Raw genomic sequence first — 54,032 nt, 5'->3', positions numbered from 1 at the left:
GACCGCTAACGGGGAGTCGCAGGATCGGGACGTCGGAGACACCGCGACGAGAAAGACGGCACCGGCCGGGGGCGATGCCCGGTCGATGCCGCGGGCGCCGCGGGGACCGGATCCCGCGCGTTACTTGGCCGACACCTGGGTCCCCGCGGCGTCCCGCGTCCCTCGTGTTGTCTCTCTTGGGCCATGCCCCCGGCGCCGAAAGGCGCGCGGGGACGATGACGCGCGTGTCGAAGGGGTGGCCTCGCATGCGGCTTCCATCCAGACGCTTCGGTTGCGGTTCCTTGCTGCCTCCCCACCGTCATAACGCGCGCAACGCATCGACCGGGACCCGTGTCAGGCGGCCGATCCAGCCCGCCGACGGGTATCGCCGAGGATCCGTCCGTCCCCTGCCCGGCACTCGATCTGCTCCGTCAGCCGGCCCGGCCGGATCCGGATCGCCGCCGGTCGGGTCAGGCGATCGGCCCGGTCCAGGAACCCGGCGGTCCTCATGGGCGCGTCCCGGCCGCCGCCTAGGCCGCGCCACCACTGCACCGCCTTCTCGCGCTCGTAGCCGCGCCCCTCGGGGCGCAGGCGCACGGACCAAACGGCGTCCGTGGCGCCATCGCGCCAGCCGAGCACGAGATCGAGCCCGTCCGGCGCGGCCTCCAGGCTCAGGGTCGTGACCGGATGCCAGGGGGCGTCAGGCCATGCCTCGTCCGGCTCCGGGGCAGGGCCGGACGGTCCGTTGCCGCGCGCGCCGGGATCGGCCGACAGGATCGGCAGCTCGTCGTCGGCCGCGGCGTCGTGCGGGGCATCCATCTCCGCGTCCGCCTCCGGCTCGGTCCAGCAGGGCTCGCAGGTCGAGGCGTTCAGCGGAATCAGGGCGCCGCAGCCGGGGCAGGGCTTGGCGCGCGGGCCCCCTGCCCCGCCGAGCAGCTGGCTCTGGACCTCTCCGGCGCTCCGGACCGTCACCGCATCCACCGGACCATGCATCCGCACCAGCCCGGCATAATCGAGGATCAGCGCATCGGTCTTGCCGGGGGCGCAGCGCAGGGCCCGGCCGACCTGCTGGACGTAGAGGCCGGTGCTGCGGGTCGGGCGCAGCAGCGCCACGAGATCGACCTCGGGGACGTTGAAGCCGGTGCCCAGCACGCCGACCGAGGTCAGGCAGCGGATTGTTCCGGCCCGGAAGGCGGCGACGATCCGGTCGCGCTCCCGGCGGGGCGTCTCGCCCGAGACGGTCTCACACGGGTAACCCTCCGCCCGCACCGCGTCGCGCACGGCCTCCGCATGGGCGAGCCCGGCGCAGAAGGCGAGCCAGGCCCGGCGCCCGCGCCCGTATTCCGCGAGTTCCGCGACCGCCGCCCGGGTGATCGCGTCGCGGTTGACCGCCGCCTCCAGCTCCCCCGGGATGTAGTCGCCCGCGCGCCGGCCGACCCCCGAGACGTCGAGCTGGGTCAGCGTCGCCTTGGAGACGAGGGGCGCCAGAAACCCCTGCCGGATCAGCGTGAAGGTATCGGCCTCGTAGGCGATGCCGGAGAACAGTCTTTGCGCCCCTTCGTCGAGCCGGCCGGAATCGAGCCGGTAGGGGGTCGCGGTGAAGCCCGCCACCCGCATCCCGGGCCTGCGCGCCCGCAGGCCCGCCAGGAAGCGGCCGTAGCGTGTTTCCGCGGCGCGGGGGATCAGGTGGGCCTCGTCGACGATCACGAGGTCGCGCGGCCCCACCGCGTCGAGCCGTTCGGCCACCGACTGGATGCCGCAGACCAGCACCTGCGCGCCGGCCTCCCGCCGTCCGAGCCCGGCGGAAAAAATCCCGGCCGGCGCCTCCGGCCAGGCGCGGGTGAGTTCGGAGAAATTCTGGGCGACGAGCTCGCGGCTGTGGGTGACGATCACGACCCGGGCGAGGGGGGTCTCGGCCAGGGTCTCCCGGGCCAGGGCCGCGATCACGAGCGACTTGCCGGCGCCGGTGGGCAGCACGATCAGGTGGCCGGGGGCCGCCTCGTCCGCCCCGCCCTGCGCCCAGGCCGCCGTAAGCGCGTCGAGGCTGGCGCGCTGATAGTCCCGCAGGTGCAATCCCTGCTCAGGTCGTGGCATGCCCGTCTTCGCCCTAGCCCGGTCGCACGCGGTCCCGGGATCCCAAAGGGCCGAGGCCCTTTGGCGGGGTGTCGGGGCGGTGCCCCGACATCGAGCTTCGCTCGACATCGGGCGAAGCCAGACAGCAGGGCCCTGCCCTGCACCCGCGAAAGGTCTCGACCTTTCGAATCCAGGATTGTCGCGCGGTGGAAGCGCCCTCTAGCGGAGCCCGTCGTCGCTGTCCGTGGCGGCACGGTCACGGCGCAGCAGGTAGATGTCCATGATCCAGCCGTGGCGGGTGCGGGCCTCGGCGCGGACCCGGCGAATCGCGTCGCCCACGCTGCCCAGCCGGCCGGCCATCAGGATCTCGTCCGGGCTGCCGAGATAGGCGCCCCAGTGGATCGTCAGGTCCGGGTCGAGATGGCCGAAGGTCGGGTCGCCGTCGAGCATCACCACGACGCTCTCGGCATCCGCCGGCCAGCCCGCGGCGAGGCGGCGGCCGGTGGTGATCAGCACCGATCCGCCGATGCCGTTCAGCGGCACCCCGTGGCGGGCTGCGAGCACCTGCACGCTCGACAGGCCGGGGATCACCGTGCGGGTGAGGGCGATGCGCCCGTTCGCGGCGATCCGGTCGAGGATGCGCAGGATGCTGTCGTAGAGGGTGGGATCACCCCAGGCCAGGATCGCCCCCACCTGCCCTGCCCCGAGATGAGCCGCGAAGGCCGCCTCCAGCCGCTCGGCCCGGGCCGCGTGCCACGCCTCGACGGTGCTGCCGTAATCGGCCGGGCGGCGCTCCCGGGGCGGGTCGTCCACGGTGACGAGCCGGTGGGGGGTTCGGATATGCGCGGCGCAGATCCGGCGGCGGGTCTCCACGAGGTCGGCGGTCTCGGCGCGCTTGTCGAGGACGAACACCGCGTCGACATCGGCGAGCGCCCGCACCGCCTGCAGGGTCAGGTGCTCGGGATCGCCCGTGCCGATGCCGATCACCCGGATCTGCCGGTCCTGCATGCGCTTCCCTCCTCCGCCGGGGCGGGGGAGGGCCGGCGCCGGCCTCCCCTACAAGCGCGCGTCGGCTTTGGCGAGGATCGCCCGGGCGATGGTCAGGTCCTGCAGGGCGATGCCGGAGGAATCGAACACCGTGATCTCGGCCGGATCGGTCCGGCCCCCCTCCCCGCTCCGGAGCACGTCGCCGATCGCCCGCAGGCCCGCCTGAGCCTGCGCGGAGGCATGCTGGAACTCGCCGATGGTGCGCGACTGCTCCGGCAGGTCGCAGAACAGGCGGGCCCGCTCCAGCAGCGCGGGGGGCAGCTCCTGCTTGCCCTTGGCGTCCACGCCCATGGCGGCGACATGCGTGCCGGGTCGGACCCAGGCGGCCTCGAACAGCGGCGCGCGGGCCGGCGTCGCCGTGACGATCACGTCGGCCGCTTCGCAGGCCTCCTGCGGCGAGGCCGCCCGCACGTCGAGCCCGGACGCCCCCTGCCGCGCCAGACGCTCGGCAAAGCCCGCGACCTTCGCGGAATCCCGGGCGACCACCAGCACGGTCTTGATCGGCAGCACCCGGGCCAGCGCCGCGGCCTCGAACTCGGCCTGGTTGCCGGCCCCGAACACGGCCAGCACCGCCGAATCCGGCCGGGCCAGCACGCTCGCCGCCACCGCGTCGGCGGCGGCCGTGCGGTAGGCGTTGACGCGGCCCGCCTCGATCACCGTATCGACCCGGCCGACGGCCTGATCGAACAGCAGGATCACCGAATTGTGCCGCGGCAGGCCCCGCTCCGGGTTGCCGGGCCAGAACGAGCCGACCTTCAGGCCGGCATAGTCGGTGCTCGCCCCCGACTTGATCGAGAACCGGTTGGTCGGCTCCGAGCCATGGCCGAGCACCGCCGGGAACAGGGTGGTGCCCGGTGCCACCGCGGCGATCAGCGCCTCCCGGGCCGCGTCGAACGCCATGGCGTGATCGACCAGCGCGGCGGATTCCTCTTCCGAGATGAAGCGCATGGATTCAAGCACCTCCCAAGTCATGGTTTCGAAAGGTCGAGACCTTTCGCGCGTGCAGGGCAGAGCCCTGCTGTTGGCCAAAGCCCCAGCGTCGGGGCCCTGCCCCGACACCCCGCCAAAGGGCCGAGGCCCTTTGGAATCCCCTTACAACGTCATGCCGCGGGCGGTGACCGGCCAGATCGCCTCGACCCGGCCGTTCCGCACGCCGACATACCAGTCGTAGACGTTGACCGTCGGGTCGCAATGGCCGGGGATCAGCTTCAGACGCTCGTTGAGCTTGAGCACGTTGCCGGGATCGCTCAGCACCCCGTGCTCGTCCGAGCACTTGATGTATTCGACATCATTCCGGCCGAACACCAGGGGCAGGCCGCTGTCGATGCTCTGGGCCTTCAAGCCGGCGTCGCAGATCGCGACGTCCGTCTTCGCCTTGCTCATGATCGCCGTGTAGATGAACAGGCTGTTCTCGAAATCGGTGATTGGCCGGCCCTCGGCGTCCTTCACCCGCTGGTAGTCCGCGTCCATGAAGACGTAGGAGCCGCATTGCAGCTCGTTGTAGACGCCGCTGCCGCCTTCCATCGCGAAGCTGCCGGTCCCGGCCCCCGCCACGATGGCGCAGTCGAGGCCCTCGGCCTTGAGCAGGTCGACGGTGCGCTTGGTCTCGTCGATCGCCGTCTGGATCAGGGCCTTGCGCTCGCCGAAATCGCGCACGTGCTGGGCCTTGCCCTGGTAGGCCTGCAGGCCGGCGAAGCTCAGCCCCGGCGCCGCCGCGATGCGCTTGGCGATGGCGACGGCGGGCTCGCCCGGCGCGACGCCGCAGCGGCCGGCGCCGACATCGATCTCCACGAGGGCTTCGAGGGTGACGCCGTACTGAACCGCCGCTGCCGAGAGGTCGTCGACATTGCCGAGGTCGTCGACGCAGACCAGCACCCGCGCCCGCTTGGCCAGCGCCGCGAGGCGCTCGATCTTCCGGGGCGCGGTCACTTGGTTGGAGACCAGCACGTCGCGGATGCCGGCGCTGACCAGCGCCTCGGCCTCGCTGACCTTCTGGCAGCAGACCCCGCAGGCGCCGCCCCGCTCGATCTGCATCACGGCGATGTCGGAGGACTTGTGGGTCTTGGCGTGCGCCCGGTGGCGCAGGCCGCGCTCCTTCATGAAGCCGCCGAGCTTGTCGATGTTGCGCTCGAGGGCATCGAGATCGACCAGCAGGCAGGGGGTGTCGACGTCCTCGACCGACATGCCGACGCTGGCGGGGATGTTGTTGCGCATGGGTTTTCCTCCTGGTCGTCGCGGTTATGGTTCGCTAGAGCGTTTTCCGCCGAAGTGGACACCGGTTCGGCGAAAGAAAGCGCGCCAAAACAAAGACTTGGAGCCGTGCTCGAGTGCGGCGCGATCGGGCACGGCTCTAGTCCCGTCAGCGGCTCACGGGGCAACACCCAAAAGTTCGGCGATGCGCGGCGTCGCCTTGATGCCGGTGCCGGTGAGCACCACCACGGTGGTCTCGTCGGGCCGGATCGCGCCGCGTGCGGTCAGGTCGGTGAGCGCGGCTGCCGCCATGGCGCAGGTCGGCTCGACGTAGAGGCCCGACCGGGCGAGCTCCATCAGAGCCGCCTCGATCGCCGCCTCGGAGACCGCCACGGTGCCGCCGCCGGAGCGGCGGAGCGCCGCCAGCACCGCGCGGCCACGGACCGGCTGGGCGATCGAGGCGCCCTCGGCCAGCGTCGGGCGCGGGGTGACCGGCACGAAATCCTCCGCGCCGGCCTCGAAGCCCGCATGCAGGGGCGCGCAATGGACCGGCTGCACCGCGTAGAGCCGCGGCAGGCGGGCGATGGCGCCCCGGCGCAGCAGCTCCGAGAAGCCGATATCGCAGCCGAGGATGTTGCTGCCCGCCCCGCAGGGGATGATCACGGCGTCGGGCGCGGAAAACCCCAGATCCTCCCACAGCTCGTAGGCCAGCGTCTTGGTGCCCTGGAGGAAATGCGCCTGCCAATTGTGGCTGGCGTAAAAGATCGAATCCGCCTGTCGCACGGCCGCGTCGGCGGTGTCCTGGCGGGTGCCGGGGATCAGCTCGACCTCGGCACCGGCGGCCCGCATCTGCACGGTCTTGGCCGGCGAGGTCGAGGCCGGGACCAGGATCTTGGCCCGCATCCCGGCCGCCGCCGCATAGGTCGCCACCGCGGCGCCGCCGTTGCCGGAGGAATCCTCCAGCACCGCGTCGACACCCTGCTGGCGCAGGATCGACAGCATCACGGACGCGCCCCGATCCTTGAAGCTGCCCGAGGGCGCGAACCATTCGAGTTTGAAATGCGCGTGGCCGCCCCGCCAGGGCCGGCGCACCAGCGGGGTGCAGCCCTCCCCGAGGGTCACCGGATCGGAGACCGCCACCGGCAGCGCGGCGGCGTAGCGCCAGAGCGAGCGCTCGGCCGTTTCGATCTCGGCCCGGCCGATCCCCGGCAGGTCGGTGATCATTAGCGGCCCGCCTCTCTCCGAGCGCCAGCGCGGCGTCTCGATCGGGTAGGTCGCCCCGGTGGCGGGGTCGATATAGGCGGGAGACGGGGGCATCGCGGCTCGGCTTCCGGGGGGCTGTTCGAAAAGAGAATACAAAATAATGTTGGGCGGCGCGCCCCCTATCGGGGACATGACGGCGCGCCGCGATGTTCGTCAGGGCTCTGCCCTGACAACCCGCCAAAGGGCCTCATGCCCTTTGGAATCCCGGGATTCTCACGCCGCGAGCGGCAGGGTCGTCCGCTCCGGCGCGTGCTCGGCCGCGATCGCCTCGGCGACAAGTTCGGCGGTGGCCCCCGAGAGGGTCCAGCCGAGATGGCCGTGGCCGGTGTTGTAGAACACCCCCGGCCGGCGACCCCGGCCGACCTTGGGCAGCATGTTCGGCAGCATCGGGCGCAGGCCGCTCCAGGCCACCACCCGGTCGGTGTCGACCGACGGGAACTGCTCCCGGGTCCAGTCGACCAGCGGCTGGATCCGGTCGTGGCGGATGTCGCGGTTGAACCCGTTGAACTCGGCCGTGCCGGCGACCCGCAGTCGCTCGTCGCCGAGGCGGCTAGTGACGATCTTGGCCGCCTCGTCGAGAATGCTCACCTCGGGCGCAGCCCTCTGCGCCTCCGGCGTCAGCAGGTTCACGGTGATCGAGTAGCCCTTCACCGGGTAGACGTTGACCCGGTCCCCGAGCAGTGCCGCGAAGTGCCGGCTGGCGCAGCCCGCGCAGATCACCACCGCGTCGGCCTGCAGGACCTGCGGCGCATCCGTCGCATGCCCGGTCTGACGCCAGCCGACGGCGTAGCCCCCCTCCCCCGGCGCGATCGTCGCGACGTCGGCGTCCTGGACGAAGCGGACGCCCTTGCGCGCGCAGGCGGCGGCCAGGCCCCGGGTGAACTTGTGGATGTCGCCGGTGGCGTCCGACGGTGTGAAGAAGCCGCCGTGATAGCGGCCGGCGAGCGTCGGCTCGATCGCGCGGATCTCCTCCGGGGTCACGGCGTAGCGCTCCAGGCCGCCCTCCCGCAGCAGGGCGTTGACGTCCGTGGCCTTCTCGAAGCTCGCCCGGTCCCGGTAGAAGTGCAGGATGCCGCGGGTCTTCAGGTCGAAGTCGATCCCCTCGGCCTCCGCCATGGCGAACAGCGCGGTGCGCGCCTTGAGCGCCAGCCGCACGGTCGCCACGGTGTTCTGCCGGTAATGGGCGATCTCGCGCATGAACTCTGCCATCCACGACAGCTTGTGCCAGGAGGGGGTGGGGTTCATCAGCAGCGGCGCGTCGCGACGCATCATCCACTGCACGCCGTGGAGCACCGTCGAGAGCTTGTTCCAGACCTCGGTGTTGCAGGCCGAGAGCTGGCCGCCATTGGCGAAGGAGGTCTCCATGGCGGCGTAGCGCTGCCGGTCGAGGACGGTGACGCGGTAGCCGCGCTGGGCGAGCGCATAGGCGGTCGTCACGCCGGTGATGCCGGCGCCGATTACGGCGATGTGGGTCATGGGTGGAACTCCGGAACGAGGACGCGTGGAGGCCGCCTTCGAGCGGTCGGCCGGTTGCGCGCCCCATCTGTCCCGGTGCCTGAGAGCTTGATCCGCGTCCGGCCCTGGCGAGGCCTTGTCGCGAACGTCCCCTTCGGCGGGTGCCCACGGGCTTCCCCGCTGCACCACTCTCCAGATTGCCCTGACGACACGGTTCCGGTGCCTGAGAGTTTCCGGGGCGGTTGCTCCGTCGGCGCCGGGTCCCCCTCTCTGGGTGGATCCCGGTCTCTCCCGCATCGTCGCGATGGGCTGACCTCTCGATACGCCGATTCGGCGGCCCCGGAGAAGCCCGGATCCCCGGCACCCTGCCGGTTCCGCAGACAGCGCGTGCCGGCTGTCACCGGTCGGGAGCGATCCCGGCCGCCGGCGGTTGAAAGGGGATCCGAAGGCGGAGACGCCCCGATGCTGACCAGGACCGCGATCTACGAGGGCACGGTGCGCGAGGGCCGGGAGGAGGACTTCTTCCGCCGGGTGCGGGATGAGCTGGAGCCGTTCTGGCGGCGCTTCCCGGGCGTCACCGCGGTGCGGGTCCAGCGCCTCGTCTCCAAGGATGCCGATGCCCGGCCGATCGCCATGATCCTGGAGATGGATTTTCCCGATCAGGCGGCGCTCGACGCCTGCCTCGCCTCCCCGATCCGCCCGGAATCGCATGCCGCCACCGAGGCGGTGATGCAGATGTTCGAAGGGCGCTTCTACCATCTCGTCAGCGAGGGCCGGACCCTGCCGCTGAGCGAATCCGGCTCGGTTCAGGGGGCCTAGGGCGCTCCGGGCCGAGCACTCCGACGCGCCTGCCCGCCGCGGGTCCGGGCCGGGAACAGCCCGCGCAGGTGCCGGTTTGCCGGAGGGTCGACCAGTCGATCACCCCATGCCGAAAGCCCCGAATGCCGATGAATCTCGACCTCGCGAAGGTGCTCACGACGGTCGGGCCGGCGGCCTCGATCATTTTCGCCGCGTGGATCTTCGTGGCCTTCCTGCAGACCCGCTACGACGCCGCGGTGGAGCGCTACCGCGACCTGATCGAGAAGTTCAGGACGTCGGACCTGTCCGGAAGCCGGAAGGCCAACATGCGGGACGAGATCCTCAACTACAAGCGCCGCTGCGAGCTGATGAACCGCGCCACCGGATGCGGCCTCGTCTCCGCGATGCTGCTGATCTCGACGATGATCTTCGGCGGCCTGTCGATCGTCTTCCAGGACATCGGGCTGCTCAAGCTGGCGAGCATGGGCACCGCCCTGCTGGGCCTGCTGCTCGTCATCGCCGGCGCGGTCATCGTGGCCCTGGAGGGGCGGATCATCCGCCGGCAGATTCACAGCGAGTTGCTGGATATCCCGGATCTGGCGCACGGCATCAATCAGGATCCCGGCGCCATCGATGATCCGCAGCGACGCGGCCAGGATCGCGTCCCGGTCCGACCGTAGGGCGCGTCTGCGAAGGACACATCGGAACAGGGGCGAGCGCTGCGCATCGCGGATGGCCGCCCTGGCCTGCACCTTGATCGCGGATTGCTGCCCACCAAGGGGATTTATCTGTCGTAAACCAATACGTATGGGATACATTGAATTTTATACAAATCGCTGTGATGATATTTGAGTTGAGCTATCAGTATTGAGGCTATCGGTGTGGCTCCAGCCGGCCGGATGTAGGTCGAGTACAGGCAGGCAGCGCGATGGCGAAGTGGATACCCGGCGCGGCCGTGTTCGGTCTCCTGTGCCTGATGATCATCCCGGCCCCCGGGATCTGGGGCGTGCTGATCGGCGCCACCTGCGTGCTGGCGATCATCGGCAGCCTGTTCATGCTCGTCCTCGACCGGGTGGCGACCGCCGTCCTCACGTGGCGCGCGCGGCGCCTCACGCGACCCACGCAGTCACGCCGGACCCAGGTGGTGCATGCCGGCTCCGGGATGACCCGGAAAGCCTGAGGCCGAACCGGGGACTGGATTCCCCGTCCCATCGGTGCAAGGTCCGGCGGCGCCGCCGCGGCGCCACGACCAACCGGGACGGTCCGATGAAGCTTCTCTACTCCCCCGCCTCCCCGTATGCCCGCAAGGTGCTGGTCCTCGCCCACGAAACGGGGCTGATCGACCGGATCACCGTCACCGCCGCCACGGCCTCCCCGACCGGATCCGCCGCGGAGGTCGCCGCCCACAATCCGCTCGGCAAGATTCCCGCGCTGATCCTCGAGGACGGGACCGCCCTCTACGACAGCCGGGTGATCTGCGAGTACCTCGACGGCCTCTCGGACGGCCCGCACCTGTTCCCCGAAGGCGCGGCACGCTGGGACGCGCTGACCCGGCAGGCGCTGGCCGACGGCCTGCTCGATGCGGCGCTGCTCACCCGCTACGAGCGCGTGCTGCGCCCGGAGGAACGGCGCTGGGACGCCTGGGACGCGGGCCAGATCGGCAAGATCACGGCGGCCCTCGACCGGTTCGAGGCCCTGGCGGCCGATCTGCCGGCGCTCGACATCGGCACGGTCGCGCTTGGCTGCGCACTGGGCTACCTCGACCTGCGCTTCTCCGATCTCGCCTGGCGGGACGGCCGGCCCGCCCTGGCGGCGTGGTTCGCCGTGGTGGAGCGCGAGCCCGCGATGGCCGCCACCGTGCCGAAGGGCTGAGGGCCTGTCGTGGTTTCGAAACGGCGAGCCCTTTCGCGGGGCCAGGGCAGAGCCTGGTGCCGGACGTCGTCTGGTGCCGGAGTTGTCCGGTGTCGGTCTGCGCCCGAGACCGTCAGGGCCTTGCCCTGACAACCCACCAGAGGGCTCGCCCTTTGGGAACCCGGACTCGACCGCGTTAGGGCCGGGATGGGGCCGCGTAGGGATGGGTCGAGCCGAGGGGATCGGCGAGGAAATCCTGGACCGTCCCGGCGCCGGTGCCGAAGGTGATGAGCAGGAAGCCGCCCGCGAGCGCGAAGTTCTTCAAGAAGTCCCAGAACAGTTCGCGGCCCTTGCCGCCGGCCCAGAAATCACCCGGTGCCCAGAACTGCTTCCACAGCAGCGCCGTGACCCCGCAATAGCCCGCGAGCACGAAGGCGGCGGCCCGGTCGGCGGTGCCGGTCAGGATGCACAGTGACATCCCGATCTCGACGGTAAGCCCGACGAGGATCAGCAGCGTGGCGGGCGCGGTGGCGTGCACGGCCTGGCGCGCCTGCCCGACCGCGCCCTTGAAGTTCAGGATCTTGTCGAGGGCGCTGAACGGCAGGAACAGCAGCACGAGGAGCAACCGGATGCCGAACGCGATCGCGACGCTGAGACTGGCCATGGGCGTGAGATGCGTTCCGATCCGGCCCCGGGGCCCTCGCGTGATCAAATAGGGCGTGATCGGGGAAGGGGAATTCGGTTCGTCGAGGCTGAACGCGACCGGGCACGGCTCCGGGGCCGAGCCCCCTCCCCTCAGGCCGCCCGCACCTGCTCCAGAAACCCCGTCACGGCCTCGCGCAGGGCACCCGCCTGCCGGGAGAGGTTGCCCGCCGCCTGCAGCACCTGGGCCGAGCCCTGGCTCGCGGTGTCCGCCGCCTCGCCTACGCCCGTCATGTGCCCGGAGACTCCGCGGGTGTCCTGCGCGGTCTGCGCGGTGGTCCGGGCGATCTCGGCGGTGGCCGCACCCTGCTCCTCGACCATGGCGGCGATCTCGGCGCCGATCTGGGCGAGGTTGCGGATCACCGCGGTGATGCCGCCGATCGACCGGACCGAAGCCTCCGTGGAGCCGGTGATCTCCGCGACCTTGGCGCCGATCTCCTCGGTGGCCCGGGCGGTCTGGGTGGCGAGGTCCTTGACCTCGGCCGCCACCACGGCGAACCCCCGGCCCGCCTCGCCGGCGCGGGCCGCCTCGATCGTGGCATTCAGCGCCAGCAGGTTGGTCTGGCCGGCGATCTGCGAGATCATCGCGACGATCTCGCCGATGCTGCCGGCGGCCTGCGCGAGGCGCCGGATCTCCCCGGCCATGCCGTCCGCGTCCCGGGTCGCGGCGGCCGCGAGGTCGGCCGAGGACCCGACCTGCACGCCGATCTCCTGCACCGAGGCGGTGAGTTCTTCCGTCGCCGCCGCCACCGTATCGGCCGAGCGCGCGGCCGAATCGGCGGATACGGCCACCGCCCGGCCGAGGTCGGTGGTGTCCTGGGCGGCCCGGGCCATGCCGCGGGCCGAGGCTTCCAGCTGGGCCGCGGCTGCCGAGACCGCCCCGACGATGCCGCCGACCTGGCGCTCGAAGCTGTCGGCGAGGCCGAGGGCGACCGCGCGTTGGGCCTCGGCGGTCTCGGCGGTGAGCCGCTCCTGCGCGGCCCGGGCGGCGCGGCGCTCGGCGACGCTGTCGCGGAACGCCAGGGCCGCCGCAGCGATCGCCCGGACCTCGCGCGGGCCGCCCGACGGGATCGCCAGCTCGGCCGCGTCGTCCGTGGCCTCGTCCCGGCCGATCGCCGCCAGAACCCGGGCCATCCGGGCGAGGGGCCGGGCGATGGCCGTGCCGAGCCAAACCGCCAGACCCGCCGCGAGGGCGAACAGGGCCAGTCCCCCGACGCTCCACAGGGTCAGCATCCGGTCGGCCCGGGCGCGCACGGTACCGGCGGCGGCGACGAGGTCGCCGGTCAGCCGGTCCTCCACGCCCTTCAGGGCGTCGATCCGCTGCGTGGCGAGGCGGAACCAGGCCGGCGCGTCGCGGAACGCCAGAGGGGCGCCCGGCATCGTCTCCTGGGCGGCCTGGCGCAGGCGCGCCACCTCCCGGGCCGGCTCGGTCGCCTCCGCGGCGTCGAGCAGCGCCGCCTGGGGGCCCTCGGCCCCGGCCCGGAACAGGCCCGCATAGGTCGCCTGCTCGGCCGAAAGGGTCGCGAGGCGGCGCGCCGCCGCCAGATCCAGGCTGCCCGACGCGAAGGCGGCCGAGGCGGCGGCCCGCTCCTGGCCGGCGGCCTCCTTGAGCGCCAGGAAGGCCGCGTAGGCGTTGGCCCGGGCGGCGAGACCGGCCTCGTCGATCACCCCGCCCATCGCCCGCACGAGGCCGAGCCCCTCGCCGATCAGGCCGGTGTAGAAGCGCGCCGCCTCGGGGGGGCTGGGTGTCAGGGCGTCCACGGCCCGGCGCTGTGCCGCGAGCTCAGTCAGCGCCCGAGCGAACCCTGCCCCGCGTGCCGCGAAGGCTGGGCCAAAGCCCGTGGCGGCCACCATGGCCTCCGGCAGCCCCGCCAGCGCCGCATCGGTGCGCTGGCGCTGGGCCGCGAGCTCCGGCCCGAACTGCGCGCCCTTCGCAGCCAGGAACAGGCTGGAGGCGCCGCGCTCCCGCTGGCCCTCGTGCACGAAGGCGCTGATCCGCGAGGCGAGGCCGACGAGGCTCTCCACCCGGTCCATCTCGGCGCGGCGCGCCCATTGGTCGGAGACGGCCAGACCCGCCGCCCCCGCGAAGGCGAGGCAGGGGGCGAGCGCCACCGCCAGGATGCGGGCGCGGAGCGAGGACAGGAGCAGCATGGGACGATCTGGTACTGTTCGGAAAGTGACGGTTCACCATCCCGCCAAGTGTTGAACATCCGGTTATAGATCCCCGCTGCGATTCGATCGGATCTGCTCGATCACGCGGCGTTCTGGGCGGGATCTGCCTGTCCGGCATGCAGATCGCCCCAGGTCTTCAGGGCGCGGATGACAGGTTCCAGGGAGCGACCGCGCTCGGTCAAGCTGTATTCCACCTTCGGGGGCACCTGAGCATAGATTGTTCGCGTGATCAGGCCGTCCGCCTCCATCTCGCGCAACTGATTCGTGAGCATGCGCTGGGTCACGCTGGCCAGCCGCCGCCGGATCTCGCTGAACCGCAGGGTCCCCTCCAGCAGGTGGTAGAGGATCACACCCTTCCACTTGCCGTCGATGAACCGGAGGGTCGCCTCGACGGCGCAGCCCGGGCTGCAGGCGCCGGTATGGTGACGGGTGCGGGCCATCGCGGTCTCCCATGGTATCGTTTTCGGCACTATCGGCCTTTTATGTGCGTACTTGCGGCGCGCGAAGGGCCGCGGCATCTCCTGCCTGACAAGCCGGAGGAGATCACGATGCGTGCCGTCGGATACCGCAAGTCCCTGCCGATCACCGATCCCGAAGCCCTGGTCGCCCTTGACCTGCCGCAACCGGAGCCCGGCCCCCGCGACCTGCTGGTGAAGGTCGAGGCGGTCTCGGTGAACCCGGTCGACACCAAGGTCCGGCGCCGGGCCGAGCCGGAGGCCGGCGGCGTCAAGGTGCTCGGCTGGGACGCGGCCGGGACCGTCGTTGCCGCGGGCGCGGAGGTCCAAAACTTCGCGGTGGGCGACGCGGTGTTCTACGCCGGCGACCTCACCCGGCCGGGCACGAACGCGGAATACCATTGCGTCGATGCCCGCATCGTCGGGCACAAGCCCCAGAGCCTCGACTGGGCGCAGGCCGCCGCCCTGCCGCTCACCGCGATCACCGCCTGGGAAACCCTGTTCGACCGGCTCGACGCGGGCAAGCCGGTGCCGGGCGCGGCCCGGGCGATCCTGATCGTCGGCGGCGCGGGCGGCGTCGGCTCCGTGGCGATCCAGCTCGCCCGGGCGCTCACCGACCTCACCGTGATCGCCACCGCGTCGCGGCCCGAGACCGCGCAATGGTGCCGGGACCTCGGCGCCCACCACGTGGTCGACCATGCCAAGCCGCTCGCCGCCGAGGTGGCTTCCCTCGGCCTCGGCGCCCCGGGCCTCGTCTTCTCCACCACCAACACCGACGCCCATCTCGCCGAGATCGTGGAGCTGATCGCCCCGCAGGGCCGCCTCGCCCTGATCGACGATCCGGAGCAGCTCGATGTCGGGCTCCTCAAGCGCAAGAGCCTGTCGCTGCACTGGGAGTTCATGTTCACCCGGTCGATGTTCGCCACCGCCGACATCGCCGCCCAGGGCGCGCTCCTCGACGAGGTGTCTCGCCTCGTTGATTCCGGGCGCCTGCGCACCACCCTGGGGGAGCATTACGGACGGATCGACGCTGCGAACCTGAAGCGCGCCCACGCGCTGATCGAGAGCGGGCGCGCCAAGGGCAAGATCGTGCTCGAAGGCTTTTCGGAGTGAGGGGGACGGGATGGCCGAAGCGGCGGGAACCGGCATCTTCGATGTGGCGGCGCTGGCGGCGTCCCTGCCCGACAGCGCAAAAACCCTCTTGGTCGACACCTACCTGACCGACCGAGAGGCGGCGAGCGCCCGGGTGTTCCGGATCTACCGGCCGACCCCGCCGCACTATCACGCCACCTGCGACGAGTATCTCTACTGCCTCTCGGGCCGGGGCACGGTCTGGTTGGGGGATCCGGACACTGTCACGGCGTTCGGCCCCGGCCAGCTCCTGTTCTTCGAGAAGGGAACCGTTCACGCCATGCCGACGATCGAGCCGGAAGAGCCGGTGGTGTTCCTGTCGATCGATACGCCCCGGCGGGCGCCCACCGACATCGTCTTCGTAAACCCGGAGGACGGGACACCCGCCACCTTCATGGCGCGCAACGCGGAGGGGTGAGGCGTCACACCTGCAGGGTCGCCCGGCCGGAGCCAGCACACCGGCATAGGCTTCTTACTTGGCCGATCTTGGCCGATACCGAAGTGCCGCGAACCAGGGACGGCGAACAGATCCGCTTCAACCCTCGCCGTGACGGTGGCTCACGCATCCGGTGATGGGTCATCCTGCGCGTGCTTCCTGGCCCGGGCGAGGATATCAGGCACTTTACAGCGGCTCGATCCTCCGGTGCGGGCCTCGTCGACGATCTGACGCAGTTCCTCAAGCGTCAGTTCGGCCTGGGTCCGCCGCTCGTGGTCACGGCGCACGAGGTCGCGGGTCTCATCGCTGGTGCCGGCATAATCACCCTGTTTGATCTTTGCTTCGAGCCGCTCCTTCATCGTCGGGTTGGGCAAGGAAATCGGTATGGTCGCCATGGGGCCTCCATCATTCGCCCGGCAGAGTCGCGATCCCAACGATAAGCGTTTTTCACAATCTCATTGACGGGCCTGAGCGTCGATGACGTCATCCGCATCGCCGCTGCACGGAGCGGTTGCGGCCGTACGCGTTTCGTTCTAGCAAGGGCGGCGCATGTCGGGTCTGCGTCCCGCCGGCCGCACCTTGCCGTGGGCCTTTCGGGCTCGACATGAGTTGGAGCGGCGGCTGGCCCGCGCGCGCATCCGATTCGACTTCGTCGACGCCTCGAAAGACCGCCGCTCTCATGGCCAAAGCCCAAGCTGGAAGTCGTGCCGCAAGCCGCGCTGGTGCCGCGAACGCCGCGCCCAAAGCTGCCGCCGAAACGCCTTCCAAGACGGCTCCGAAGGCCCCCATCGCCGTGAAGGCCGCCCAGCCCAAAGCCGCACCGGCCAAAGCTGCCCAGGCCAAGCCGGCCCGCGCGAAATCCGAGGCCGCCACCGACGCCAAGCTCGCAGCCTTGTTCGACGCCGCGCCGGCCTCCGCCCATGACCGGCGGGTCATCGCGGTCCGCGGCGCCCGGGAGCACAATCTCAAGAACGTCGACCTGACCATCCCGCGGGACAAGCTCGTGGTGTTCACCGGGCTCTCGGGCTCGGGCAAGTCGTCGCTCGCCTTCGACACGATCTACGCCGAGGGTCAGCGCCGCTACGTCGAGTCGCTCTCGGCCTATGCCCGCCAGTTCCTGGAGATGATGTCCAAGCCCGACGTCGATCAGATCGACGGGCTGTCGCCGGCCATCTCCATCGAGCAGAAGACCACCTCCAAGAATCCCCGCTCCACCGTGGGGACGGTCACCGAGATCTACGACTACATGCGCCTGCTCTGGGCGCGGGTCGGCATCCCCTACTCGCCCGCCACCGGCCTGCCGATTGAGAGCCAGACCGTCCAGCAGATGGTCGATCGGGTGTTGGAGCTGCCGGAGAAGACCCGGCTCTACCTGCTCGCCCCGGTGGTCCGCGGCCGCAAGGGCGAATACCGCAAGGAAATCGCTGAATACCAAAAGAAAGGCTTTCAGCGGTTGCGCGTGAACGGCGAGTATTACGCCATCGACGACGTGCCCAAGCTCGACAAGAAGTTCAAGCACGACATCGACGTGGTGGTCGACCGGATCGTGGTCCGGGCCGATATCGGCTCGCGGCTCGCCGATTCCTTCGAGACCGCCCTGGAACTTGCCGACGGCATCGCAGAGGTCGTGTTCGCCGACGCCCCCGAGGGCGAAGCGCCCCGGACCATCACCTTCTCGTCGCGCTTCGCCTGTCCGGTCTCGGGCTTCACCATCGCGGAGATCGAGCCGCGCTTGTTCTCGTTCAACAACCCGTTCGGCGCCTGCCCGACCTGCAGCGGCATCGGCCACGAGATGCGGATCGACCCCGAGCTGGTGATCTCCGATCCGGCCCTGAGCCTGAAGCGCGGCGCGATCGGCCCCTGGGCGAAGTCGACCTCGCCCTATTACGGCCAGACCCTCGACGCGCTGGCCGAACATTTCGGCTTCAAGACCAGCGTCCCCTGGCAGAGCCTCTCGGAGACGGCCCGCGCCATCGTACTCTATGGCTCCGACAAGCAGTCGATCCGCTTCGCCTACGATGACGGATTGCGCAAATACACGGTCAACAAGCCGTTCGAGGGCGTGATCCCGAATCTGGAGCGCCGCTACAAGGAGAGCGACTCGGACGCCGTCCGAGAGGAGATCGGGCGCTTCATGAGCGAGACGCCCTGCGCCACCTGCGGCGGCAAGCGGCTGAAGCCCGAGGCGCTGGCCGTGAAAATCGCCATGGCGGACATCGCCGATGTCACGGCTCTCTCGGTGAGCGAGGCGCACCGCTGGTTCTCCGAGCTGCCGGAGAAGCTGACGCCTAAGCAGAACGAGATCGCGGTCCGCATCTTAAAAGAGATCCGCGACCGGTTGAGCTTCCTGGTGGATGTCGGCCTGGAATATCTGACGCTCGCCCGCGGCTCCGGCTCGCTCTCGGGCGGCGAGAGCCAGCGCATCCGCCTCGCCTCGCAGATCGGCTCGGGGCTGACCGGCGTGCTCTACGTGCTGGACGAGCCCTCGATCGGCCTGCACCAGCGCGACAACGAGCGGTTGCTCGGCACGCTCAAGCGCCTGCGCGACCTCGGCAACTCGGTGATCGTGGTCGAGCACGACGAGGACGCGATCCTGCAGGCCGATTACGTGGTCGATGTCGGCCCGGGCGCCGGCATCCACGGCGGCGAGATCATCGCGCAGGGCACCCCCGCCGAGGTCCTGGCCAACCCGGCCTCGCTCACCGCCAAGTACCTCACGGGCCAGATGTCGGTTCGCACCCCGACCGCGCGTCGAAAAGGCCGGAAGGGCAAGCTCGGGCTGTTCGGCGCAAGGGGCAACAATCTCAAGGACGTCGACGTCGAGATCCCGCTCGGCACCTTCACGTGCATCACCGGCGTCTCGGGCGGCGGCAAGTCGACCCTGGTGATCGACACCCTCTACAAGGCCGTCGCCAAGAAGCTGAACGGCGCCCTGGAGCATCCGGCGCCCTACGGGCGGCTGGAGGGGCTGGAGCACCTCGACAAGGTCATCGACATCGACCAGTCGCCGATCGGGCGCACGCCGCGCTCGAACCCCGCCACCTATATCGGCGCGTTCACGCCGATCCGCGACTGGTTCGCCGGCCTGCCGGAGGCCAAGGCCCGTGGCTACCAGCCCGGCCGCTTCTCGTTCAACGTCAAGGGTGGGCGCTGCGAGGCCTGCTCGGGCGACGGCGTCATCAAGATCGAGATGCACTTCCTGCCGGACGTCTACGTCACCTGCGACGTCTGCAAGGGCAAGCGCTACGACCGCGAGACCCTGGAGGTGAAGTACCGGGGCAAGTCGATCGCCGAGGTGCTGGATTCCACCGTCGAGGAGGCGGCCGAGCTGTTCAAGGCGGTGCCGGCGATCCGCGACAAGCTCGAGACCCTGAAACGGGTCGGCCTGCACTATGTCCATGTCGGCCAGCAGGCCACCACCCTGTCGGGGGGCGAGGCGCAGCGGGTGAAGCTCTCCAAGGAGCTGTCGAAGCGCGCCACCGGCCGCACCCTCTACATCCTCGACGAGCCGACCACCGGCCTGCACTTCCACGACGTCGCCAAGCTGATGGAGGTGCTCCACGAGCTGGTCGACCAGGGCAACACCGTGGTGGTGATCGAGCATAATCTCGAAGTGATCAAGACCGCCGATTGGGTGATCGACATGGGTCCCGAGGGCGGCGACGGCGGCGGGCGGCTGGTGGCGCAGGGCACCCCCGAGGAGATCGCCCGCGCGAAGGCCAGCCATACCGGCCGGTTCCTGCACGAAGTACTGGAGCGGCGCCCCGCGGCGCCGGTCGCCGCCCGCGCGCCCCGCCGAAGCGCCGCCGAGTAGACGGCGCTTCGGTGCGGGCGCCGGTCCACGCCCGCCGGACGCGGCAGTTTTTGCCGGGTGCCGGCCCAGATCGGTCCCCGCGGATGGTGATTCGAGCCGTCACCCGGCGTTTCGCGCCCGGCGCGGGCCCGTCCGGACGCCGATCGGGGCCGGATCCGGACCGAAGCGCCCGAGCCCGCCCCCTGCGCGATCATCCGCCGGGGCTTGCCGGATTCTCCCGCGATCCGCGGCGACAACAGCTTGACCGTTCAACGATATTTTGCCGGAGACGGCCTCCCGAACCCGCCTTGTGGATAGTGTTGCGCCGCCGCAAATATGCGGCTTTTGGGCAACGGTTGGGCCGGTTTTGGCATTCGAGCGAGCATTCCACTGTCTTTCCGAGGGTCTCTGTAGAATAGTCGCAGACGTTGAGACGGGCAGGCTCCGTGGGGGCGCTCGGTAGGTCCGAAGCCGGCAGCCGCAATGAGCGAGCAGACCGGCAGGGAAGTGCCGAAAGCGGGACGGATGCCTTGGGACCTTGGGAAGGAATGAGACAATGATGAAGAACTGGCTCGCGGCCGGCACGGTCGCGCTCACGGTCGGCATGACCTCGACGATCGCGCAGGCGCAGACCACGACGGTTCCCGGTGAGCAGGTCGGCCTCGCTGTCGGCGCGCCGCTGCCGGAAGGCCTCTACGCCATCAACACGTTCACCTACCGCCGCACCGACGGCCGGAACGACGCCGACACGGCCGTCAACGTCCCGGTCCTGGTCTGGTCGACCCCGCTGGTTCCGCTCGGCGGCCGCGTCGAGCTGCTCGTCGCTCCCCCGACCGTGTTCGTCTTCACCCGCAACCCGGCGGGCCAGCGCAACAAGGACATCTCGATCAACGTCGGCACCTTCGTCGGCGGCATCTGGGCGTTCGACCTCGGCAGCAACTTCGGCGTCAGCTTGCTCGGCGGCGTGTACCTGAACGACCTCAACGGCGACCGCGGCTCGATCAACGGCGGTGTCGTCAATGGTCAGGTCGTCGGCACCCCGGTGCTGCCGCAGCTCTCCTCCAACACCTACCGCTTCGGCGTTGCCGGCAGCTACACCGGTGACGGCTGGAACATCACCGGCAACCTGACCGCCAACATCTACGATTCGCCCGGCCGCTTCCCGGGTCAGGTCGGCGCCGCCATCGGCCCGATCAACCTCTCGGACTCGCTGAACTTCGACATCACCGCGACGAAGAAGTTCGGCAACTTCGAGATCGGCCCGATCGCCTACGGCACGTATAACTTCGACATCAGCCAGTACAGCGCGGCGGCCGGCAACCGCGGCCGGTTCGCCGTCGGCGGCCTCATCGGCTACGACTTCAAGATCTTCACCGTCCAGGCCTACGTCGCCCGCGACGTCGTGACCGGCGCGACCCTCACCAACGCGTTCGGCCGCACCCGCAGCGACTACTCCACGGACGGCTGGATCCGCTTCATCGTCCCGCTGTACTCGCCGGTCGCCGCCGCCACGCCGGTCCCGGCGCCGCTGGTCCGCAAGTACTGAGACGCGCCAACCCGGGTCCCGCCGCGCGGCGGGACCCGGACGCTTTCGAAGGACCGCCCGGCCCCGGCCGGGCGGTCCTCTTCGTTTTCAGCCCTGCGGCAATGGTGTGCGGGGCGCCCGACATGGGTGTCGCGGGGCGCGCGGACATCCTATCTTGTCGTCTTTCGCGCACCCGGTTCCGGCCAGGGTGCGGATCTGCGAAGGACGCGCGAAGGACTCTCATGGCGACGCAGGGCGAGTGGAAGATCCCCGCGCAGGCCCAGCCGCGGCCTGCGGATTATGGTTACGACCTCGACCGGGCGCTCTCGGCGGTGCTGGCCCTGTCGACGCGGGTGCCGGAGGGCGCGTTCACGGCCGAGACGCTGGGGACCGAGCGGGCCGGCAACGGCGTGATGATCCGCGAGGACGGCCTCGTGCTGACCATCGGCTACCTCGTGACCGAGGCCGAGAGCGTCTGGCTCACCACCCGGGACGGCCGCTCGGTGCAAGGCCATGTCCTCGGCTTCGATGCCGCCACCGGCTTCGGCCTGGTTCAGGCCCTGGGCGACCTCGGCGTGCCGGCCCTGCCGCTCGGCCGCTCGGCCGGGCTGAAGACCGGGGACCGGGCGGTGCTGGCCGGGGCGGGCGGGCGCCAGCGCTGCGTCGCCGTCGAGGTGGTCGCCCGGCAGGAATTCGCCGGCTACTGGGAATACGTCCTGGACGAGGCCCTGTTCACATCCCCCGCCCACCCGCATTGGGGCGGCACGGCGCTGATCGGCCCCCAGGGCGAGCTGCTCGGCATCGGCTCGCTGCAATTGCAGCAGGGCGGCTCGGGAAGCGCGCGCCCGATCAACATGGTGGTGCCCATCGACCTGCTGCCGCCGATCCTCGACGACCTCGCGACGAGCGGGCGGGCGAACCGGCCACCGCGCCCCTGGCTGGGCCTCTACGCCACCGAGAGCGAGGAGGGCATCGTGGTGATGGGCCTCGCCGATGGCGGCCCGGCCGAGACCGGCGGCCTCCAGGCCGGCGACGTGATCGAGGCGGTGGCGGGCGAGCCGGTGGCGGATCTCGCCGCCCTGTTCCGCAGCGTCTGGGCACTCGGCGAGGCGGGCGTTCGGGTGCCGCTCACCATCCGCCGCGAGGGGCGGGGCGTGAAGCTCGCCCTCGTCTCCGCCGACCGGGAGCGGTTTTTGCGCACGCCCTCGCTGCACTGACCGCGCGAAAACCTCGGCCGTGAAACCGCGGCGGCCTGTACGGCGTTGCCCCGATGCCGCCGCGAGCCTGTCCCCGCTACAACCTCTGGCTCAGCGTCGGTTCAGGCGGCGGAGCCGAATCTTCCTCGACCGGCTGCCGATCCGCCGGAGGTAGTGAGGAGATCCCGTCATGACGTTTCTGAGCGCACCGCGCGCGAAGGCGCTCGTTGTGGCCGCCGTGATCGCCGGCGGCCTCGGGCTTGCTGGCTCGGCCCAGGCCGCCGGGGGCTGCGGCCCCGGCTTCCATCCCAATCCCTGGGGCATCTGCCGCCCGAACTGGGGGCCCCGCCCCGACGGCTACTGGCGCCGGCCGGTCTATTACGGCGGCTACGGCTATGGCCGGCCCCGGCCCTATGGCCGCCCCTATGGCTACTACGGCGCGCGCCCGTTCTACTGAGGCGGCCCCGCGCGATAGTGCGCTCTCCGCCAAAGTGGACACCGGTTCGGCGCTGGAGAGCGCGTCACACTAGGGGTTGAGAGCCGTGCGCGATCGGGCGCACGGCTCTAGCCGCTCGATCCAACGCGAAGGGCGCTCCATCGGCCGATGGGGCGCCCTTCGTGCGTTCGGCGGACCCGCATGCGCCTAAAGAATGACCATTCGGAAAGGTTGCCGAGATCTTAAGCGGGGCATGCGGTAACCGCAGGGCTGATGCTTGACCTTTCGACTCCTGCTGCGCCGCAGCGGGCTTATATGTGCATTGCACCAACAAGAGGCACCGATGCGCATCGAAGCGCCATCGGATGCCCGAACAGAGGTCAAAGCATATCATGTCCGCCGCCCGTAGCGTCCTGAGCCGCGTCCGCGCCTATCTCCGGTACCGCGACACGGTCACCCAGCTCTCCCGCCTTTCGGATCGCGATCTGGCCGATCTCGGCATCAATCGCAGCGAGATCCGCGGCGTCGCCCGCGTCTGATCCCCGAGACTGTGTGGGCCTACGAAGGACCGCCGCCCGTTGATCCGGGCGGCGGTCCTTCGCTATTCTCGGGTATGACACAGACCATTCACATCGTCGGCGGCGGTCTCGCCGGTTCCGAGGCTGCCTGGCAGGTGGCCGAGGCCGGCCATCGCGCCGTCATTCACGAGATGCGCCCGGAGCGCCGCACCGAGGCCCATCAGACGGACGGGCTGGCCGAGCTCGTCTGCTCGAACTCCTTCCGGTCGGACGATCCCGAGAGCAACGCCGTCGGGCTGCTGCACCAGGAGATGCGTGCGTTGGGCTCGCTGATCATGCGGGCGGCGGACGCCAACCAAGTGCCGGCCGGCGGGGCGCTGGCGGTGGACCGCGAAGGCTTCTCCGTCGCGGTCACCCGGGCGCTGGAGCAGCACCCCAACGTCGCCATCGTCCGCGGGGAAGTCGCGGGCCTGCCGCCGGAGGATTGGGGCTCCTGCATCGTCGCCACCGGCCCGCTGACCGCCCCGGCGCTGGCCGAGGGCATCCGCGGGCTCACCGGGGCCGAGTCCCTCGCCTTCTTCGACGCGATCGCGCCGATCGTCCACCGCGACTCGATCGACATGGACGTGGCGTGGTTCCAGTCGCGCTACGACAAGCCGGGCCCCGGCGGCACGGGGGCCGACTACCTCAACTGCCCGATGGACCGCGCGCAGTACGAGGCCTTCGTGGCCGCCCTCGTGGCGGGCGACAAGATCGGGTTCAAGCAGTGGGAGGGCACGCCCTATTTCGACGGCTGCCTGCCCATCGAGGTGATGGCCGAGCGCGGGCCCGAGACCCTACGGCACGGCCCGATGAAGCCCGTGGGCCTGACCAACCCGCGCGACCCCCTGGTCAAGCCCTGCGCGATCGTCCAGCTGCGCCAGGACAACGCGCTCGGCACGCTCTACAACTTGGTGGGCTTCCAGACGAAGCTGACCTACGCCGAGCAGGTGCGGATCTTCCGCACGATCCCCGGCCTGGAGCGGGCCGAGTTCGCCCGCCTCGGGGGTTTGCACCGGAACACCTATCTCGACAGCCCGCGCCTGCTCGACGCCACGCTCCGGCTGAAGGCCCGTCCGGCCTTGCGCTTCGCTGGCCAGATCACTGGCTGCGAGGGCTACGTGGAGAGCGCCGCGGTGGGACTGATGGCGGGCCGCTTCGCGGTGGCCGAGGCCGCAGGGCAACCCCTCGCTCCCCTGCCCCAGACCACGGCGCTGGGTGCATTGATCGCCCACATCACGGGCGGCCACGTGGAAGCGGATGGCGAGGCCAACGCGCCGCGCTCGTTCCAGCCGATGAACGTCAATTTCGGTCTGTTCCCACCCCTGGCGCAGGCGCCCCGCAACGAGACCGGCCGGCGCCTGCGCGGGCCCGAGAAGGCGGCCCTCAAGAAGCGCGCGCTGACCGACCGCGCCCGGGCCGACCTCGCCACCTGGAGGGCGGAGCCGGCGGGCCGGACGCCCGTAGCAGCCGAGTAGCGCCAAGTCCCGGATTCAAAAGGGCGAGCCCTTTTGCGGGTGCAGGGTGGAACCCTGCTGGGGTTGGGCCGAAGCCCAAATCGGGGCTCTGCCCCGACACCCCGCCAAAGGGCTGCAAGCCCTTTGGAAACCCAGGATGTGCGCATGGGCCTTGCACGGTCGGTACGTCCAGCCCCCGGGGATTGCATGACCGAGATCGCTACCCAAGCCTTCCTGGCCGACCTGTACGAACTGCGTGAGATCGGGCGGTTCCGCACCGGCGTCCACCGCCCGACCTTCTCGGCGGCCGACATGGAATCCCGCCGCTGGCTGATGGCCAAGCTGGAGGCCTGCGGGCTGGAGGCGTCCATTGACGGGATCGGCAACGTGCTCGGGCGCCATCGCGGCGCCGGCCCGCATCTGCTGGTCGGCAGCCACATCGAGACCCAGAACGAGGCCGGCTGGCTCGACGGGGCGCTCGGGGTCGTGGCCGGTGTGGCGCTGGCCCGGGCCGGGCTGCCGGTCGACGTCGTGGCTTTCGCGGACGAGGAGGGACATTTCTCCGGCGGCTTCCTGGGCAGCCGCTCGGCGATCGGCGACCTGACCGAGGCCGAGATCGACGAAGCCCGCAACCGCACCGACGGCACCCCCCTGCGCGCTGCGCTCGCGACCGCCGGCCTCGCCGGCCTGCCCCGGATGCGGCTCGACCCGAGCCGCTACCGCGGCTTCCTGGAGATGCATATCGAGCAGGGCACGCAACTCGAATCCGCCGGCCTGCATCTCGGCGTGGTGAGCGGCATCGTGGCGATCTGGCAGTTCCGGATCGTGTTCGAAGGCAACCAGGACCATGCGGGCGGCACCACCATGGCGGAGCGCCGGGACGCGGGCCTCGCGGCGGTGCGGCTACTCGCGGCGATCGACCGGGAGTTCCCGACGGTCTGCGGCCCGCGCAGCACCTGGACCACGGGGCGGATCACCCTGGACCCCGGCGGCTACAGCATCATCCCGGGCCGGGCCGAGGTGTTCTTCCAGTTCCGCGACGTGTCGATTCCGGTGCTGGAGCGGATGGAGGCCTGCCTGGAGGCGCTGGTGCGTGAATCGAACCGGCGCGAGCGTTGCCCCGCCACGCTGACGGCCCTCTCCAAGGCGATCCCCGCCCCCTGCGACCCGGATCTGATGCGCGCCCTCTCGGAGGCCGCCGAGCAGGTCTGCCCGGGCGGCTGGCAGGTGATGCCCTCCGGCGCCGGCCACGACGCCCAGAACGTCGCCCGGATCCTGCCGGCCGCGATGCTGTTCGTCCCCTCGATCGGCGGCATCAGCCACCATTGGGCGGAGGATACCAGCGATGCGGATCTGGCGCTGGGGGTGCGGGCGCTCGGTGAGGCGGCGGCGCGGGCGCTGTCGGTGTAAGCGGGATGCGCGCCCGAGGATGCGTCTTGCTCCCTGAAAAAGGGCATTCCACGCGTTGATCGAGGCGGCCGCTGCGTCGGCCCGCACCCCGCAATGGACCGGGGCGCCTTCGGTGCGGGGCCCTCCACCGAAATGCTCTTGGCTGAAGTGAAGGCGATCGTGTCGGATTCATCGGACAGGATACCGGCGGCGTTCGCCAGGGCCTATCGCCCACGGTGACGCCCCGCGCCGAGCCGCGTCCGAAATCCTTCCGGATCGAGGCTTGCAGGGGGCCGCGGCCGGACGAGGGCTATAACATAGCCGTGCATCCTGGCGGTTCAGCGCGCTGTTCCCAGGAGCTGAATCCTCAACGGCACGACTCGGAATATCCGCGTTTCATGCTCACGGAGATGGATCATGTAATCTACGGCAGGGTCTGTATTAATGAGACCATGTCTTCTCGGCAGAAGAATTTTTTGATAAAATTGTTCGATGGTTTTGTGCCGTTACAATATCGTATAATAATGATATTCAGAAATAAATTGACAAAAAACGCGTCTCACAATAATTCGCACTGGTTCCGAGCCGAGATTTGTGGCTCACGCGTCGTATTTCTCTAAAGTTGGCACAAGATGCACAAAATTTCAGTCTAAGCTGTCTGATAAAGCCGGCCGCGCATGTGGATCAATGTTAAATTTCCTGCAGACGCTGCACAGCTTGGCATTCGCATCAGCGTGCCTCAACGACTCTGCTGCGGCCTGGATTTGGCCGAATCAATGAACAGGATTGGGGTCGCGGATAATGGCGCGGATATTCTCGGTCGGGGTGATCCTGCCGTCCCGTCTACAACGAATCACCAATGGTGGCCGGACCGGCACGTACTTTGTCGAGCGGGCGATCGACAGCGCCCTGGCACAGACGGCGGTTGCGGAAGGGCGGGCCCATCTCACCTTCATCATCGGAATTGATGCGCATGCGGCGATTCCCTCCCACCTGGCGGAGCGGACCGAAATCATCTGGGCGCATAGCGATACCTGCTCGCAAGCTGGCGCATTGAATGCTGGGATCGACGCAGCGAATGGCCGCTTCGACTATGTCGCATTCTTGGAAGACGATGATTGCTGGGATTGTAATTATTTGACTTGGGGTTTGAATATTTTAAAGGAGAGCGATTTTGTCTCAACAACGCAGCTTGAAATCGATGAAGAAGGGAAAATTCTACGCATCAACGACTTCCCGACGCCGTCGGGCTGGATCATGCCTTCGGCGATCCTCCGGCGGGTGGGGCGCTTCGATCCGACGATGCGTTGGCATCTCGATAACGAGTGGCTCGGTCGATTGAGTGAGGCCGGGGTCAAACGCTGCCATCTCCTCGATGCAATGGCGCCGGCAACCTTTGCCATGGCGGAACAGGTGCGGCCCTGGATCGCCAATGTCGTGCGCTTTGGCGGAAACAATTTGGAGTTGCAGCGCCATACGATGCTGGCTCCGCTGGTCATTCGGCTCGTGCATTCCCGTTCCGGTATGGCCCGTCTGGCCGCCGACCCCGTCCTCGCCGAGCAGAGCCGGGCAGAATACGCGCAGCTCATCGAGCGCTACGGGCGCATCCCCTGGTGAGACAAGCCCCGCACAAGGCTCTCGGCCAATGACACCTTGGCGGGAGTATAGGGGAACATTGGGTTATGTCGGATCAGCTTCATGTGGCAATCGATGCGCGTCTGTCCCTCGGGGCGGCCGGTGGCGTCGCGGAAGTCACACGCGGTCTGGTAACCCATCTCCACCACCTGCCGGCTGACAAATTCCGCTTTTCTATTCTCGTGGATTCGGAGGGGCGCGACGACCTGCGCGCCATCATGCCAGACCATTGCCGCTTGCTGCTGCTGAACACCGATGCGCTGCCGGTCCGCGGACGTGAATCCAAGATGGTCGGTACGCAGGTTGCCAAGCGGATCTTCAAATTCCAGGGCGATAGCGCCACCCTCCAGGTCAATCTCCGGGATGCGACGGGACCCTTGCGGGCTGCGGGCGTCGATGTGGTTCACGCCCCATCGCAATTCGCGCCCGATTCCGATTTGCCGCTCCTCTATCATCCTCACGATCTGCAGCATCTTCATCTGCCGCAGTTCTTCTCCGACGAGGAACTCGAACAGCGTGAGGTTATATACCAGTACTTCTGCAATGCGGCGACCATCGTGCCGGTCGCCGCGCGCTGGATCGCCGAAGATGTCCAACGGCAATACCGTGTGGCGCCCCAGAAGCTGCCTGTCATCCCGTTCGCACCACCGGCGACCGACCGCACGCCTCCGACACCGGAAGAAGTGCGGACCATCTGCGATCGTCTGCAGATCCAGCCGGATAATTTCCTGATCTACCCGGCGGCCGGCTGGGAGCACAAGAATCACATCGGCCTCCTAGAGGCTGCCGCAATCCTGCGCGCCCAAGGTCTTACACCGCCCCTCCTGGTCTTCACAGGGGCGATCACGCCCTTCTCCTTGCGCGTGCTGGAACGGGCGGCTGCCCTGAACGTGACCGATCGCATTCGGTGGGCCGGCTACATCGCTCAGCGTGACTTGGTGCTGCTCTACCACTTGGCGCGCGGCGTCATCGTGCCCACGAAGTTCGAAGCTGGTAGCTGTCCGATCTGGGAGGCTTTCACCCTCGGATGCCCCGTGGCCTCCTCCAATGTGACCTCTCTGCCGTCGCTGACCGGCGGCGGTGCGCTCCTGTTCGATCCCGACAACTATGGCGAGATCGCCGCTGCCATGTTCAGGCTGTGGTCGGAGGCACCCTTGCGCAACCAGCTCGTTGCGCGTGGGCGGGAGGTCGTCGCCCCGCATACATGGGAATCCGTGGTCCGGCGTTTCGGCGTGCTCTACCGGAAGGCCGCGGGCCGATCCTTGAGCAAGGCGGACGAGGCGCTGCTCGCCGCTGGGCCGGTCGTATGACCTGATTCGGCTTCGTCGTTCTGCCCGCAGTCGGACCTGCGCGACCAAGATGCAGGTAGGATCGCCCGAATACAGGGTGGTACTGTCCGTCGTCCCGTGGACGACGAAGCCGGCGGACAGAAAAACCGGGCTTGTTCTTCTCGCAACGCGCAGACGAGCGCCGATCCTCACCCCCCCGGCACCAGCGACCGGAGCGGGATCAGCTCCGGCCGGTATTCCTGCATCCCGCCGGCGATCCGCTCCTCCACGGCATCGAGGAATTTTTCCGGGTCGGTGATCGAGCACTGGCGCAGGTCCCAGAAGGCGTAGCGCCACCATTGCACCTTCAGGTAGCGCTCGATCAGCGCGTCGGGGAAGCGCATCTTCACGACCCGGGCGGGGCTGCCGGCCACGATCGCGTAGGGCGGCACGTCCTTGGTCACCACCGCCATGGCGCCGACCACCGCACCGTCGCCGATCGTGATGTCGGGCATCAGGAAGGCGCCGTGGCCGATATAGACGTCGTTGCCGATGCGTACGCGCTTGGGCCACAGATACGGCCCGCAGATCTCGTAATCCTCCGCCCGCGGATCGGCGCGGTCGAACACCGCCGAATGGTGCGTGTAGAACAGCGGTGAGGTCGAGCCGCACTGGACCGGGTGGCTGCCGCGCCCGACCTGCACGCTCTCGCCGATCGAGCAGTAGCGGGCGATGTCGGCGCCGAAATAGTAGCCGCTGACCGCGTACGAGAACGCCCCCATGGTGAGGCAGTAATCGACGCCCATCCACTTGATGCTGCACGGCGGCTCGAAGGTGCAATCCTCCGGCAGGCCGAACGGCGCCGGGTGCAACACCGAGATGCCCCGCCGCAGCATCTCCTGCTTCATGTCCTCGTTGACGGAGATCATGCGGCGTCCTCGTCGATCGGGCGTTGGGCCCCGGACCTCCGCACGGACGCGTTCACCGCGTGCCGTCCCGGGGCGCTGTTGCCGTGCAGATCGCGGATCGGGGCACGGGCAATTGTCGGGCGGCGTCGGGGGTGAAGGGCAAGGCGCAGGCCGGTGGCATCGGTGAGCCGCCGCACTAACCGAACCGGCGGGGCCCGTAAACCGCAGGTGGGCCCCCATGGCGCAGAAGCCTGCCTTGCGGTCGATAGGGTTTCGATATATCTTTTATTGCGACATATCGAAAGTGAGTCGATCCGCCATGCATCCCGATATCATGGACTCCTTCTACGGCGATCCCTTCGACGCCCACCGCGTCCGCGCCCATCGTGGCCCGATGGGGGGTGATCACAGGGGGCGGCACGGGCATCCCGGCCGCGGACCCGGCGACCGCCGGATGTTCGGCCGCGGCGGTCGCGGCGATCTCGCCCGCTTCTTCGCCCATGGCGACCTCAGGCTCGTGATCCTCCACCTGATCGCCGAGAAGCCCCGGCACGGCTACGAGATCATCAAGGCCATCGAGGAGCGGGTCGGCGGTGCCTACAGCCCGAGCCCGGGCACGGTCTACCCGACGCTGACGCTGCTCGAGGAGCTCGGCCACGTCACGGTGACCCCCGGGGAGGGCACCAAGCGGCTGCACACGATCACACCGGAGGGCCAGGCCGTCCTCGACGGCAATCGCCCGACCCTGGAGGCCATCCTCGCCCGGATGGCCGAGGCCGAGGCCGCCCGGGGGGACGGGCCGCCACCCTCCCTGGTGCGCGCCAAGGAGGGTCTGAAGCTTGCCCTGCAGATGCGCCTCGCCCGCGGGCCGCTCAGCGCCGAGCAGACCGCCGCCATCACGGCGGCCCTGGAGGCGGCGACCGTCGCGGTGGAGCGGGCGTGACGCGCCGCGACCTGCGTCGGGGTCCGTCCGGTGCCTGATCCGCGTTCGGGCCTTCCCGCCCTCGGCATCACCCTGTTCCGGCCGAGCCCGGATCAGGTGGAGCGCGTCCTCGCCCAGGCCGCGGCCGGGGGCGCCACGGTGATCGCCTTCGACAATGGCGGTCTCGCCGCCGGTGACGCGGGACGCCTCGTCCACGCCGGCGTGATCCTGCTGTCGGAGGGGCACAATGTCGGCATCGCGGCGGCGCTCAACCGGATCGCCGCGTCCGCCCGGGACGCGGGGGCGGAGACCCTCCTGCTCCTCGATCAGGATGCCGAGCCGCCCGGGGATCTCGCCGCTGGGTTGCTCGCCGCTCTCGGAGAGCTGCGGCGTGCCGGGATCCGGGCCGCGGTGGTGGGTCCCGTCCCGGCGCCGGCGCCCGGCCACAAGGCGCCGGCCTATCCGCGCCGACCCGGCATTCCGGATCAGGGCGCCCCCGCCCCGGTGCAGTTCCTGGCGACCTCGGGCTCGCTGATCGACCTCGCCGCGTTCGACCGGATCGGCCCGTTCCGGGCGGACTTCTTCATCGACGGCGTCGAACTCGAATGGTGCTTCCGCGCCTGGAGCCTCGGCTACGGCTGCTATTGCGCCCGCGACGTCGGGATCCCCCACCGGGTCGGCGGCGGGGTGATCCGGGCCTTCGGGATCGCGATGCCGCGCCAGCCCCTGTTCCGCATGGCGACCTACCTGCGCAACGCGGTGTATGCGTGGCGTCTGCCGCACGTGCCGCTCCGCTGGAAGCTCGCCCAGGCCGCCTACCTGCCCCTCCAGGCCGGCCTGTACTGGGCGGATTCAGGCTGGCGGCCCTCCGTGCTGCTTCGGCTTCTCGCCGCGGCCCGCGACGGCGCCCTCGGCCGCCTCGGCGCACCCCGGGATCTGCCCAAGGATCTGCCGTGACCGAGCGCCCTGCCCTTCCCCCGGTCCTCGACGTGGTGATCGTCAACTGGAACGGCGGAGCGCTTCTCCGCGCGTGTCTCGCGAGCCTCGCGGCCGCGCGGGACGCCGCGTCCGTGCAGGTGATCGTGGTCGACAATGCCTCAACCGACGGCTCCGCCGAGGATCTGCCCCCCCTGCCCCACCCGCTCCGGCTGATCCGCAATGCGGACAATCTCGGCTTCGGCCGCGCCTGCGATCAGGGCGCTGCCGCGGGCGAAGCCCCCGCGATCCTGTTCCTCAACCCCGACACGCAGGTCGAACCCGACGCCCTGGACGTGGCCCGGGCCGCCCTGCTGGCCGATCCGCGGACCGGGATCGTCGGCGCCCGGCTGGTCGACCCCGACGGGCGGACTGCGCGCTCCTGCGCCCGGACGCCTTCGGCGCTCGGCCTCCTCGGACGCGCCCTGGCGCTGGACCGGCTGGGCCTCGTGCGCCCGCACTTCCTCCGCGAATGGGACCATGCGGAGGACCGCGCCGTCGATCAGGTGATGGGCGCCTTCCTGATGATCCGCCGCGACCTGTTCCAGTCGCTCGGCGGCTTCGATCCGCGCTTCTTCGTCTACTGGGAGGATGCCGATCTCTGCGCCCGCGCCCGGGCGGCGGGTTATTCCGTGCGGCACGTCGCCGGGGCGGTCGCGCGCCATCTCGGCCAGGGCACGACCCGGCAGGTGCGGGCGCGGCGGCTGTTCTACTTCCTGCGCAGCCAGATCCTCTACGCCGGCAAGCACCACGGCGTCGTAACGGCCCTGGCGGTGACGGCGGCGAGTTTTGGCGCGCAGGTGCCGCTCCGGCTTGCCCTGGCCCTCGTCCACCGCTCGCCCGCCGAGGCCGCCGAGGTTCTGCGCGCCGCCGCCCTCCTGGCCGGGGCGTTGCCGGAGCTCCTGGGGATGCTCATGCGGGCCGATCGAGGAAGTCCAGCAGGGTCCGGTTGAACGCCTCCGGACAGGTCACGCTATGGGCGTGGCCACCCTCGGGGGCGAGGGCGAGCCGGGCGTTGGGCAAGGCAGCCGCGAGGCGCTCGGAGCGCGTATAGGGCACCAGCACGTCGTCCCGGGCGGCCATCACCAGGGTCTCGTGCGGGATGCGCCCGAGCCGGTCGGCGATGGCGAAGCGCTCCAGGGCGCCGATGCGCGTGAGCACCGTCTCGGCCCCGGGGAAATGCGCGAGGGCGTGGGCCTCGTCGGCCGCGACCCGCGCGGCCTCGGACGACAACCAGGGCGCCGGGTACAGGAAGATCGCCTGCGCCCGCACGAAGGCCTCCGGGCCGCCCCCGGCCAGGATCGCCCGGCGGGCCGCGAAGCAGCGGCGTGTGGCCGGGTCCAGGGCGTCCCAGCCGTTGACGACCACGATCCGCCCGACGCGCCCGGGCGCGGCGAGCGCCATCTGCAGGGCGATCAGGCCGCCCAGCGCGTGGCCGACCACGTCGGCCCGGTCGATCCCGGCGGCGTCCAACACCGCGAGCGCGTCCCGGGCCATGGCGGGGATATCGTGGTCCGGCCCGAGCCGGTCGGGCGACCGACCGGTCCCGCGATGGTCGTAGGTCACCACCCGGAACTGCGCCGTGAGCGCCGCCATCTGCGGCGCGAAGTATCCGGCCCCGCCGCCGAGCCCCGGCGAGAGCAGCACCGGCCGCCCGTCCTCCGGACCCGCCACCGCGTGGTGGAGCGGGGCCGCGCCGACGCTCACCGGCTGCTCATCGGCCGACATGCGCCACGGAGGCGATCTCCACCAGTGCCTCCGGCTTCACGAGGCCGCACTGGATGCAATAGCGCGCCGGCTTCTCTCCCGGGAAATACTCCGCGTAGACGGCGTTGATCGCCGCGTAGTCCGCCCAGTCCTTCAGGAAGACGTGGTTGAAGGTGACGTCGTCCATCGTGCCGCCCGCGGCCTGGACCACGCCCTTGATGGTCTCCAGCACGTGGCGGGTCTGGGCGGCGGCGTCGCCGGCATGAACGACGTTGGCCTCTGCATCCAGCGGTAGCGTGCCCGAGACGTACAGCACGCCGTCGGCCAGCGTGCCCGGCACGTAGGGGGCGAGCGGCTTGCCGGTCCCCGGCGGAATGACGACCTGCTTCGGCATGCCCGTGTGCGCTCCCGTTCGACCTGTCGGCCGGGCCGGGCAGGCCGCGCGGGAGGCGCCGCGTCGGGCGGCGCTCGTGCACCCTGCCGGTGACCGGCCGGGTGCAGGATGCACTTATTCGGCCATATCGAGGCCGGCCGCATCAACCGCGGCGTGTGAAGCCGTCCCGAGGGCCGCCGCGAAGGCGGCGACATCCGAGACCCAGCCGAAGAAGGTCTCGATATTGGCGAGCGCCCCGTGGTGCAGGCTCTCGGGCCCGGCCTGATGCGTCGCATCGGCCAGTACGATCCCGAAATACTCCCGGTGGAACCCGTCCCGCAGGGTCGATTCCACGCAGACGTTGGTGGCGATGCCGATGAAGACCAGCGTGTTGATCCCCCGGGCGCGGAGCATGCTGTCGAGGGGCGTGTTGTAGAAGCCGCTGTAGCGCGGCTTGCCGATCGTCAGGTCGCCGGGCTCGGGCGTCAGGGCGTCCACCAGCGCGTAATCCCAGGAGCCCTTGGCGAGGAGCTGCGCGTTCATCTCCGGCTTCCGGCGCATGGTCTTGAGGGCGTTGGATTTGTGCCAGTTCGGCGAGCCCGGGCCGCCCGCCTCGGCATAGTCCGGGTCCCAGCCGTTCTGGAACCACAGGATCCGGATGCCCGCCGCCCGCGCCGCCGCGACCGCCCGGACGATCTGCGCGATCACCGGGCCGGTGCCCGACACGTCGAAGCCCGCGAGGTCGAGATAGCCGCCCGCGCTCGCATAGGCGTTCTGCACGTCCACCACGATCAGCACCGTGGCGGCGGGGTCGAAGGCGATCGGCTCGGGCCGGGCCGGCAGGACGACGCTGCCGTGGCGGCCGTTCGGATCGCGATATCCGGCGGGGGCGTCCATCAGGCGACCTCAGGAAGCGGCGCCGCCGCCACGTGCCGGCGCGTGCGCATCAGCGGCTGGATCCGGGTGCCGAAGGCATCGAGACCCTTGAGGAAATCGTCGAACACCAGCAGCACGCCCTCCACCCCGTCGATGGTCATGATGTCGTCGAGCATCCCCGCCACGGTGGCGTAGCTGCCGACCAGGGTACCCATGTTGAGGTTCACCGCCCCGGCCGGGGCGGCGAGCTGGCGCACATTGGTGTCGCCGCCGGACTTGGTGTCGGCCGCGCCCTGGAGGCCGAGCCACGCAATCGCCTCGGCATCGGCTCCCGCGTTGTAGTGGGCCCAGGTGGCCATCGCGGCGGCGTCGGTCTCGTCGGCGATGATCATGAACAAGGCGTAGCAGGTGACGTGACGCCCGGTCTCGGCGCGCGCCTCCGCCAGCTTCTCCACCACGGGGGCGAAGGCGGTCGGTGTGTTGAGCCCTTTCCCTAAGCAGAAATTGTAGTCGGCATAGCGGGCCGTGAAGGCCAGCCCTGCCCCGCTCTGGCCGGCGCAGATGATCTTCATCGGCGCCTGCGGCTGGGGGCTCAGCCGGCAATCGTTCATCTGGAAATACGTGCCCTTGAGATCGCTGGCGCCGGTCTCCCACAGCTCGCGGAGGATCTGAGCGTACTCCGCCAGATAGTCGTACCGATTGGCGAAATGCGCATCGCCGGGCCACAGGCCCATCTGGTCGTATTCCGGTTTCTGCCAGCCGGTGACGAGGTTCACGCCGAAGCGGCCGTCCGAAATCGAGTCGATGGTCGCGGCCATGCGGGCGACGATGGCCGGCGGCAGGCACAGGGTCGCCGCGGTGGCGAACAGCTTGATCCGGGTGGTGACGGCGGCGAGCCCCGCCATCAGGGTGAACGATTCGAGGTTGTGGTCCCAGAACTCGGTCTTGCCGCCGAAGCCGCGCAGCTTGATCATCGAGAGGGCGAAATCGAGCCCGTACCCTTCGGCCTTCAGGGTGATCGCCTTGTTGAGCGCGAAGCTCGGGCGGTACTGCGGGGCATTCTCCGAGATCAACCAGCCATTGTTGCCGATCGGGATGAACACCCCGACACTCATGGCCTGCGATCCGCCATGCACCACGCCGGCGGGAGGCGCTGGGGCCGAAAGTTCCGCACCGGCCTCGCTCTGACTCATCGATCTGCGCTCCACGCGACGCGACTTCCCGGCCTCAGGGCCCCGAGTCGGCCGGAGGTTTGCAAAACCGGATTGGAGGGTCAAACCCGCGGCACCTGTTCGGCGGAAAAATGCCCATCTTTCCAGCGTGTTGCACAATCTGGCCGCGATTTGTGCCCAGCCCATTCGCACTTGGAGCGATACCCGGCCGGATGCGTGCTCGGACGCCGCACCGAAGCTCGGCTCGGCCAAGAGCGATCCAGGGATGGGGCCTATCGCAGGGCCAATAACAGGTCTCACGCGGCAAATTTGGCAGCAAATATACTTGGAGGCCGCGTCCCGATTGTCGCTGACGATAAGAGGACCATTTTCAGTTGGTGAAAACGAGTAACGGATCCGCTCAGCTGGAGTGACATCGATGCGCGTGTTGCCCGCCCTTCTCCTCGTCCTCGGCCTTGCGGGACCGGCAGCGGCCGATGACGCCGCCCGCGCTGCCGCTCAGGCCACGATCACCCGGCAGGTCGAGGCCTTCGGGCGCGACGACGCGCCGGTGGCCTACGCTCAGGCGGCCCCGGCGATCCGCGAGCTCTTCCCGAACGCCGACCTGTTCATCGGCATGGTCCGCACCCAGTATCGCCCGGTCTACCGGCACCGCAGCTTCGTGTTCGGCGAGGCGCGGGACACGGATACGGCGGGCGTGGTCCAGTCGGTGGCGATCCAGGACGAGTACGGCGTCGACTGGACCGCCGAGTACAGCCTCGTCCGGGACGCGGATGGGCAGTGGCGCATCACCGGCTGCCGCCTGACCAAGGCGCCGGGCACGAACGCCTGAAGGGCCCGCCGCCTCCGCGGCGGCGGGCGTGGCGTCACCGGGCGTCCGGCTTCAGCGTCGTGAGCTTGTCGAGCAATTGCAGCGTGGTGTCGGCGCAGGCCTTGGTCGTGTCGTCGTCGGCGCACTTCACGTCGAGGCGGGCATCGCCGCGCTCGATGATGAAATGCGCGCCCTTCGGCGGCGGTGGCGGAGGAGGCGGTCCGCCGGCGTCGCGCTGCGGGCCTCCGGGCGGCGGCGGGGGCGGCCCGTCGGCCCCCGGGCCGCGGCGCGGTCCGCCCGGGGGCGGCGGAGGCGGTGCGCCGGCCTCGGGGCCGGGCCGCGGGCCTCCGGGGGGCGGAGGCGGCGTCTGCGCGAAGGCGACACTGCCGGACAGCAGGGCCGCGACGCCCGCGAGGGCGATGATTCGGGTCATGTCGGCTCTCTTCGAGGAGGGATCCGTCCCGGCGGCGCGATCGCCGCGGGGTGGGCCGAGTCGTGGGCGACCACCACCGAACCGGCCCTGAACCGGCTCGTTCAGCTTCGGTTAAACCGGCCGCCCCGCTCTGCGGGCAGACCGGCCGCGCGGCTTTAGACTTTCGACAGGCCCGCCGGCATCGTGTAGAGGGAGCGCCTTCCCTCGGAGGACCCCGTGCTCCACGTCTCGACCCGCGGCGAGGCCGCGCCGCTCTCGTTCTCGGATGCCCTGCTGGCGGGCCTTGCCCGCGACGGCGGGCTCTACGTGCCGCAGACCTGGCCGCAGATCGGCCGTTCGGAGATCGCCGCCCTGGCGGGCCGCCCCTACGCGGCGGCCGCCAAGCGGGTGCTGCACCCGCTGATCGACGGCGACATCGCCGGTCCGGATCTCGACCGGATGATCGACGCGTCCTACGCGACCTTCCGCCATCCGGCGGTCTGCCCGCTGACCCAGCTCGACGACAACCTGTTCCTACTGGAGCTTTTCCACGGGCCGACGCTCGCCTTCAAGGACGTGGCGATGCAGCTGCTCGGGCGGCTGATGGACCACGTGCTGACCCAGCGCGGCACCCGCGCCACCATCGTGGGCGCGACCTCGGGCGATACCGGCTCGGCCGCCGTCGAGGCCTTCGGCGGGCTCGACCGGGTCGACGTGTTCATCCTCTATCCCCACGGGCGGGTCTCGGAGGTGCAGCGCCGGCAGATGACGTCTGTGCCGGCGCAGAACGTCCACGCGCTCGCCGTCGACGGTACGTTCGACGATTGCCAGAATCTCGTCAAAGCCCTGTTCCAGCATGCGGATTTCGCCGACGCGGTCCGGCTGTCGGGGGTCAACTCGATCAACTGGGCCCGGGTGGCGGCGCAGGCCGTCTACTACTTCACCAGCGCGGTCGCGCTGGGCTCGCCCCACCGGCCGGTCTCCTTCGCGGTGCCGACCGGCAATTTCGGCGATGTGCTCGCCGGCTGGGTCGCCAAGCAGATGGGCCTGCCGATCGGGCGCCTGATGATCGGCACCAACGCCAACGACATCCTGGTGCGCACCCTCGAGCACGGCGCCTACGAGTTGCGCGGCGTGGTGCCCACCACCTCGCCCTCCATGGACATCCAGATTTCCTCGAACTTCGAGCGTCTGCTGTTCGAGGCGCTGGGGCGCGACGCCTCCTCCCTGTCGCGGCTGATGGCCGGGTTGAAGCAATCCGGCGGCTTTTCGCTGAGCCCCGAGGTGCTGGCGACGGTCCGCTCGGACTTCGACGCCGTTGCGGTGCCGGAGCCCGACGTGATGGAAGAAATCGCCCTGACCCAGGCGGCCACCGGGGTGGTGCTCGATCCCCACAGCGCCATCGGCGTGCGGGCCGGGCGTCGCCTGCTGGAGCAGGACCCCGCGACCCCGGTCGTGGCGCTGGGCACCGCGCACCCGGCCAAATTCCCGGACGCGGTCGCCAAGGCCACCGGCGGCCTGCGCCCGCCCCTGCCCCCGCACCTCGCCGACCTGATGGACCGGCCCGAGCGCATGACCCGGGTCGGGAACGACCAAGCCGCCGTCGAGGCGCTGATCCGCGAGCGCGCCCGTATCACGAGGGGTGCGTGAGCTTGGAACTGGTGACGCGACGAGCCCCCTCTCCCGTGCGGGAGAGGGTTGGGGTGAGGGACCCGGTCTTTCCGGAGAGGTCGCATCCCTCACCCTGTCCCTCTCCCGCACGGGAGAGGGGACCCGCTCCCCATCCGGGCCCCCGCGCGACGAGCCGTTGATGAATCAGCATTTCTCCACCCATGCCGCCTCGCCGTCGCTGCGCACCACGCGGCTCGACAACGGCGTCACGGTGGTCACCGAGCCGATGCCGGGCGTCGCCACCGCGAGCCTCGGCGTCTGGGTCGGGGCGGGCTCGCGCAACGAGCGCGCCGACGAGGCCGGTCTGTCCCACCTCATCGAGCACATGGCGTTCAAGGGGACCCGCACCCGCTCGGCCCAGGCGATCGCCGAGGCGATCGAGAATGTCGGCGGCGAGATCAACGCCGCCACCTCCACCGAGGGCACGAGCTACACCGCCCGGGTGCTCGGCGAGGATACGGATCTCGCCCTCGACGTGATCGGCGACATCCTCACCGGTTCGGTGTTCGATGCGGGGGAGCTCGCCCGCGAGAAGGGCGTGATCCTGCAGGAATATGCCGCCGTCGAGGACACCCCCGACGACGTGGTGTACGACGCCTTCACGGAAGCCGCCTTCCCGGACCAGCCGGTCGGCAGGCCGATCCTGGGACGGCCCGAGACGATCCGGAGCTTCGACGAGGCCGGGATCCGCGCTTATCTCGATCGGGAATACACGCCGGACCGCATCGTGGTGGCGGGCGCCGGGGCGGTGACCCACGAGGCGATCGTGGCGGCGGCCGAGCGCCATTTCGGCGCCCTCCCCGCCAAGACCGCCTCGGAGGCGGTGCCGGGGGTCTATCGCGGCGGCGAGCGGCGGATGCCGCGCAAGCTCGAACAGGCCAACGTGGTGATCGGCCTGCCGGGCCTCTCCTTCCGGGACGAGGGCTATTACGCGCTGCACATGTTCGCTCAGGTGCTCGGCGGCGGCCTGACCTCGCGGCTCTGGCAGGAGGTGCGCGAGACCCGGGGCCTCGCCTACGAGATCCAGGCCTTCCACTGGCCGTTCTCGGATTGCGGCCTGTTCGGCATCGGCGCCGGCACCGCCGGGGCGGACCTGCGCGAACTGATCGACGTGACGCTCGCCGCCACCGCCCGTGCGGCCCGGGACCTCGACACCGTCGAGATCGCCCGCGCCAAGGCGCAGCTCAAGGTGTCGCTGCTCTCCGCGCTGGAGACGCCGGGCGGGCGCATCGAGCGCAACGCCCGCCAGATCCTGGCCTGGGGCCGGGTGATCCCCGCCGGGGAGGTGATCGCCAAGGTCGATGCCGTCACGGTCGAGGCCGTGCGCGCCGCCGCCGCCGCGATGCTGCAGGGTACGCCGACGCTGGCGGCGATCGGCCCGATCCGCAAGCTGCCGTCTCTCGACACGATCGCGGGTGCGCTTCGGGCGGCCTGAGAGCCTGTCCTGGTTTCGAAAGGTCGAGACCTTTCGCGGGTCCAGGGCAGAGCCCTGGAGACCATCTCAGGGCTCTGCCCTGAGCACCCGCCAAAGGGCTTCAGCCCTTTGGAAACCCGGGATTCGTCGGTCGAAGTGGCTCTGGATCGTGCCGCGAAACGGCCGCCGCAACTTGATTTGGCCGCAAAAGGGCGCGATCCGCTCGATTGAGGCCGCCGGGGCGGCCGACGCCGCTTCTCGCACGGCCGGACACCAAGACACCCTTGCGCATCCTCGCCCTCCTCCTGACCCTGGTCGGCGGTCTCGTCGGTGCCCTCGCCCTGAGTGGACCGGCCTGGGCCGTGGAAGCGGTGCGCGTCACCCTCGACGCGCCGGTGATCGACCTGACCTCGGCGATCGAGCGCTACCGCTCGGACGGCGACCTGATCCAGATCTCCACGGCGCCCGGCAAGGACGGCATCGTCCGCCGCATCGTCGTGAAGGCGCGCGACGCCGGCGCCCGGCCCGACTGGATCGTGTTCGCGCTCACCAACGACACCGACGAGCAGATCGACCGCATCCTGATCGCCCCGCATTTCCGGCTGGTCGATTCCGGGGTGATCTGGCCCGATCTCGGCGGCTCGCGGATCGCCGCCATCACGGCGAGCCAGGGCATCCGGCCCGAGCGCGACGAGAACCCGGAAGCCGACCAGTTCACGATCACGCTCGATCCCGGCACGACCGTCACCTACGTCGCCGAATTGCGCGGCGCCAACATCCCCCAGCTCCACCTCTGGGACCAGGACGCCTATCGCCGGAAGGCCGCCGGCCTGACCCTCTACAAGGGCATCATCATCGGGATCAGCGGCTTGCTGGCGCTGTTCCTGACTATCGTGTTCGTGGTCAAGGGCGCGATCATCTTCCCGGCCGCGGCGGCACTCGCGTGGTCGGTGCTGGCCTATGCCTGCATCGATTTCGGCTTCCTTCAGCGGGTCTTCCCGGTCACGGAACTCGCCGAGCGGGTCTATCGGGCCTCCGCCGAGGCGGTGCTCGGGGCGACGCTGCTGGTCTTCCTGTTCGCCTATCTCAACCTCGCCCGCTGGCACGTGCGCTACAGCCACGTGGCGTTCTTCTGGCTGGCCTTCCTGGCTGGCCTCGTCGGGCTCGCGGTGTTCGATCCGCCGGTGGCGGCGGGCGTGGCGCGCATCTCCATCGCGGCGGTGGCCGGCATCGGCCTGTTGCTGATCCTCTACCTCGCGGTCCATAACGGCTACGACCGGGCGATCCTGCTGGTGCCGACCTGGCTGATGCTCGTCGTCTGGGTGGCGGCGGCGGGCTTCGCGGTCACCGGCCAGATCGGCAGCGACCTCGTGCAGCCGGCCCTGATCGGCGGCCTCGTGCTGATCGTGATGCTGATCGGCTTCACGGTGCTCCAGCACGCCTTCGCGGGCGGCGGCCTCAGCCACACCCTGGTCTCCGACACCGAGCGCCGGGCGCTGGCGCTGACCGGTGCGGGCGACGTGGTGTTCGATTGGGACGTGCCCGCCGACCGGGTCTTCGTCGGCCCGGAGATCGAGGGCCAGCTCGGCCTCGCCCGGGGCACCCTGGAGGGCCCGGCGACCAACTGGCTGGGCGCCCTCCACCCGTTCGACGTGGAGCGCTACTCGGCGGCCCTCGACACGGTGATCGAGGAGCGGCGCGGCCGCATCGTCCACGATTTCCGCCTGCGTTCGGAGGCCGGCACGTTCTTCTGGTACCGGCTGAAGGCGCGCCCCGTGATCGGCGCCGACGGCGAGGTGATCCGCGTGGTCGGCACCATCGCGGACGTGACCGAGATCAAGACCGCCGAGGAGCGCCTGCTCCATGACGCCGTGCATGACAGCCTCACCGGCCTGCCGAACCGCGAATTGTTCGGTGACCGCCTGGATGCGGCCCTCGCCTTCGCCAGCCAGGACCCGCGCCTCAAGCCCACCGTGATCGTGCTCGATGTCGACCGGTTCAAGGGCATCAACGACGCGATCGGCCTTTCGGCTGGCGATTCGATCCTGCTGACCCTGTCGCGCCGGCTCGGCCGGCTTCTGCGCCCGCAGGATACCCTGGCCCGGGTGGCGGGCGACGAGTTCGCGGTAATCCTGCTGTCCGAGCGCGAGCCCGACCGGATCCTGGCCTTCGCCGAGATGATCCGCCGGGCGATCGCCACACCGATCACCTATGCCGACCGCGAGATCTTTTTGACGGTCTCGATCGGGTTGGCGCTCTACGAGTCCGGCGCCAACCTCAAGCGCGACGAGGTGTTCAAGAGCGCCGAGGTCGCCATGATCCAGGCCAAGCGCAACGGCGGCGACCGGATCGAGGTGTTCCGCGCCCATATGCGCACTGACCGCACCGACCGGTTGATGCTGGAGAGCGACCTGCGCAAGGCGATCGAGCGCAACGAGATGAAGGTGCTGTTCCTGCCGGTGGTGCGGCTCGAGGACCGCACCGTGGCGGGGTTCGAGACGGTCCTGCGCTGGGACCACCCGAAGCTCGGGCGCATTCCCCCCTCGACCTTCCTGCCGCTCGCCGAGGAGAGCGGCTTCATCGTCAATCTCGGCATCTTCGCCCTGGAGCGCACCGCGCTCGAACTCGCGGCCTGGCAGCGCTCCCTGGAGGTCGAGCCGCCGATCTTCGCGGCCTGCAACCTGTCCTCGCGTCAGCTCCTGCGCCACGACCTGCTGCACGACGTGAAGACCGTGATGGCCCGCTCCGGGGCGCTCCCCGGCTCGCTCAAGCTGGAATTCAGCGAGAGCCTCGTGATGGAGAACCCGGAATACGCCGCCCAGATGCTGGCCCGCATCCACGACCTCGGGGCCGGCCTGTGCCTGTCGGATTTCGGCACCGGCTACTCGGCGCTCTCCTACCTCCAGCGCTTCCCGTTCGACACGATCAAGGTCGACGCGACCTTCGTGCGCCAGATCGGCACCGGCCAGACCGCGATCCTGCGCTCGATCGTGCGCATGGCGAGCGAGTTGAACCTCGCCATCGTGGCGGAGGGCTGCGAGTCGGAGGCCGACGCCCAGGCGCTCGCCAGCCTCGGCTGCGAATACGCGCTGGGCCCGGCCTTCGGCGAGCCCATGACCCTGCTGCAGGCCCGCCAGATCGTCGGGGCGGCGCCGGAAGCGGCCTGATTTTAGCCTGGGTTGGTTTCGGCGGGTTGGAACAGCGGTAAACTGCCAAGGACCGAATCCTTTGGCCGGTGATGCGATGACGCCCGTACAGATCAGGCTGGTGCAGGACAGCTTCGCGAAGGTGCGGCCGATCGCCGGGACGGCGGCCGACCTGTTCTACGGCCGCCTGTTCGAGATCGCCCCGCAGGTGCGCGACCTCTTCCCCGCCGACATGAGCGAGCAGAAGACGAAGCTGATGGCGATGCTGGGGCTCGCGGTGGCCAACCTGAACCACCCGGATACGGTGGTGCCGGCGCTGCAGGATCTCGGGCGCAAGCACATCGCCTACGGCACGCAGGCCGCTCATTACGCTCCGGTGGGCGAGGCCCTGCTCTGGACCCTGGAGCAGGGGCTGGGGCCGGATTTCACCCCGGAGGTCCGGGCGGCCTGGGTCGAGACCTACACGCTCGTCGCCGGTGTGATGAAGCAGGCGGCGGCGTAAGTCGCCGATTGGTTTAAGCCCCCCTTAACCATGCTCGCGCAAGCTCCTGTTGATGGATGGGCGCGCCGGCGCCCGGCATGGGGATGGGCGGATGGCCGAGGCGGCACGGCGTTATCAGCAGGCGGGCAGCTCTGATCTCTTGCGTCGCCTGATGGCCCGGCCGGTCCGGCTGGACCAGCAGGCCCGGATCCGGCTGCCACTGCCCGGCCAAGATCGGCACCACGCCGCCGCGCCGGTCGATGAGCACGCCGGCGAGCCCGACGAAGATCTCTTCGACGAGTCCGACGACGCCATCACCCGTCTCGAGACCGAGCTTCAGGTGATGAAGGCGGTGCTCCGGGCGCAGCGGCAGGAGGTCGAATCCCTGCGGGCGCAGCGCCAGGTCCTCACGGACTCCGCCCCGAGCGATGATGTCCGCGCGACCCGCGAGCGCTGGGCGGCGCTGGTCGATTCGCTCCTGCTCCGCGCCAAGTGATCCGTGCCCCTTGAACCCGCCCTCGCCCCTGAATCCACCTTCGATGAGCCCTCTCCGGACCACGCGGGGTAAGGCCATGGGTGCGCGCTGCTCGCTCGTCGTCAACGGCCGGTCGGTGCGCGTCTCGACCGGCGACACGCCCCTGGAGGCGGCCCTCGCCGAGGGCATGATCGCGCCGGTCCAGGCGCAGGCCGGCCAGAGCGCGACGCATCACGGATCGGCGCGCCCCATCCGCCGCCCGCCGGCTCATCGGACTCGACCCGAGGCTCTCCGGCCGGCCCTGCCGGCCGCCCCGATCCAGGGGCAGGAGGAAGCGCCGCCGATCCCGGTCGCGATCCGCAAGGGCACCGTCACCGAGATCCGCCGGCTCAGCCCCGGCATCGTCGAGGTCGTGGTCACCCTGACCAAGCGCCCGACCCTGGAGCCCGGCCATCAGGCGCTGGTGACCTTCGCGGGTCTGCCGGCGATGATTCTGTCCCCGACGCTCCGGGTCGACGGCGCGGCCGAGATCAACGAGGCGGTATTCCATATCGCCCGCGATCCCGAGGGTGGCCCCATCGATACGCTCCGGCTCGACCAGCCCGTGCGCCTCAAGGGCCCCGTGGGACGGGAGCAGTACCGCCCCGGGGGCGGGCGCCTCGTCCTGGTGGCGGCCGGCGCCGGCTTCGGGGCGATCTGGGCGATCGCCCGGGCGGCCCGCTACGTCGAGCCCGCCCGCGAGATGGCACTCGCCGTCGGGGCCCGGGACGCGCTGGACCTGTACATGCGCGAGAGCCTCGACTGGCTGCGCCGCACCGGCGTCGCCCGGATCGTGCTCTGCGCCGACCGCGGCGGTCCGCGTCCGCCGGACGTGCGCTCCGGCCCGCTCACCGCCCATCTGCCGAGCCTGCGCGCCACCGACGTGGTCCACGTGGCGGGCGACGTCTCGACGGTGGGCGCCGTGCAGGTACTCGCCGCCTCGGTGGGCGCGCGCTGCTACCCGATCGTGCTGGACTGAGCGCGGCAGCCAAGGCGTATCCTGCGCGACGATGCGATTCGGGCTTGCCGTTTCCGGTGCGCCCGGGACGCATCCCGACAGGCTCTTGGCTACGGCGACCGTCCGGGTCTGAAGGTCGGCCCGAAGACCTCATTTAAGGCAGAAATTAAAAGCGTGGACGTGTTCCCGCGTCGTCCGAAGATTCGCAGATAAACGGGTAGTATTTTCTGTGAGCTGATGAATGCATATCTATATTTGTTTGCAGTATTATTTCTATAATGTTGAGTGCGTGGATATTATTACCCGAATTCTGTAGCATAAATCAAGAAAATTTCTGCTACACGGCTCCATCTGGCAAACAGGAGTCGGATACATGCGGCTGCTACAGGATACAAAGCTGATCATTAAGATATCTATTCCTATCTTGATCATGATTTTATCCAGTGTGTTTATCGTATTATATTCGGTTCAATCGCTTGAAACCCTGGAACGTCGTAACACGTATCTCGTGGACTACTACTTCTCGCGTCTGGAGATGTTTGGGCAGGTCCGGGAGCAGTTTGTCGAAGCGGGCCTGATGAACCGCAACATCATCATCGGCCAGCCGGAAAGCGAGATCCCATCCTTCCGCGATCGCTACGATCAGGCGGTCAAAGCCGTGGCCGACAATGTCGAGACCCTGGCTGCGGGGTCGCGCCGGAAGGAGATCCAGGACATCCAGCGCAACATCGGCCGTCTCGCGCGTGCGTATTTCGATCTGCTCGATCGCTCAAACGCCCTCGCCCTCCGGGACGAACGGGACACGGCGATACAGGTCGGCCTCGTAGACAGCCGGGAGATCCGGACGCAGTTCAACAAGGCGTCGCAGGCTTACGAGGCGCAGGCGACGGCCCGTCTCAACGAGGCGAAGATCGCCTCGCAGCACGAGGCCGAGCAGGCCCGCACGATCCTGATCGGCGCCGCCCTGGCGGCCCTCCTCACCGCGCTCGGCCTCTCGGTGGTGATCGTCGTGCTCGGTGTCACGCGGCCCCTTCACCGCCTCGTCGCCGGCTTGCAGCGTATGGCGGAGGGCGATGTCGAGGCCGCGATCCCGGAGGCGCGGCGCGGCGACGAGATCGGGATGGTCGGGCGCGCGGTCGAGGCGATCGAGGCCATGGTCGCCCGCAACGCCGCCGCCGAGGTCGAGCGGAAGCGGCAGGCGGAGGCCGCCGCCTCCGTCGAGCGCAGGCGCAACAGGATGGAGCTGGCCCAGGTCTTCGAGCAGGCGGTGGCCACGATCGTCGATCGCGTCTCGTCGTCCGCGGGCGACCTTCAGACCACCGCCCGTCAGATGACCACGACCGCCCAGGAGGCTGCGAGCCAGTCCGGCACGGTGGCGCGCGCGGCCGAGGAGGCGACGGCCAACATCAACACCGTCGCGGCCTCGGCCGAGGAACTCGGCAGCTCGATCCAGGAGATCGGCCGCCAAGCGAGCGACTCCTCCGGATTGGCGCAACAGGCGGTCGACGAGGCCGATCAGGCCGCCGGCCTCGTATCCGAATTGCGGATGGCGGTCTCGGAGATCGACACGGTGGTGCGGCTGATCTCGTCCATCGCCGAGCAGACCAATCTGCTCGCGCTCAACGCCACCATCGAGGCCGCACGCGCGGGCGAGGCCGGCCGCGGCTTCGCGGTCGTGGCGGGCGAAGTGAAGGCGCTCGCGGAGAAGACGGCCCAGGCCACCGACGGCATCGCCGCACAGATCGGCCGGATCCAGGGGGTCACTGGTGCGACGGTGGGTGCGATCGGCACGATCATCGACCGGATCCGCGAGATCAACGGGATGGCGGTCGCGATCGCGGCGGCCGTGGACCAGCAGGGCGCGGCGACTCAGGAGATCGTGCGCAACATCACCCAGGCGACGCAGGGCGCCCCCGAGGTGACCGTCAACATCGCCGGCGTGGCCGAGGCCTCGGAGCAGACGGGAGGTGCGGCCGATCAGGTGCTCACGGGGGCTACGGCCCTGGCGGTCCAGTCGGAGCGCCTCTCGGCGGAGGTCGACCGCTTCCTGGTCGGCATCCGCGCGGCGTGATGATCCGGCCGGGCTCGATCGGGTCTGGCCCGGGTCACGTGCGCTGCGCGACGGCCCGGCCGGCCGGCTCCGTCATGTGGAGATAGGCGGAGTCGAAATGGGCGAGCCGGGCGAGGGCGGCCGGATCGTGGATGGTCAGGCGCCGGCTGCGCAGGGTGATCAGCCCCATGCCGCGCAGCTCCTGCAGCGTGCGGTTGATGTGCACGCTGGTCTGGCCCATCGCGTCGCCGAGATCGTTCTGGGTGACCGGCATCGGACAGGTGTCGGCCTCCGCGAGGCCCACCGCCGCCAGCCGCGCGTGGAGTTCGCAGAACAGATGGGCGAGCCGCTCGATGCCGGTGCGGCTGCCCAGGCTGATCGTCCACTCGCGCTGCACCGCCGCCGTGGCGAGCGCCTCACGGTGGAAGGCGAGATCGAGCTGCAGGCTGCGGGCCGTCATCGCCTGCAGCGTGGGGCCGGAGATCTGGCCGAGGGTGACGGGTGTGATCGCACCGATCGTGTGATCCATCTCGTCGAGGAGGAAGACGTGCGGGTCGCACGGGTCGCCCGGCAGGAGGAACGAGACGATCTGGCGGCGCCCGTTGATGAACTGCCGGTAGCGGCAGGCCCAACCGTCGAGGATGATGCTGATAGCGCGCGGATCGTCGCCCTCGTGGATGATGTCCGTCCGCGCGGCGACCAAGCGCCCCGGGCCGGTGGCATCGATCAAGCACATCCGATCCGCCTCCGACAGCGGGACGTAGCATTCCAGCTTGCGCACGAGCGGATTTGACATGGTGTTCCTCCGCACCGGCTTGTGTCCACAAGCCTACAGAGGTTTCGTCGAATAAATACTTATGCAGATTAGTTTGCCGGGGCGTATCGACGATTGACGAACCTTGGCGGGCGCTGCGAGGCCGACAGGGCCACGATCCGCGCCCGCATCCGCTCAAGGCGCACGGTTGCTAGATCGCGATGCAGATCTTGCCGAAGTGGCGGTTGCTCTCCTGGTGGCGGAAGGCCGCGACGAGGTCGTCGAGCGGGAAGCGGCGATCGACCACCGGCCGCAGCCCACAGGCCTCGATGCCGCGGATCATCGCGATCTGGTGGCGCCGGCTGCCGACCAGCACGCCCTGCAGGCGGATCTGTTTCAGGAGCGCCGGGACCAGCGGCAGCTCCCCCGCCACGCCCGACAGGATGCCGATCACCGAGATATGGCCGGCCACCCGCACGGCGGCCATCGACTGCTCCAGCGTCCCCGGCCCGCCGACATCGAGGACGTGATCGACGCCGCGTCCGCCGGTCAGCCGCCGTGCGGTCTCGCCCCAGGCCGGATCGGCGCGGTAGTTGATGAGATGGTCGGCGCCGAGCTCGCACAGGCGCTCGAGCTTCGCGTCGCTGGACGAGGTGGCGATCACCGTGGCGCCCGCGGCCTTCGCGAATTGCAGGGCGAACAGCGAGACGCCGCCGGTGCCCTGGACGAGGACGACGTCACCGCTCTTGAGGCCGGCATCGGCGTGGAGCGCGCGCCAGGCGGTCAGGCCGGCGGTGGTCAGCGTCGCCGCCTCGGCGTGGTCCCAGCCCGCGGGCGCACGGGTGAAGGCGGTGGACGGCGCCGTGACCCGCTCGCGGGCGTAGCCGTCGATCCCGTCGCCCGGCACGGTGGCAAAACCCTCGACCTGCGGCGTGCCCTCCAGCCAGGTCGGGAAGAACGTGCTGACCACGGAATCGCCCACGGCGAACTCGGCCGGGCCGGGCCCGACGGCCTCGACCGCGCCGGCCCCGTCGGACATCGGGATGCGGGGCTCGCTCGGTCCCCACATTCCGCTGACCACCGCGTAATCGTGGTAGTTGAGGGAGCTGGCCCGCAGGCGGACGGTGATCTCCCCAGGGCCGGGCTCCGGAACCGGCTGCGCGCCGAACCCGACCTTGTCGAAGCCGCCCCCCGGCTGGACGATTACGGCCCGCGAGAGTGATCCGGTCATGGCGCACCTGTCCCTGTCACGGGCTCGGTTGCCCGGGGCACGAAGGTGGCAGGCCGCGCACCCGGCGTCGAGACGCGAGGCGGAATGCCGGCTCCGCATCTTCTGCTCCCGAAAGCCGGTTCGGCGCATAGGCTCCGCTTCGAAGCGGCCGCAAATTGGCAGCCTTTTTCCGGCTCCGGCGGCTAGGTTGGCCGTGTCGATGCGACCGTAGATGCAGAGCCGAATGGAGGTTTGCCGTGATCGCCAGCGTGGATCGGATCGCCCCGACGATGTCGCCCTGTCCGTGGTGTTGCCGCATCCGAACCGAGGAGAGCGCACCCCACCCGACATGGAAGGCGAACAGCGATGCTGACTTATAACGTTGCCCCGACCCCCCATCCCGACCTGAGTGCCGCGGCGCTTGCCGACCTTCGCGCCGCGGCGTTCGGCAATCCCCTGGACCGGAGCGTCCGGTCCCATCCCTCGCATGAACGCGCCGCCCTCGCGAACGCCCTCGACGACGGGCTGATGCCCGACGAGGTGGCCCGGATCCTCGCCGGCCGCCGGATGGCGGAGGCCTTCCCGATCCGCTGGGGCGAGAGCCCCCAGGCCTACGCATCGCGGGCCGTGGCCGAGATGTTCGTCGCCTACCTCCAGTAGGCGTCCGCGTCCGACCCCGCCGGTCGCCCCTCTCCCGCCACGCCGATCCCACCCATTTGGAATGCCGCCATGACGGCCGCCACGCCGCACCTCACCCGCCGGTGGGGGCGCCGGACGGGGATGCGCGCGCGCATCCTCGCCCTGGCGCTCGCCACCTGTCCGATTCCCGCCTCGGCCGGCCCCGCCGGGCCGGGCCTCGGGGCCGCCTCCGGGGCGGACGACCCGGAGGTGCCCGCCCGGCTCACGGTCGGGCCGGGCGGCCGGGACCTGCACCTCGTGGGCGACCTCACCGAAGGCGTGGCCTCGCGGGTGTCCGGCCTCCTCGGCGCCCATCCGGGGATCGTACGCCTGCACCTGACCAGCGACGGCGGCCTGGTCGAGGAGGGGGCGGCGATCGGGGCCCTCGTGGCCGCCCGCGGGCTGGAGACCCGGGTGTCCGACGCCTGCGCGTCGGCCTGCACGCTGATCTTCGTCCGCGGGCGGCGGCGCGTCCTGGCGGAGGGCGGCCGGCTCGGCTTCCACGCCCCCTATGAGGTCGGGGCGCGGGGGCGGATGCGTCCGGTGGATTCCAAGCCTGAGCGGGCCGCCTATCGGGCGGCCGGCCTGCCCTCGGCCTTCGTGACGCGAGCCCTGGCGGTGTCCCCGGCCGCCATCTGGATCCCCGACGCGGCGCAACTCTGCGCGGCCGGCATCGTCACCGGGCTCGTCGGGCCGGACTCGGACGCCGGTGAACACGAGCCCCGGCCGTGTGGCGGACGGCAGCCGTGAGGGCTCATCCTGTGCGGTTCCTGAGCGGAGGGGGGCCGCCTTTTGCGGGTGCAGGGCAGTGCCCTGCTGTCGGGCCTTGCCCGAAAGTCGGACTTCGCCCGATGCGCCAAGGCTTCGCCCTGGCAACTCACCAAAGGGCACGGCTCCTTGGAAACGCCTGGGAGCCCTAGGCCCCGTCGACCACCGTGCTGACCGCGTGGGCGTTCGGATCCTGCGGCCCGGTCGCCGCCGTGCGATGGGCTGCGTCCTGCTCCACGGGTGTGGGGGCCGGCTGTGGCCGCCCGTTCTCGCCGAGGCACTTCCGGCCTGCCCGCTCGGCCGCCGCCCGCTCCCGCGCCGGGTCGCCCACTCCGCCGCTCTGATCTCGAGCCATGGTGTCTCCCGCTGGTGGCAAGATCGCGCGATCACGAATTGAAAAGGCAGGCCGCCCTGTCCGCGGGGTCGCCCCCCGGACCGGCAGCCTGCCCTCGTTTCAACCCCTGGATCGCATCACGGTTCGGCGGGGCCGGGTCCCCCGCGCCCACTTCAGTCGCGGCAGACGCGCCGCGGCCCGTAGGGCGTGGGGCGGACGAAGCAGCGCGGGCCGTAGAAGCGCGGCCGACGGTAGATCGGACGGCAGCGGCCGTACGGGCCGGGCGCCCAGCCGGGGCCGCAGCCGAAGGCCACGGTGGTGACGGCAGCGGGGCCGGCGAGAGCGGCCGGCGTCAGGGGCGCCGCAAGGGCGGAGGCGGAGCCGAGGCCGGCGATGACGGCCGCGGCAGCCGCGAGCCTCTTCACGTGCATCATGATCAACCCTTCTGTTCGGTCTCGTGCCGGGCTGGCCGGGCGCGAGATCCGGGCAGATTGGTCATCAGGCCTGAATGGGCGCTGACCTCAGCCGAAATTGTCCGGAAACAAACAATTCGACGCTCTCTGTCGTGACGCGCTGGCGCGCACCGATCCCACGTCCGCTTCAGCGCCGGTTGGAGCGGGCGAGCAGCGAGGCCGCCGCCGCCGTGGCGCCCGCCAGCAGGATCCCGGTCAGGATCGGGGTGACCGAGGCCTGTGTGTAGACGCTGCGCATGACGTGATGCGGCGAGGCTCCCCGCACGGACCCATCCCGGCCGGCCGCGTAGAGGGCGCCGTCCCGGTTCCTGCCGGCCGCGCCGGCCTTCTGGGTCCGGGACATGACCCGGGCTCCCACCCAGTCCGTGACCGACGGCGCGCGCTTGCGCAGGGAACTCATCATCTTGCCGCCGCCGCCGACATAGAGGTCCCGCGGGCCGTGCTCGGCGGCGTACAGGATCGCCTTGGCCACGTCCGCCGGGTCGTAGACCGGCGGCGGCAGCTTCGGGGCCTGCGCCATGTAGTTCCTGGCGTGTTCCGGGAAGGGCGTGTCGATCGAGGCCGGCTTGATCAGCGTCACCGAGACCGGGACGCCCTCCGCCTGCAATTCCATGCGCAGGGCGTCGGTGAAGCCTTTGATCGCGTGCTTGGAGGCGCAGTACATGCCCTGGATCGGGAAGGCGAGGTCGGAGGCGATCGAGCCCAGGTTGACCAGCGCGCCGCCGGACTTCCGCAGATGCTGCAGCGCCACCGTCGAGCCGTAGACGATCCCCCAGAAGTTCACGTCGAACAGCCGTCGATGGTCTTCGTCCGAGACCTCTTCGAGGCGGCCGAAGATCGAGAGTCCGGCGTTGTTGACCCAGGTGTCGAAGCCGCCATAGGCGCGCACGGCCTCGGCGGCGAGCGCCTCGACATCCGCGCGACTGGACACGTCGGTCACGACCGCCCGGGCCTCGCCGCCGCGCTCCCGGATGTCGTGGGCGATGTCGTCGAGGGCAGCACCGTTGCGCGCCGCCAGGACCACGCGGGCCCCGCGGCGGGCGGCCTCCCGCGCCGTGGCGAGGCCGATGCCGCTGGAGGCGCCGGTGATGACGATCACCTGCGCGCGCAGGGGCTTGTGCCGGATCTGCATGCTGCGTGTTCCCCTGTCTGCGGTCCGTGGCGCCGACGGGGTGAGACCGCCGGACTGGCTCATCGGCCGCCGGGCCGGTCCCGCTCGGCCCCGAGGCTGGTCCCGCCGCGGCGCGCCTCGTCCTTCTCGGTGCCGGCCCGCTCCATCGGTCCGTCCTGCGGCTTGACCGTGCCGGCGGCGGTGTCGAGGGGCGTGTTGGCGAGGCCCGCGCTCTCGGGCTTGCCGGCGGGCCTCCGCTGGGCCTGCGTGTCGTCCGGTGCGTCTGCCATGCCGTGTCCCGTCGTGCCGTACCCCTGGGGGCCAACCCGTCGGCGTCGCCGACGGATCCGGGATTCATCCCACGCAATTTTCGCCCGGGGCGGCGCGTCGTCGGAACGGAGCTGGAAGCGTGGTGTTGACTGCGAAATCTTGATTCGGAGACAGGATGATGGCCGGAACCGCGAAGAAGACTGATCCCAAGCTGTGGGAGAAGGTCAAGAAACAGGTCACGAAGTCGGAGAAGGGCGGCAAGCCGGGTCAGTGGTCGGCGCGCAAGGCCCAGATGGCCACCGCCGAATACAAGAAGGAGGGCGGCGGCTACGCCGGCAAGAAGGCGGACGACAACCACCTCAAGCAGTGGACCGACGAGGAGTGGGGCACGAAGTCGGGCCAGGAGAGCGGCAAGACTGGCGAGCGCTACCTGCCCAAGAAGGCCCGCGAAAAGCTGAGCGACAAGGAATACGCCGCCAGCACGGCCAAGAAGCGGGCCGATACCGCGAAGGGCAAGCAGTTCTCGAAGCAGCCGAAGGCGGCCGCCGAGAAATCCGCCGCCGCGCGCAAGACCGGCAAGGCTGCCAGCAAGAGCACCGGCAAGGCGAGCAGCAAGACTGAGAGCAAGTCCGGAACGACCAAGGCCGCGCTGATGCGCAAGGCCCAGGCGCAGAACGTGCCCGGCCGATCGAAGATGTCGAAGGCGCAACTGGAGCACGCCGTCCACGCCTGAAGCAGGCGGCTCCAAGCCCTTGTTTTAACGTGCTCCCGGGCGCCGAACCGGTGCCGACTTCGGCGGAGAGCACTCGAACGACAAGAAACGCCCCGGGACAGGATCCCGGGGCGTTTTTCGTTCCGATACGGCGGGGCCGCATCGGGCATGGTCGATGACCGGGAGAACGCCCGCCGGGCCGTTAGGCCCGACGCGCGTCCCGCGGAGGGGTCTTAGTACGAGCCGAACTTGTAGTTCAGGCCGGCGCGGATGACGGCGAACTCGTCGGAGCGACGGCCGACGGGGTTGTAGGCCACCGGGAAGTTGTTGGCGGCGTTGATGACCAGGGCACCCTGGTTGCGGGTGTTGCGGTCGAGGTTGACGTACAGGCCTTCGACCTTGAGCGTCACGGCCGAAGAGCGGAAGAAGTTCAGGAACGAGTCGACCGGGAGCGCGTACTCCATGCCGCCGCCGACCGCGTAGCCGGTGCGGAAGCTGTCGTTGCCGGCGTAGCCGCCGAACGA

The 54,032-nt window shown here is 70.0% G+C and carries 51 protein-coding genes, 1 pseudogene and 2 riboswitches; of the genes and pseudogenes, 29 read left to right on the top strand and 23 right to left on the bottom strand.

The genetic code is table 11. The features are described from left to right. Positions 1 to 333 precede the first annotated feature (333 nt). The 6 genes from MKK84_RS01605 to MKK84_RS01580 form a co-directional block, all read right to left on the bottom strand. A complete protein-coding gene (locus MKK84_RS01605) occupies positions 334 to 2,073 on the bottom strand; it encodes a DEAD/DEAH box helicase (protein WP_243916286.1) in 1,740 nt (579 codons plus the stop codon). Positions 2,074 to 2,271: 198 nt separating this feature from the next. Beyond that, positions 2,272 to 3,060, bottom strand: a complete 789-nt coding sequence (gene cobF, locus MKK84_RS01600) for a precorrin-6A synthase (deacetylating) (protein ID WP_243916285.1) — start codon at positions 3,058 to 3,060, stop codon at positions 2,272 to 2,274. A gap of 48 nt (positions 3,061 to 3,108) precedes the next feature. After that, the gene (locus MKK84_RS01595) at positions 3,109 to 4,047 is read right to left on the bottom strand and encodes an ornithine cyclodeaminase family protein (protein ID WP_243916284.1); all 939 of its coding nucleotides are present in this window, start codon (positions 4,045 to 4,047) and stop codon (positions 3,109 to 3,111) included. Positions 4,048 to 4,191: 144 nt separating this feature from the next. Continuing rightward, positions 4,192 to 5,313, bottom strand: a complete 1,122-nt coding sequence (locus MKK84_RS01590) for a DSD1 family PLP-dependent enzyme (RefSeq protein ID WP_243916283.1) — start codon at positions 5,311 to 5,313, stop codon at positions 4,192 to 4,194. A gap of 153 nt (positions 5,314 to 5,466) precedes the next feature. Next, positions 5,467 to 6,606, bottom strand: a complete 1,140-nt coding sequence (locus tag MKK84_RS01585) for a pyridoxal-phosphate dependent enzyme (RefSeq protein WP_243916282.1) — start codon at positions 6,604 to 6,606, stop codon at positions 5,467 to 5,469. 159 nt (positions 6,607 to 6,765) lie between these two features. Continuing rightward, positions 6,766 to 8,028 carry a D-amino acid dehydrogenase gene (locus tag MKK84_RS01580; RefSeq protein WP_243916281.1) on the bottom strand — a complete coding sequence of 421 codons (1,263 nt, stop codon included), beginning with the start codon at positions 8,026 to 8,028 and terminating at the stop codon, positions 6,766 to 6,768. A gap of 63 nt (positions 8,029 to 8,091) precedes the next feature. Next, a riboswitch (glycine riboswitch) is annotated at positions 8,092 to 8,207 on the bottom strand. 1 nt (position 8,208) lies between these two features. Next, a riboswitch (glycine riboswitch) is annotated at positions 8,209 to 8,311 on the bottom strand. A 158-nt stretch (positions 8,312 to 8,469) separates the two neighbouring features. Between MKK84_RS01580 and MKK84_RS01575 the strand changes: the two genes are divergently transcribed. The 4 genes from MKK84_RS01575 to MKK84_RS01560 all read left to right on the top strand — a co-directional run bounded on the left by MKK84_RS01575 (position 8,470) and on the right by MKK84_RS01560 (position 10,677). Further along, on the top strand, positions 8,470 to 8,826 hold the full coding sequence (locus tag MKK84_RS01575) for a hypothetical protein (RefSeq protein ID WP_243916280.1): 357 nt from the start codon (positions 8,470 to 8,472) through the stop codon (positions 8,824 to 8,826). 122 nt (positions 8,827 to 8,948) lie between these two features. Next, on the top strand, positions 8,949 to 9,485 hold the full coding sequence (locus MKK84_RS01570; protein ID WP_243916279.1) for a DUF2721 domain-containing protein: 537 nt from the start codon (positions 8,949 to 8,951) through the stop codon (positions 9,483 to 9,485). Positions 9,486 to 9,733: 248 nt separating this feature from the next. Further along, on the top strand, positions 9,734 to 9,985 hold the full coding sequence (locus MKK84_RS01565) for a hypothetical protein (RefSeq protein ID WP_243916278.1): 252 nt from the start codon (positions 9,734 to 9,736) through the stop codon (positions 9,983 to 9,985). 86 nt (positions 9,986 to 10,071) lie between these two features. Beyond that, a complete protein-coding gene (locus tag MKK84_RS01560; protein ID WP_243916277.1) occupies positions 10,072 to 10,677 on the top strand; it encodes a glutathione S-transferase in 606 nt (201 codons plus the stop codon). A gap of 175 nt (positions 10,678 to 10,852) precedes the next feature. Here MKK84_RS01560 and MKK84_RS01555 read toward each other — a convergent pair whose 3' ends face one another. The 3 genes from MKK84_RS01555 to MKK84_RS01545 all read right to left on the bottom strand — a co-directional run bounded on the left by MKK84_RS01555 (position 10,853) and on the right by MKK84_RS01545 (position 13,970). Continuing rightward, complete coding sequence (locus MKK84_RS01555; RefSeq protein ID WP_243916276.1) at positions 10,853 to 11,320, bottom strand: DoxX family protein; 468 nt, start codon at positions 11,318 to 11,320, stop codon at positions 10,853 to 10,855. A 131-nt stretch (positions 11,321 to 11,451) separates the two neighbouring features. Further along, a complete protein-coding gene (locus MKK84_RS01550; RefSeq protein ID WP_243916275.1) occupies positions 11,452 to 13,509 on the bottom strand; it encodes a methyl-accepting chemotaxis protein in 2,058 nt (685 codons plus the stop codon). Between the two features lie 101 nt (positions 13,510 to 13,610). Beyond that, the gene (locus MKK84_RS01545) at positions 13,611 to 13,970 is read right to left on the bottom strand and encodes a winged helix-turn-helix transcriptional regulator (protein WP_243916274.1); all 360 of its coding nucleotides are present in this window, start codon (positions 13,968 to 13,970) and stop codon (positions 13,611 to 13,613) included. A 108-nt stretch (positions 13,971 to 14,078) separates the two neighbouring features. On the opposite strand from MKK84_RS01545, the gene MKK84_RS01540 reads away from it, so the two are divergent. Both MKK84_RS01540 and MKK84_RS01535 read left to right on the top strand, forming a co-directional pair. Further along, positions 14,079 to 15,098: a zinc-binding alcohol dehydrogenase family protein gene (locus MKK84_RS01540; RefSeq protein ID WP_243916273.1), complete on the top strand. Its 1,020-nt coding sequence runs from the start codon at positions 14,079 to 14,081 to the stop codon at positions 15,096 to 15,098. A 10-nt stretch (positions 15,099 to 15,108) separates the two neighbouring features. Beyond that, positions 15,109 to 15,534 carry a cupin domain-containing protein gene (locus MKK84_RS01535; protein ID WP_243916272.1) on the top strand — a complete coding sequence of 142 codons (426 nt, stop codon included), beginning with the start codon at positions 15,109 to 15,111 and terminating at the stop codon, positions 15,532 to 15,534. A 140-nt stretch (positions 15,535 to 15,674) separates the two neighbouring features. On the opposite strand, the gene MKK84_RS01530 is transcribed toward MKK84_RS01535, so the two are convergent. Further along, on the bottom strand, positions 15,675 to 15,947 hold the full coding sequence (locus tag MKK84_RS01530) for a type II toxin-antitoxin system ParD family antitoxin (protein ID WP_243916271.1): 273 nt from the start codon (positions 15,945 to 15,947) through the stop codon (positions 15,675 to 15,677). 284 nt (positions 15,948 to 16,231) lie between these two features. Here MKK84_RS01530 and uvrA point away from each other — a divergent pair, with 284 nt between their 5' ends. The 9 genes from uvrA (at position 16,232) to MKK84_RS01485 (ending at position 28,850) form a co-directional block, all read left to right on the top strand. Further along, positions 16,232 to 19,366, top strand: a complete 3,135-nt coding sequence (uvrA, locus tag MKK84_RS01525; protein ID WP_243916270.1) for an excinuclease ABC subunit UvrA — start codon at positions 16,232 to 16,234, stop codon at positions 19,364 to 19,366. Positions 19,367 to 19,901: 535 nt separating this feature from the next. Continuing rightward, positions 19,902 to 20,891 (top strand): transporter, encoded by a 990-nt coding sequence (locus MKK84_RS01520; RefSeq protein WP_243916269.1) that lies wholly within the window; start codon positions 19,902 to 19,904, stop codon positions 20,889 to 20,891. Positions 20,892 to 21,112: 221 nt separating this feature from the next. Continuing rightward, positions 21,113 to 22,087 (top strand): S1C family serine protease, encoded by a 975-nt coding sequence (locus MKK84_RS01515; RefSeq protein ID WP_243916268.1) that lies wholly within the window; start codon positions 21,113 to 21,115, stop codon positions 22,085 to 22,087. A 169-nt stretch (positions 22,088 to 22,256) separates the two neighbouring features. Continuing rightward, positions 22,257 to 22,523: a GCG_CRPN prefix-to-repeats domain-containing protein gene (locus MKK84_RS01510; protein ID WP_243916267.1), complete on the top strand. Its 267-nt coding sequence runs from the start codon at positions 22,257 to 22,259 to the stop codon at positions 22,521 to 22,523. 371 nt (positions 22,524 to 22,894) lie between these two features. Beyond that, positions 22,895 to 23,041, top strand: a complete 147-nt coding sequence (locus MKK84_RS01505) for a DUF1127 domain-containing protein (protein WP_020095497.1) — start codon at positions 22,895 to 22,897, stop codon at positions 23,039 to 23,041. A 74-nt stretch (positions 23,042 to 23,115) separates the two neighbouring features. Further along, entirely contained in the window at positions 23,116 to 24,537 is a 1,422-nt protein-coding gene (gene trmFO / locus MKK84_RS01500) for a methylenetetrahydrofolate--tRNA-(uracil(54)-C(5))-methyltransferase (FADH(2)-oxidizing) TrmFO (protein ID WP_243916266.1), read from the top strand. A gap of 186 nt (positions 24,538 to 24,723) precedes the next feature. Next, positions 24,724 to 25,926, top strand: a complete 1,203-nt coding sequence (locus tag MKK84_RS01495) for a Zn-dependent hydrolase (protein ID WP_243916265.1) — start codon at positions 24,724 to 24,726, stop codon at positions 25,924 to 25,926. 780 nt (positions 25,927 to 26,706) lie between these two features. After that, complete coding sequence (locus MKK84_RS01490) at positions 26,707 to 27,522, top strand: glycosyltransferase family 2 protein (protein ID WP_243916264.1); 816 nt, start codon at positions 26,707 to 26,709, stop codon at positions 27,520 to 27,522. A 65-nt stretch (positions 27,523 to 27,587) separates the two neighbouring features. Next, positions 27,588 to 28,850: a glycosyltransferase family 4 protein gene (locus tag MKK84_RS01485; protein WP_243916263.1), complete on the top strand. Its 1,263-nt coding sequence runs from the start codon at positions 27,588 to 27,590 to the stop codon at positions 28,848 to 28,850. A gap of 167 nt (positions 28,851 to 29,017) precedes the next feature. Here the strand turns inward: MKK84_RS01485 and MKK84_RS35355 are convergent, their stop codons facing one another. Then, positions 29,018 to 29,737: a CatB-related O-acetyltransferase gene (locus MKK84_RS35355; protein WP_279599310.1), complete on the bottom strand. Its 720-nt coding sequence runs from the start codon at positions 29,735 to 29,737 to the stop codon at positions 29,018 to 29,020. Positions 29,738 to 30,035: 298 nt separating this feature from the next. Between MKK84_RS35355 and MKK84_RS01475 the strand changes: the two genes are divergently transcribed. From MKK84_RS01475 to MKK84_RS01465, 3 genes are read left to right on the top strand one after another with little or no spacing between them, the layout of a single operon-like run. Then, positions 30,036 to 30,659 (top strand): PadR family transcriptional regulator, encoded by a 624-nt coding sequence (locus MKK84_RS01475; protein WP_243916262.1) that lies wholly within the window; start codon positions 30,036 to 30,038, stop codon positions 30,657 to 30,659. A gap of 30 nt (positions 30,660 to 30,689) precedes the next feature. After that, the gene (locus MKK84_RS01470; RefSeq protein WP_243916261.1) at positions 30,690 to 31,595 is read left to right on the top strand and encodes a glycosyltransferase family 2 protein; all 906 of its coding nucleotides are present in this window, start codon (positions 30,690 to 30,692) and stop codon (positions 31,593 to 31,595) included. Then, positions 31,592 to 32,566, top strand: a complete 975-nt coding sequence (locus tag MKK84_RS01465) for a glycosyltransferase family 2 protein (RefSeq protein WP_243916260.1) — start codon at positions 31,592 to 31,594, stop codon at positions 32,564 to 32,566. Before MKK84_RS01470 ends, MKK84_RS01465 begins: the two co-directional genes overlap by 4 nt. Here MKK84_RS01465 and rutD read toward each other — a convergent pair. The 4 genes from rutD to rutA form a co-directional block, all read right to left on the bottom strand. Further along, on the bottom strand, positions 32,526 to 33,341 hold the full coding sequence (rutD, locus tag MKK84_RS01460) for a pyrimidine utilization protein D (RefSeq protein WP_243916259.1): 816 nt from the start codon (positions 33,339 to 33,341) through the stop codon (positions 32,526 to 32,528). The two genes, MKK84_RS01465 and rutD, sit on opposite strands and share 41 nt — an antisense overlap. Continuing rightward, positions 33,328 to 33,714 carry a pyrimidine utilization protein C gene (gene rutC, locus MKK84_RS01455; protein ID WP_243916258.1) on the bottom strand — a complete coding sequence of 129 codons (387 nt, stop codon included), beginning with the start codon at positions 33,712 to 33,714 and terminating at the stop codon, positions 33,328 to 33,330. The genes rutD and rutC overlap by 14 nt, the downstream gene beginning before the upstream one ends. Before the next feature lie 114 nt (positions 33,715 to 33,828). Beyond that, the gene (gene rutB / locus MKK84_RS01450) at positions 33,829 to 34,590 is read right to left on the bottom strand and encodes a pyrimidine utilization protein B (RefSeq protein ID WP_243916257.1); all 762 of its coding nucleotides are present in this window, start codon (positions 34,588 to 34,590) and stop codon (positions 33,829 to 33,831) included. After that, positions 34,590 to 35,684 carry a pyrimidine utilization protein A gene (gene rutA, locus MKK84_RS01445; protein WP_243916289.1) on the bottom strand — a complete coding sequence of 365 codons (1,095 nt, stop codon included), beginning with the start codon at positions 35,682 to 35,684 and terminating at the stop codon, positions 34,590 to 34,592. The genes rutB and rutA overlap by 1 nt, the downstream gene beginning before the upstream one ends. 475 nt (positions 35,685 to 36,159) lie before the next feature. Here rutA and MKK84_RS01440 point away from each other — a divergent pair, with 475 nt between their 5' ends. Next, positions 36,160 to 36,573 (top strand): DUF4864 domain-containing protein, encoded by a 414-nt coding sequence (locus MKK84_RS01440; protein ID WP_243916256.1) that lies wholly within the window; start codon positions 36,160 to 36,162, stop codon positions 36,571 to 36,573. 34 nt (positions 36,574 to 36,607) lie between these two features. Here MKK84_RS01440 and MKK84_RS01435 read toward each other — a convergent pair whose 3' ends face one another. Further along, positions 36,608 to 36,985 carry a hypothetical protein gene (locus tag MKK84_RS01435; RefSeq protein WP_243916255.1) on the bottom strand — a complete coding sequence of 126 codons (378 nt, stop codon included), beginning with the start codon at positions 36,983 to 36,985 and terminating at the stop codon, positions 36,608 to 36,610. Positions 36,986 to 37,201: 216 nt separating this feature from the next. Here MKK84_RS01435 and thrC point away from each other — a divergent pair, with 216 nt between their 5' ends. The 7 genes from thrC to MKK84_RS01400 all read left to right on the top strand — a co-directional run bounded on the left by thrC (position 37,202) and on the right by MKK84_RS01400 (position 47,219). Next, positions 37,202 to 38,614 (top strand): threonine synthase, encoded by a 1,413-nt coding sequence (gene thrC, locus MKK84_RS01430; protein ID WP_243916254.1) that lies wholly within the window; start codon positions 37,202 to 37,204, stop codon positions 38,612 to 38,614. 160 nt (positions 38,615 to 38,774) lie between these two features. After that, positions 38,775 to 40,070 carry a M16 family metallopeptidase gene (locus tag MKK84_RS01425; protein ID WP_243916253.1) on the top strand — a complete coding sequence of 432 codons (1,296 nt, stop codon included), beginning with the start codon at positions 38,775 to 38,777 and terminating at the stop codon, positions 40,068 to 40,070. Between the two features lie 269 nt (positions 40,071 to 40,339). After that, positions 40,340 to 43,216, top strand: a complete 2,877-nt coding sequence (locus MKK84_RS01420) for an EAL domain-containing protein (protein ID WP_409566424.1) — start codon at positions 40,340 to 40,342, stop codon at positions 43,214 to 43,216. A gap of 76 nt (positions 43,217 to 43,292) precedes the next feature. After that, positions 43,293 to 43,697, top strand: a complete 405-nt coding sequence (locus MKK84_RS01415; RefSeq protein WP_243916251.1) for a globin family protein — start codon at positions 43,293 to 43,295, stop codon at positions 43,695 to 43,697. Between the two features lie 91 nt (positions 43,698 to 43,788). Next, entirely contained in the window at positions 43,789 to 44,172 is a 384-nt protein-coding gene (locus tag MKK84_RS01410) for a hypothetical protein (protein WP_243916250.1), read from the top strand. 76 nt (positions 44,173 to 44,248) lie between these two features. Next, positions 44,249 to 45,169 (top strand): ferredoxin--NAD(+) reductase, encoded by a 921-nt coding sequence (locus MKK84_RS01405; RefSeq protein WP_243916288.1) that lies wholly within the window; start codon positions 44,249 to 44,251, stop codon positions 45,167 to 45,169. A 352-nt stretch (positions 45,170 to 45,521) separates the two neighbouring features. Next, positions 45,522 to 47,219, top strand: a complete 1,698-nt coding sequence (locus tag MKK84_RS01400) for a HAMP domain-containing methyl-accepting chemotaxis protein (RefSeq protein WP_279599309.1) — start codon at positions 45,522 to 45,524, stop codon at positions 47,217 to 47,219. Positions 47,220 to 47,253: 34 nt separating this feature from the next. On the opposite strand, the gene MKK84_RS01395 is transcribed toward MKK84_RS01400, so the two are convergent. Both MKK84_RS01395 and MKK84_RS01390 read right to left on the bottom strand, forming a co-directional pair. After that, a complete protein-coding gene (locus MKK84_RS01395) occupies positions 47,254 to 47,994 on the bottom strand; it encodes a Crp/Fnr family transcriptional regulator (protein ID WP_243916248.1) in 741 nt (246 codons plus the stop codon). Between the two features lie 169 nt (positions 47,995 to 48,163). Beyond that, positions 48,164 to 49,183: a zinc-dependent alcohol dehydrogenase family protein gene (locus MKK84_RS01390; RefSeq protein ID WP_243916247.1), complete on the bottom strand. Its 1,020-nt coding sequence runs from the start codon at positions 49,181 to 49,183 to the stop codon at positions 48,164 to 48,166. A 345-nt stretch (positions 49,184 to 49,528) separates the two neighbouring features. Between MKK84_RS01390 and MKK84_RS01385 the strand changes: the two genes are divergently transcribed. Together MKK84_RS01385 and MKK84_RS01380 are read left to right on the top strand one after the other, a co-directional pair. Then, positions 49,529 to 49,822, top strand: coding sequence for a hypothetical protein (locus MKK84_RS01385; RefSeq protein WP_243916246.1), 294 nt, complete (start codon positions 49,529 to 49,531; stop codon positions 49,820 to 49,822). Positions 49,823 to 49,891: 69 nt separating this feature from the next. Further along, complete coding sequence (locus tag MKK84_RS01380; RefSeq protein ID WP_243916245.1) at positions 49,892 to 50,590, top strand: hypothetical protein; 699 nt, start codon at positions 49,892 to 49,894, stop codon at positions 50,588 to 50,590. Between the two features lie 166 nt (positions 50,591 to 50,756). Here MKK84_RS01380 and MKK84_RS01375 read toward each other — a convergent pair whose 3' ends face one another. From MKK84_RS01375 to MKK84_RS01360, 4 genes are all read right to left on the bottom strand, one after another. After that, complete coding sequence (locus MKK84_RS01375; RefSeq protein ID WP_243916244.1) at positions 50,757 to 50,963, bottom strand: hypothetical protein; 207 nt, start codon at positions 50,961 to 50,963, stop codon at positions 50,757 to 50,759. Between the two features lie 152 nt (positions 50,964 to 51,115). Further along, positions 51,116 to 51,376 carry a GCG_CRPN prefix-to-repeats domain-containing protein gene (locus MKK84_RS01370; RefSeq protein WP_243916243.1) on the bottom strand — a complete coding sequence of 87 codons (261 nt, stop codon included), beginning with the start codon at positions 51,374 to 51,376 and terminating at the stop codon, positions 51,116 to 51,118. 166 nt (positions 51,377 to 51,542) lie between these two features. After that, positions 51,543 to 52,547 (bottom strand): SDR family oxidoreductase, encoded by a 1,005-nt coding sequence (locus MKK84_RS01365; RefSeq protein WP_243916242.1) that lies wholly within the window; start codon positions 52,545 to 52,547, stop codon positions 51,543 to 51,545. A gap of 59 nt (positions 52,548 to 52,606) precedes the next feature. Further along, positions 52,607 to 52,816, bottom strand: coding sequence for a hypothetical protein (locus MKK84_RS01360; RefSeq protein ID WP_243916241.1), 210 nt, complete (start codon positions 52,814 to 52,816; stop codon positions 52,607 to 52,609). 158 nt (positions 52,817 to 52,974) lie between these two features. Between MKK84_RS01360 and MKK84_RS01355 the strand changes: the two genes are divergently transcribed. Next, positions 52,975 to 53,529: a hypothetical protein gene (locus MKK84_RS01355; RefSeq protein WP_243916287.1), complete on the top strand. Its 555-nt coding sequence runs from the start codon at positions 52,975 to 52,977 to the stop codon at positions 53,527 to 53,529. 212 nt (positions 53,530 to 53,741) lie between these two features. Here MKK84_RS01355 and MKK84_RS01350 read toward each other — a convergent pair. After that, positions 53,742 to 54,032: pseudogene (locus MKK84_RS01350) on the bottom strand (porin family protein); the annotation flags it as partial.

The organism is Methylobacterium sp. E-065 (genome assembly GCF_022829605.1).
GTDB lineage: Bacteria > Pseudomonadota > Alphaproteobacteria > Rhizobiales > Beijerinckiaceae > Methylobacterium.
This window is presented reverse-complemented; position numbering and strand designations above follow the sequence as displayed.

Bases quoted from the DNA above. Each gene is read 5' to 3' on its own strand.
- rutA (WP_243916289.1), bottom strand. From the start codon at position 35,684: ATGAGTGTCGGGGTGTTCATCCCGATCGGCAACAATGGCTGGTTGATC.
- MKK84_RS01560 (WP_243916277.1), top strand. From the start codon at position 10,072: ATGAAGCTTCTCTACTCCCCCGCCTCCCCGTATGCCCGCAAGGTGCTG.
- MKK84_RS01410 (WP_243916250.1), top strand. From the start codon at position 43,789: ATGGCCGAGGCGGCACGGCGTTATCAGCAGGCGGGCAGCTCTGATCTC.
- uvrA (WP_243916270.1), top strand. From the start codon at position 16,232: ATGGCCAAAGCCCAAGCTGGAAGTCGTGCCGCAAGCCGCGCTGGTGCC.
- MKK84_RS01415 (WP_243916251.1), top strand. From the start codon at position 43,293: ATGACGCCCGTACAGATCAGGCTGGTGCAGGACAGCTTCGCGAAGGTG.
- MKK84_RS01580 (WP_243916281.1), bottom strand. From the start codon at position 8,028: ATGACCCACATCGCCGTAATCGGCGCCGGCATCACCGGCGTGACGACC.
- MKK84_RS01385 (WP_243916246.1), top strand. From the start codon at position 49,529: ATGCTGACTTATAACGTTGCCCCGACCCCCCATCCCGACCTGAGTGCC.
- MKK84_RS01505 (WP_020095497.1), top strand. From the start codon at position 22,895: ATGTCCGCCGCCCGTAGCGTCCTGAGCCGCGTCCGCGCCTATCTCCGG.
- MKK84_RS35355 (WP_279599310.1), bottom strand. From the start codon at position 29,737: ATGATCTCCGTCAACGAGGACATGAAGCAGGAGATGCTGCGGCGGGGC.
- MKK84_RS01370 (WP_243916243.1), bottom strand. From the start codon at position 51,376: ATGATGCACGTGAAGAGGCTCGCGGCTGCCGCGGCCGTCATCGCCGGC.
- MKK84_RS01425 (WP_243916253.1), top strand. From the start codon at position 38,775: ATGAATCAGCATTTCTCCACCCATGCCGCCTCGCCGTCGCTGCGCACC.
- MKK84_RS01550 (WP_243916275.1), bottom strand. From the start codon at position 13,509: ATGCTGCTCCTGTCCTCGCTCCGCGCCCGCATCCTGGCGGTGGCGCTC.
- MKK84_RS01380 (WP_243916245.1), top strand. From the start codon at position 49,892: ATGACGGCCGCCACGCCGCACCTCACCCGCCGGTGGGGGCGCCGGACG.
- cobF (WP_243916285.1), bottom strand. From the start codon at position 3,060: ATGCAGGACCGGCAGATCCGGGTGATCGGCATCGGCACGGGCGATCCC.
- MKK84_RS01475 (WP_243916262.1), top strand. From the start codon at position 30,036: ATGCATCCCGATATCATGGACTCCTTCTACGGCGATCCCTTCGACGCC.
- MKK84_RS01565 (WP_243916278.1), top strand. From the start codon at position 9,734: ATGGCGAAGTGGATACCCGGCGCGGCCGTGTTCGGTCTCCTGTGCCTG.
- MKK84_RS01605 (WP_243916286.1), bottom strand. From the start codon at position 2,073: ATGCCACGACCTGAGCAGGGATTGCACCTGCGGGACTATCAGCGCGCC.
- MKK84_RS01575 (WP_243916280.1), top strand. From the start codon at position 8,470: ATGCTGACCAGGACCGCGATCTACGAGGGCACGGTGCGCGAGGGCCGG.
- MKK84_RS01545 (WP_243916274.1), bottom strand. From the start codon at position 13,970: ATGGCCCGCACCCGTCACCATACCGGCGCCTGCAGCCCGGGCTGCGCC.
- MKK84_RS01390 (WP_243916247.1), bottom strand. From the start codon at position 49,183: ATGACCGGATCACTCTCGCGGGCCGTAATCGTCCAGCCGGGGGGCGGC.
- MKK84_RS01495 (WP_243916265.1), top strand. From the start codon at position 24,724: ATGACCGAGATCGCTACCCAAGCCTTCCTGGCCGACCTGTACGAACTG.
- MKK84_RS01485 (WP_243916263.1), top strand. From the start codon at position 27,588: ATGTCGGATCAGCTTCATGTGGCAATCGATGCGCGTCTGTCCCTCGGG.
- MKK84_RS01515 (WP_243916268.1), top strand. From the start codon at position 21,113: ATGGCGACGCAGGGCGAGTGGAAGATCCCCGCGCAGGCCCAGCCGCGG.
- MKK84_RS01590 (WP_243916283.1), bottom strand. From the start codon at position 5,313: ATGCGCAACAACATCCCCGCCAGCGTCGGCATGTCGGTCGAGGACGTC.
- rutB (WP_243916257.1), bottom strand. From the start codon at position 34,590: ATGGACGCCCCCGCCGGATATCGCGATCCGAACGGCCGCCACGGCAGC.
- MKK84_RS01440 (WP_243916256.1), top strand. From the start codon at position 36,160: ATGCGCGTGTTGCCCGCCCTTCTCCTCGTCCTCGGCCTTGCGGGACCG.
- MKK84_RS01585 (WP_243916282.1), bottom strand. From the start codon at position 6,606: ATGCCCCCGTCTCCCGCCTATATCGACCCCGCCACCGGGGCGACCTAC.
- MKK84_RS01595 (WP_243916284.1), bottom strand. From the start codon at position 4,047: ATGCGCTTCATCTCGGAAGAGGAATCCGCCGCGCTGGTCGATCACGCC.
- MKK84_RS01405 (WP_243916288.1), top strand. From the start codon at position 44,249: ATGGGTGCGCGCTGCTCGCTCGTCGTCAACGGCCGGTCGGTGCGCGTC.
- MKK84_RS01400 (WP_279599309.1), top strand. From the start codon at position 45,522: ATGCGGCTGCTACAGGATACAAAGCTGATCATTAAGATATCTATTCCT.
- MKK84_RS01510 (WP_243916267.1), top strand. From the start codon at position 22,257: ATGACGTTTCTGAGCGCACCGCGCGCGAAGGCGCTCGTTGTGGCCGCC.
- MKK84_RS01540 (WP_243916273.1), top strand. From the start codon at position 14,079: ATGCGTGCCGTCGGATACCGCAAGTCCCTGCCGATCACCGATCCCGAA.
- MKK84_RS01555 (WP_243916276.1), bottom strand. From the start codon at position 11,320: ATGGCCAGTCTCAGCGTCGCGATCGCGTTCGGCATCCGGTTGCTCCTC.
- MKK84_RS01520 (WP_243916269.1), top strand. From the start codon at position 19,902: ATGATGAAGAACTGGCTCGCGGCCGGCACGGTCGCGCTCACGGTCGGC.
- MKK84_RS01530 (WP_243916271.1), bottom strand. From the start codon at position 15,947: ATGGCGACCATACCGATTTCCTTGCCCAACCCGACGATGAAGGAGCGG.
- MKK84_RS01355 (WP_243916287.1), top strand. From the start codon at position 52,975: ATGGCCGGAACCGCGAAGAAGACTGATCCCAAGCTGTGGGAGAAGGTC.
- MKK84_RS01395 (WP_243916248.1), bottom strand. From the start codon at position 47,994: ATGTCAAATCCGCTCGTGCGCAAGCTGGAATGCTACGTCCCGCTGTCG.
- MKK84_RS01535 (WP_243916272.1), top strand. From the start codon at position 15,109: ATGGCCGAAGCGGCGGGAACCGGCATCTTCGATGTGGCGGCGCTGGCG.
- MKK84_RS01570 (WP_243916279.1), top strand. From the start codon at position 8,949: ATGCCGATGAATCTCGACCTCGCGAAGGTGCTCACGACGGTCGGGCCG.
- rutD (WP_243916259.1), bottom strand. From the start codon at position 33,341: ATGTCGGCCGATGAGCAGCCGGTGAGCGTCGGCGCGGCCCCGCTCCAC.
- MKK84_RS01360 (WP_243916241.1), bottom strand. From the start codon at position 52,816: ATGGCAGACGCACCGGACGACACGCAGGCCCAGCGGAGGCCCGCCGGC.
- rutC (WP_243916258.1), bottom strand. From the start codon at position 33,714: ATGCCGAAGCAGGTCGTCATTCCGCCGGGGACCGGCAAGCCGCTCGCC.
- MKK84_RS01365 (WP_243916242.1), bottom strand. From the start codon at position 52,547: ATGCAGATCCGGCACAAGCCCCTGCGCGCGCAGGTGATCGTCATCACC.
- MKK84_RS01490 (WP_243916264.1), top strand. From the start codon at position 26,707: ATGGCGCGGATATTCTCGGTCGGGGTGATCCTGCCGTCCCGTCTACAA.
- MKK84_RS01375 (WP_243916244.1), bottom strand. From the start codon at position 50,963: ATGGCTCGAGATCAGAGCGGCGGAGTGGGCGACCCGGCGCGGGAGCGG.
- trmFO (WP_243916266.1), top strand. From the start codon at position 23,116: ATGACACAGACCATTCACATCGTCGGCGGCGGTCTCGCCGGTTCCGAG.
- MKK84_RS01435 (WP_243916255.1), bottom strand. From the start codon at position 36,985: ATGACCCGAATCATCGCCCTCGCGGGCGTCGCGGCCCTGCTGTCCGGC.